This window comes from Lacticaseibacillus hegangensis (genome assembly GCF_003946465.1).
Lineage (GTDB): Bacteria > Bacillota > Bacilli > Lactobacillales > Lactobacillaceae > Lacticaseibacillus > Lacticaseibacillus hegangensis.
This window is the reverse complement of the sequence record NZ_RHOL01000005.1, coordinates 57,672-104,536: the sequence shown is the minus strand read 5'-3', so window position 1 is coordinate 104,536 and position 46,865 is coordinate 57,672. Positions and strand designations below refer to the sequence as shown.

The following is a 46,865-nucleotide window of genomic DNA, read 5'->3' as shown; positions in this document are numbered from 1 at the left end:
AGATTCCACCTCGCGATGGACACCCTTGCCCTTGGCTAGCGGTTCCGACTACTACGGCCCGCAGTGGACTTTCACCACCAAGTTGGCGCCCATGCCGGGCGCACCAAAACAGGGGCACGCTTACTGTGTGCCCCTGTTGTATTAGCCAATTTAGATCAATTGGAAGTGCCGCAGCCCTTGGCCAATCCCGTCATGCATGTTATCGCCGGTCACGTATTCGGCCAGTGCCTTCATTTTGGGATTGCCGTTGCCCATCACCACAGGATGATCGACCAGCTTCAGCATCGGCTCGTCGTTCAGCTCATCGCCAAACCCGTAAGTGGGAATGCCGGTGAGCCCCGCCTCGGCGAGCAGCTTCAGAATACCGGTCCGCTTGGACACGCCGGCCAGCATGGTGTCCAGGCCGCGCGGATTATTGCGGACAAGGTCCAGCTGACCGGCAAACTGCCGGCTGTACAGGGCTTCCTTGTCCGTGTTGAACACGAACATAAAGTTGACCTCGTGGGTTTGGTACCAGTCTGGAATCACCTGAGCATCCAACTTTAATAGCGCAAAGTTTCGCCGTGTAGCTTCGGTCTCTTGGCTCAACGCGAAAGTTTGGTTGTTGAACCACGCCACCGGATCGCCTTGCTTTGCGGCAAAGGCGTTGAACGCCTCGATCAGTGGGGTCGGGATCACCGCCGCGTCCAGCTTGCGGCCCTCATACTGCACATAGCTGCCGTTGGCCGAGACGATCGAATCAATACCGGTTTGATCCAGCACATACTGAATCTCAAAAATGTTGCGGCCCGTCGCGACCACCGGCAGCACCTCGTTTTGGCGCAGCTGGTGGATGGCCGCCACCGTGCTTTTGGCCAGTGACTTATCATCGCGCAGCAGCGTGCCATCCAAATCGAAAAAGACAACTGCTTTAGGCATGCACATCGCCCTTTTCCATCGCGGCCTTAATGTTGGGCAGGGTCAGCTCGGCGGTCGACGGAAAGACGATGCAGGCCTCGTGCAGCTCTTCAGCATCCCCGATGCCGATTGACAGTTCACCGGCCGCGTTAATGCCCTGAACGCCCGCGGCCGCGTCTTCAATGCCGATGCAGGCCTCAGGCGCCAGGTCGATGCTTTCGGCAGCTTTGACGAAAATTTCCGGATCCGGCTTGCCGTGGGTCAGCGTGGCGGGGTCGACTATGTGCGGGAAGTAGTCGGTCAGCCCCAGGTTTTTCAGCACCCGCGGCGCGTTTTTCGACGCGGATGCCAGCGCCAGCTTGTAGCCGCCAGCCCGCAAGGCATCCAGAAAATCCTGGATCCCTGGCAAGATGTCGGCCGGGGTCAGCGTGTCGACCAGCTGCAGGTAACGCGTGTTTTTCTCGGTGGCCAGCGCTGTTTTTTCCGCCGGCGTGAAATCATGTTGCTTGCCGCCGTGCTTCAAAATCAGATCAAGCGACGCCATGCGGTCAATGCCCTTCAGTGCGTCGGCCAGTTCCTCGTCCCAGCCGTCCCCGACCTTATCGGCGATCTGCTTCCAGGCCTGTGAATGAAACCGCGCCGTGTCCGTGATCACGCCGTCCAAGTCAAAGACGGCGCCTTTTAGTTGTTCAAATGTTGTCATAAGTGCCTCCTAACGGTAGTCCACGGTCACAGGCTGCCCAGCCGTCAGTGCGACCGGCTTGCCTGCAACTGTGACTTGCAGATCCTGGTCCGCCTTCAGCGTGACTGCGTTATGATCAGCGGTGACTGCCACCGCTGCGCCCTGGAAGTGCAGCTGGTAATGCAACTGGTGCCACTGACTCGGCAGCTCTGGATCAAACCGCAGCTGCGAGCTAAGCAGATTCGCGCCGCCGTACAGGGACTCCTCCACGTACAGCGTGGCGCCCATCACGCCCAGGTGAATGCCTTCGGCGGTGGTGCCGCCTTGAATGTCGTAGTAGTCCGAGAACAGCGCCTGATGGAACAGCTTCCACGACTGGTCGCGGCGGTTGTCCATGCGCGTGAGGACCGCGTACACGATCCGCGACAGCGTCGAGCCGTGCGTCGTCCGCTCCAGGTAGAACTCCAGGTTCTGGGAAAAATGATCCGCCGGCAGCTGGTAACCCATGTCGGCGATCAGGCCCTCGATGGTGGCCGGATCCAGCAGGAAGTACGCCATCATGGTGTCGGCCTGCTTGGCCACCTGATAGGCGTCCGGCGTTTTGCCTTCCGCCTTCAAGATGCGGTCGATACGCGAAATGTCGCCGTACTTTTTCTGGTACGCGTCAAAGTCCAGCGTCGGCAGCTTGAAGTAGCCGGCGAACTGGCCGATGATGCCGTTGTCGTTGACGTCCAGGGTCAACTTGCGCCGCACGACAGCGAGCTGATCAAAGTCGTGCGCGGTAAAAGTGGCCCGCTTGGCGGCGGCCGCATATCCGCGCTTGGCGAATCGCGGTTTCAGCTTTCCAATCAGCTGAAATAGCCATGCCGTCATGATGTTCGTGTACGCATTGTCGGTGAGGCCGGCCTCGTCGCTGTTCGGGTAGCTTTCGTGGTACTCATCCGGCCCCATCACGCCGCTGATGTGGTAGCGGCCGGTGGTCTTATCCAGCGTCGCCATGCTCAGCCAAAACTTCGCGACCGACAGCAGCAGTTCCAGGCCCTGATCTTTCATGTACTGGTCGTCGCCCGTGATGTGCCAGTACAGCCAGGCGTCGTAGGCCACCGCCAAGGAGACATGGCGCTGGCGCCGCGAGTTGTCGGGGTCCCACTGGTTGGTCAGCGGGTTCAGGTGGACGAACTGCGATTGCTCGTCGCCTTTCATCCCCGACTGCCACGGGTACATCGCGCCTTGTTTGCCAATGCTTTGCGCATACGCGCGCGCCGCCGGCAGCCGCCGGTAGCGGTAATCGAGCATCGCCTTGGCAATTTTGGGCGCGTGGGTCGCGTAAAACGGCATGACGAACATCTCGTCCCAGAAGACATGACCGCGGTAGGCTTCACCGTGCAGCCCGCGGGCCCCGACCGAAGCGTCGAGCTGATTGCTGGCCAAGGCCGCGCCTGACACGAACAGGTGGAAAATGTTGACGCGGGTCAGCTTCTGGCTGATTGTGTCGCCTTGGATCGCAATGTCGTCGCCTTGCCAGACATCGCCGTAAAATGCCGCGGTGCTTTTTTCGGTATCGGCAAAGCTGACCTCATCCAGCTCATCCCAGACGGCGGTATCAAGCGGCGTCTCGCCGCTTTCTCGACTGGTGAACAGCGCGACCAGCTTGTCGATCGTGTAGGTCTTGCCCGGCTCGACGGTCAGGTCCACAGTTTGGCGAATCGCCTTGGCCCCGGTGGTGGTTTTCACCTGCTCGCGCAAGTCGCGGTTGGGGCTCGTCAGCTTGCTGCCGATGGCAAACGCAATGCCAGAATTTTTGGTGGTGCCGGTGAGCAGCGCCTTGTTGGCCGCACTGGCCATGCCCGTCACGGTGATGTGGTGCTGGTCGAACTGGTTGTAGCGCGCCACGTTTTCGTTCACGACGTCGCCGTCAATCGTGCCGTAGACCTGCACACTGCCGGCAAAATTCAGCGGCGTGAACTCGTAGCGAAGCGCGAGCCGGTGAAAATGGCGCATGTCCGCCACCTTGGTTGCGCGCACCATCATTTGATGCCCGGTGCCAATGGTCACCATCAGCGTCGTCGTCAACTGGCCGGTTTTCAAATCGAGGCTGCGGTAGCTGTCGGTGATGTCACTGTGGCGAATTTTGAACGGATTTGCGTGATCGATGCCGATGGTCAGCGCCTGCGGATTTGGCAGGTTGACCAGGTCTTCATTGACCACGTCGCGGCCATTAACCGGCGTCGTGTTCTGGTTGTAAACGCCGGCCACGTACAGGCCCGGATAGTTATCATCGTCCGCGCGGCTTTCCACATAGGCCCCGCGCAGGCCATAATAGCCGTTGCCGATCGTCAGCATCGCCTCTTGACCAAAGTTGCGCTTGCCCTGATACTCGCCGTAATAATCCAGGTGCCAACTGTTGTACGTCCGCTTGGCCTTGACGGCCTGGTCCAGGCCGGCCTTGGTCACGGTCGGCCGCGCCACCACTGGCACGTTGAACAGGTTGGTCAGCGCCAGCCCGATGTCGATGCGCTGGTGGTTCAGCCCCACGACCGTGTCGGAAAACGGATAGGTCAAGGGGTTCTCGATAATGATGGCGTCAAAGTCGACGCCGACTAATTTCACACGAATGTTTTCAAGGTTTTCGCCAATTGACTGGTCCGGGTCATACCGGATCACGATGTGCCGCGGCTGCATTTCCGCGTTTGCCTGGGGCACATCCATTTCAATGGCGTCCGTCAAGATCTTTAACGAGATTGTTCTCATTTAATCATCCTTTCAGAAAAGGGTACAAGATTATGTTAACTATTTTTGTCCCAAACGTCAAACTTGGTCAAACCCTGATCGTTTCCTGAGGTTACTTTAATCGTAGCAAACCCAGCCGCCAAAAGCCGGCCAGAGCCCTCGCCAAGTGGCAGCGTTGGCTAATGGCAACCATTAGCCGGACATACAAAAACGCCTCGTTTCGACTTTACGAAACGAGGCGCCTTACTTTACTTGTCTAACTGTTTGACGGCGGCCACCATGGCCGTGTCATCGTTTTGCAGCTTAGCTGACAGCAGCGTGATCAGTTTGGTCAGCGTGGCGTCGTTGGTTTGACCGGTCACTGGCAGGCCGTTGTCCTGCTGGAACTTCTGGACCGCCGTTTGCACGGTCGGGCCAAAGTAACCGTTGACCGTACCAACATCATAGCCCAAAGCGGCCAGCGAGGTCTGGAGCGACTTCACATCGGTACTTTCGTCGCCGAGCTTCATGTTCGCGGTAGCAAAACCGGCGATCTTGGCCCAGGCCGGATAGTCGGCCTTGATGGTCGGCGTCAGGCCCTTATGGTTGATCCAAGAACCGTTGGGCGTCAGCCACTTGGCAATCGTCAGCTTGACCTCGGCGTTGTCGCCAAGCTGCGCAACATTTTGCACGGTGCCCTTGCCGTAGCTCTGGCTGCCGATCAGCGGCACCCCGGCGCTTTGGTTCCAGGCTGCGGCCAGAATCTCGGAGGCCGAGGCGGAATCGCCATCGATCAAGACGGCGATTGGTTCGGTGATCTTGAAGCCCTCATCGTAGCCCTTGCCGGCCTTGTAAACCTGGGTCTTGCCGGCGCGGTCTTGGACCTTGACGATGGTCTTGCCGTTCTTCAGCCCCATCGACGCCATCTTCAGCGCCGTGTTGAGCTCGCCGCCGCCGTTGCCGCGCAGATCCACGACGAACTTCTTGGCGCCTTCCTTGCGCAGCTTTTTGACTGCGTTTTCGAACTGGCCCGCGGTCGGCTCGGAGAAGGTCGCGACGGTGATCACGCCGACGGACTTGTCGGTTTGGTTCAGCGCCGAGGTGACGGTCGCCTGAGTGATCCGCGCCCGCGTCATCGTCACGGTTTGATCGCTGCTGTCGCGGCGGATGGTGACCTTGACGCTGGTGCCGATCTTGCCGCGGATCTTGGCAACGGCCTCAGTGACAGATTTTTTCTCAACGGACTTGCCGTTGACCGCGATCAGCTGGTCGCCTGCGCGCAGCCCCGCCTTTTTGGCCGGACTGGTCGGCTGGACGCTTTGCACCGTCAGCTTGGTGCCATTTTGCTCGATCGTGGCGCCGATGCCGCCGAAGCTGGCGGACATGGTGTCATCCAGATTCTTCTTATCCTCGTTTTGCAGGTACGTCGAAAACTTGTCGTCCAGGCTTTCCATCATCCCGTTGATCGCCCCGTTAGCCAGCTTGGTCGACGAAATCGGCTTGTAGTAATTCGCCTTGATGGAGTTGTACGTGCCGATGACCTTGTAAAAGGCCGGCGGCACCGTGATCTTGTCGCTCGGGTTGAGCTCCGGATGCAGCGCGTAGCCGAGGCCACCGCCGACCAGCAGCGCGACCACGGCGATCAGGGCCGTTGCCCACTTGGAAAAGCGGTACGGCATGCGCTTTTTGCCTGGTTCTGGCGTGGGCGTTGGGTTTGGCGTTGGCTTGGGCGCCGGGGTCGGCGTTGGGTTTGGCTGCTGGTTTTCTGGGTCGTTATCCATACTTTAGTTCCTTCCGACGTGTTCGTGGCTCAGGTACATGTTGTACGCCTCGTCAAAGACACTCATGCTCGGCAGATAGCCGGCGTTCAGCTCCAGGTAATTGGAGAGCTTTTCAAAATCAGTTTCCTGCTTGGGAAACGCCTGGTCCAAGAAGGCATTTTGCGCAAAATTGGCGATTTCGCCGTGGTCATTCGGGTTGCGCAAAGTCATCAGGTACTGGTAAAAGGTTTGGCGCATTAGGCGTCCCTCCAGTTTTTGTCGATGAATTCCTGACGCTGCTGGTGCTCCTCGGCAAAGCGCCGCGGGTTGTGCGCGTAAAACTGCTGGTGCTCAGGTTCGGCCTCGTAAAACGGCTTGGCGTCCTCGATTGAAGTCACAATTGGCTTGTCGAAGCGGCCGCTGGCTTCAAGCGCCGCCTTTGACGCCTCGGCCGCCTTGCGCTGCGCCTCGTTGGCCACGTAAATCACCGGCCGGTAATTGTCGCCGCGGTCCTGGAACTGACCCATGGCGTCGGTCGGATCGGTTTGCTGCCAGTAAGTGTTGAGCAGGTCCTCATACGAAACGACACTCGGGTCATACGTGATCCGCACGGCCTCGGTGTGGCCCGTCTCGTGGGCCTTGACCTGCGCGTAGGTTGGGTTGGCGACATGCCCGCCGGTGTACCCGGACACCACGTTCAAAATGCCTGGCTGCTCCTCGAAGGGCTTGACCATGCACCAAAAGCACCCACCTGCAAAAATTGCTGTTTCTGCCATCACAATTTCCCCCTTATCTCACACTCGAGCCTGCCGCTTACTTTTTCGGCAGGTAAACCGAGAAGTCGATCTGCGAGTTAGGCAGGTCGATCTTAGTGGCCTTCAGCTGCATGCCGTTAGCCATCTTGAATTTGTTCAAGTCTAGCACAACCGTCTTCTGCTTGCTATTCATCCTGACCCAGTTGGGCAGTTTGTAATTGCTGGCGGCATAACCCATCACGTACGAGATCGGCACCGGCAGACTGCCGACGTTCAGCCGGCGCGCCTTGAGCTCGACGTTGCCGTTTTTCAGCACCAGCGGATCAAACAACAGGCTGAAGCCGACTTTTTGGCCGAAAAACTTGAACGACCCGCCGAGCACGGCCTGGTCAGCCAAAGTCAGCGAGTACTTCACGCTGCTGCCTTTTTGAAAATCGTTAAGGTAATAAGAAATGATCTCGTTGGCCTGGCGCTTGGTCAAGGACACGGTCATCGCCGGGTCGCCAGTCGTGGTGTCTTGCGTCGAATAGCTTTGGGCGACCGGCGTCAACACCGAATGCCCCAGCCAGACGCCGGTGCCAAGCATCAGCCCGATCAGGATCAGGAACGCCCATTGCCACAGGTTAACGCGGCCGCGGGCCCGTGTGTTTTCAGATTTGGTGGCCCGTTTGCGGGTCTTTGCTTCTCGCATACTTATTTCTCCCAGGATTGCTTAGTTGCTTGCATTTTCTTCCAGAGCTGCGACGTCATCAGCGCATACCCGGCGTTGTTCGGGTGGAAGTGATCCGACTCGAAGATCAGCGGGTTCTTGCTGCTGCCGGACATGGCCGATTCCAGCTTTGCCTTGTCGGACTTGCTGTTGGCCTGCGTGCCGGTACCCTTGGTCAGCACCGAATCGATGTCGACATAGTACATGTGATCAAAGTCGCCCAGGGCCGCCTGCGTCGCATTATTCCAAGTCTTCACGCTGGTGCTCATCGCGGTCAGATTGGGAAAATAGACGTAGAAGGGATTATAGACGCCGAACACGTACACCGGCGCCTTCGGGTTCAGCTGCCGCAGCGCGGTCAAAAGACTGGTCAAATGGCGCTGGTAAGTGGCTGCGCCGTCGGTGACGTCCTTCGTCGAAATCGACAGCAGGTTCTTTTGCAGCACGTGCATCAGGTCGTTGCCGCCGACCGTGACGGTCAAAATGTCGGCGTGCTCGACATCGGTGCGCAGCTTTTTCTGCTTGTTCACGCGCTTGAGGATCTGCGTGCTGGTGTCACCGGTCACGCCGTAGTTTGAGGTGTCGACCTGGTAGACGCCGGAGCTTTCCAGGTCGGCCTGTATCAGGCCAACATAGCCGCCGTTGTTGGTCTCATCGCCAACGCCGTGGGTCAGGGAATCCCCGACTGCGGCCAGGCGCAGGGTCTTGACCTGCTGCACCTGCCCTTTGAGTTGAATCGGCTGCGCCTTGGGCCCCGCCACCTGCCAGATCAAGAACGTGACCACAGCCGAAGCGAGGACGATCAAGACACTTAACCACCAGTGTTTTTTCATGGGTCCTCCTTAACTAAAAAAAGAGCCGGGAAACCCGACCCGAATGTATCTATTTTAGTCGACGTAGTACGTGATTGCAAAGGCCCCATCGCCGGTGTGCGTGGCGATCACCGGATCGGTCGGCCGCACCAAGAGCTCCGCAGTTGGCAGCGCGGCCTTGACCTTGGCGCCGATTTCCTCGGCGAGCTTTTGACCGCCGGCGTAGGACACGCCGACACTCTTGACGTTGCCGAGCTTGGCCATTTGCTGAACCGTTTTATCGGCGAAGTTGACCAGCGTCTTCATGCCGCGGCCTTTTTGCAGGGCCTTGAGTTCGCCGCCGGTGACTTCGAGGATCACCTTGATGTTGAGCAGCGATGACAGCATCCCCGACACGCGGCTGATGCGGCCGCCCTTGACCAAGTTGTCCAGCGTAGAGACGCCCATCACCAGCTTCGTGTGGTCGCGGATCTGTTCCATCCGCTTGATCACGTCGGCCATCGGCTTGCCCGCCTGGATCAGCTTGGCGGCCTCGATCACCTGGAACGCCAGCGCGCGGTCGGTGAACTGCGAATCCACCACCGTCACCTTGCCCTTGCAGAGCTCCGCGGCCTGGCGCGCGGAGTTGACCGTGCCGGAAATGGCCTCGAGCATGTGCACGGCCAGCACTTCGCTGCCGTCAGCGGTCAGGTCGTTGAACACATCGAGAAAAGTCCCAATCGCCGGCTGAGAGGTTTTTGGCAGCGCTGAGGCCGCCGCCATCTTATCCATAAACTCGGCGCGCGTGATGGTCTCACCGTCCACATACACGGTGGAATCGATCATAATCGTCAGCGGAATGACGTGAATGTCGTACTTCGCGATTTCTTCCGGGGTCAACTGAATTGATGAATCCGTCACCAGTTTGATGTTTGCCATTTGAGCCACGCTTTCTGTAGGTAATTTTGCACTGGGTTCAGTATACCAAAGCATGCCCCTATTTGTCAGTAACAGGGCACTTAGTTTTGAACACTAGATAAGATTGTTTTACCATCTTCATCATGGTATTATAAACGTAAAGAACCAGGGAGGTTGCCGATGCAATTGAGTAAACCATTTAAATCAACGTATTATAACTTCAATGACCAGATGCTGAGCGCCGTCACCCACGCGTTCGCGCTGGGCCTTTCCGTGGTCGGCACGGTCGCTTTGGCCTTCAAGGCCACGACGCCGCTGCGGCTGGTCACCTTCCTGGGGTTCGGCTTTTCGCTGATCATCTTGTACCTGGGCTCCACGCTGTTTCACGGGTTCTACTTCACCAAGGCGCGCCATGTCCTGCAAGTGATCGACCACTCCAGCGTCTTCATCCTGATTGCCGGCTCGTATCTGCCCTACTGCCTGGTCGCGATCGGCGGCTGGCTGGGCTGGACTTTGCTGGCGGCGATCTGGCTGCTGTGCGCCGCCGGCATCGCGTACAAGCTGTTCTTCCTCGGCCGCTTTCGCGGGGCGGAAACGGCAATCTACGTGATCCTGGGCTGGATGTGCCTGATCGGCATGCAGCCGCTCTGGGCGCACCTGGGCCGCATCGGCTTCTGGCTCCTGGTGGCCGGCGGTGTGGCCTACACGTTCGGCGCGCTGCTTTACTCGCAGAAAAAAATCCCATACATCCACGTCGTTTGGCACGTGTTTGTCATGATCGGCTCGGCCTGCATGTACGCCTCAATTTACCTGTTCGTTTAAGTTTATAAAAAGTGCCGACGCGGAGAAAAAAACCGTGTCGGCATTTTTTTATGACTATGATTTGCGCTGCCAGGTCTCAAACACGTGGGTCTTGCGCGGGTCAGGGTCGATGACTTCACGGCTGGCCACCTGCTTGAAGGCGGCCCAGTCCAGCGCAGGCATTTTGACGTCGCCGGCAAAGGTCCCTGCCAGCTTGGTCACGTACAGCCGGTCAACGATGTCGGCATAGGCGGTGAAGATCTGCGCACCGCCGACAATCATCAGGTGCTGCTTGGGGTGCGCTTCAGCAAATGCCAACAGCGCCTGGCGGTCGTGAATCACCACGGCGCCTGGGGCCTGGTAGTCCGCCTGGCGGGTCAGCACGATATTCGTGCGACCGGGCAGCGGGCGCTTGGGCAGACCCTCGTAGGTCGTCCGCCCCATCACCGTCAGCTGGCCGAGCGTGAGCTGCTTGAACTGATGCAGGTCATCGGGCAGGTGCCACGGCAGCTTGCCATTTTTACCGATGGTGCCGGCTTGATCCTGGGCCCAAACAAATGCGATCATCGTGTCCTCCTGTGGTGGTCAGACCGCGACCGGTGCCTTGATGGCGGGATACGGGTCGTAATCCTTCACCTTGATGTCTGCCATGGTCAGTGTGTCGATGGTCTTACCCGGCGCCAGCACCAACTGCGGGCTGTTGCGCGGCGTGCGGCTGAGCTGCTCGGCGACCTGGTCGACGTGGTTGGTGTAAATGTGCGCATCCCCAAACGTGTGGATGAATTCCCCGACCTGCAGCCCGGTTTCCTGGGCCACCAGGTGGGTCAGCAGCGCGTAGCTGGCGATGTTGAACGGGACGCCGAGGAACATGTCGGCGCTGCGCTGGTACAACTGCAGCGAGAGCTTGCCGTCATTGACGTAAAACTGGTACAACGTGTGGCACGGCGGCAGTGCCATGGTGGGCACGTCCTCCGGGTTCCAGGCCGAAACAATCAGGCGCCGTGAATCCGGCGTTTTTTTGATTGCCTCGATCACGTTGCCCAGCTGGTCGATAGTATCGCCGCGGCTGGTTTCCCAGGCGCGCCACTGCTTGCCGTAGACGTTGCCGAGGGTCCCGAATTTTTTGGCGAAGGCTTCGTCTGCCAAAATTTTATCATCGAACGCCTGCATTTGCGCCTGATAGACCTTGGCAAATTCCGGGTCCTTGAGCCGGCGCTGGCCGAAGTCGGTCATGTCCGGACCCGTGTACTCAGGGGATTCGGCCCAGCGCTCGAAGGCCCACTCGTCCCAGATGTGGTTGTGGTGCTGCAGCAGGAAGCGAATGTTGGTGTCGCCGTGCAAAAACCACAGCATCTCGCTTTTGATCAGGCCAAATGGAACCTTTTTCGTCGTCAGCAGCGGGAACCCTTGGCTCAGGTCGAACCGCAGCTGCGCCCCAAAAATCGAATAGGTCCCGGTCCCGGTGCGATCGCCTTTGAAATCCCCGGTTTCCATGATCCGCTTGAGCAGGTCCAGGTAAGGCTGTTCTGTGACTGGCATCGTCTTCCTCCTAATCTGATACGTACTCATCAAGTGCGGCAAAGCGATCGAACATTTTATCCAGCGCGGCGTTTTTGTCATCGATCTGCTTTTGGAGGTCGCCCAGCTTGACATAATCCTCGCCGCTGATGGTGCTCATTGCTTTCTTCAGCGCCGTGATTTCATCATCCAGCGCATCCATTTGCTTCTGCAGGTCGTCGTGCTCGATTTGCTCCGCGTAGGTCAGCTTGGTTTTCTCGGCCGACGCTTCGGGCTTGGCCTCAGCCGCTTGCGGCAGCGGCTTGGCTTTGGGGGCGACATCCTGTTGCTCGTCTGCCCGCATTTTCTTCAGGTAGTCGGTGAACAGGCCAACGTGGCGGTCGATGCGCCCGTTACCCTCGAAGAACAGCAGGTTGTCGGCCACTTTATCCAAGAAGTAGCGGTCATGCGACACGGTGATGATGGTGCCCGGAAACTGCCGGAGGTAATCCTCCAGCACGGTCAGCGTGGCGACGTCAAGGTCGTTGGTCGGCTCATCGAGCAGCAGCACGTTGGGCTGGCTCATCAAGATCCGCAGCAGGTACAACCGACGTTTTTCCCCACCGGACAGACGTGAGATCAGCTCACCGTGCATGCTGCGGGGAAACAGGAACTGCTCAAGCAGCTGGGTGACGGAAATGCGCTCACCCGCATTGGTGACCAGCTCCTCACCCGCCTCTTGCAGGTAGGCGATCACGCGCTTGGTCGGGTCCAGGTCGACCGCGAGCTGCGTGTAGTAGCCCAGTTTGACGGTCTCGCCCAGTACGCAGGTCCCGCTGTCCAGCTTGACCTTGCCGGCAATCACGTTCAAAAGCGTCGACTTGCCGGCGCCGTTGAGTCCCGAAATACCGATGCGCTGGCCCGGCTGCACCAGCCAGGAGAAATCGTTCAGAATGCGGTGGCTGCCCAGCGTCAAATTGGCGTGGGAAAATTCGATGACCTTTTTGCCCAGGCGCGTGGACGCCACCTTCATTTCGACGGTGCCGTTTTGGGCCGGCTGGCTGTTCATGTTTTCCTTCAGCTCGTCAAAACGGTTGATACGCGCCTGCTGTTTGGTCGTGCGGGCCTGCGCGCCGGCGTGCATCCAGTCGAGCTCCTGCTTGTACAGCTGCTGCTGTTTGTGAGAGCTGGCGGCGTCGCGAACGTCCGCGGCCGCCTTTTGTTCGACGTAGGCCTCGTAGTTGCCAGTGTATCGGTGCAGCTGGCCGCGGTCGAGCTCCCAGATCGCGTTGGTCACGTGATCAAGGAAGTAGCGATCGTGAGTGACGACCAAAAGCGCGCCCTTGTACTTGGCCAGGTAAGATTCAAGCCAATCAATGGAGTCAAAATCCAGGTGGTTGGTCGGCTCGTCCAGCATCAAGAGGTCCGGCGCTTCGATCAGCACCTGAGCCAGGCCGACCCGCTTCTGCTGGCCGCCGGACAGGCTGCCAATCGTTTGATTGAGGTCGGAAATGTGCAGCTGAGTCAGGATCGTCTTGATGTTGGTCTCTGCATCCCAAGCGTCCAGCTGCGTCATTTTGGCGTCGGCCTTGGTGTAGGCCTCCTGAGTGGCCGCGTCCATGGGCGCTTTGGTGTATTCGGCGAGTGCCTGTTCATACGTACGAATCGCGGCAAACACCGGCGAAGTCCCACCGTAAATGGCGTCCATAATTTGCTTGTCCGGATCCAGCGCCGGCTTTTGTGCCAGGTAGCTGATGCGGTAATTTTTCGGCGTCGTGATGTCACCGGCGTCAAACGGATCAATGCCGGCGATGCCATTCAGCAGGGTCGTTTTACCGGTGCCGTTGACCCCGATCAGGCCGATACGGTCACCTTCGTTGATCAAAAAGTCTAAATCAGTGAACAGTTGCTTATCGCCGTACGCCTTGCGCACGCCTTCCGCAGTCAATGTTTGCATAGTCATCCTCGCTTCTTCTGTCCACCATCATAACATGGAATCTGGACCGTGAAAATTGCGCCGCTTCGCTCAGAACGCGCAAAAAGGCGGTCAGGTTCGCCACCTGGCCGCCAATTCAAAATTTGCTCACCACATTATTGCTTTGCCGCTGCCAGCAGCGCCTGCTGGTCATTCGGCAGCTCCCCAAACACGACGGCACGTTCCAGGCGGTTCAGCGTCTGCCCCAGCTGGGGCCCCGGCTTGAAGCCGCTGGCCATCAGCGTTTTACCGTCAATCGCCAGCTCTGCCTTATCGTGAATCGGCAGTGCGGCGTAGGCCGCCTGGCTCTGGGCAACGTCGAAACTCGCATCCAGCGCCCGCCGCGCCACAAACGCCACGTTGGCGGCCGCTTCGCCGGCCTGATACAGCGCCCAGGCGTCGGCCTCAGGCAGCTGGGCCAACAGCTGGGCGGCGCTGGCCGTCAGGCGGATCAGGTCGTTGGCCTGCTTCCAAGCGCGGAGCAGCTTTTCCGCGTTCAGGCCCGTCAGATGCACGAGCAGGGTCCAGCCGATTGCAGGCGCCGTAAATTGCGGCGCCGTCAAGGCAGCCAGCTGACGCAGCGCCGTGTCCTGTCCTTCAAGCTTCGGCGCATACGCGTACAGCCCGGTGTCGATGAAGGTGGTCAGTCCCGCCTGGCGGTCCCGCCCCAGCAGCAGCTTGGTGAACTCGGTGGCTGTACGTTCGACAGAAATTTTCGCCAGCAGGGCCGCGTTGGTCGTGATCGCACTTTCGGTGGCCGGGTCGATGGCAAAGCCCAGCTGGCTCTGGAAACGGACGGCCCGCATCATGCGCAGCGCGTCCTCGTGGAAGCGCGCGTGGGGGTCGCCAACCGCTCGCAGCACCTTGTGGTCAAGGTCGGCAAGGCCGTCGAACAGGTCGATCACGGTCCCGTCGTGGCGCACCGCCAGCGCGTTGACCGTGAAGTCGCGGCGCTTGAGGTCCTCTTTTAGGGAACGCACAAAAGTGACATGGTCGGGCCGGCGGAAGTCCTGGTAGCCGGATTCGGTTCGAAACGTCGTCACCTCATAGCCGACGCCGTGGTGCAGCACCATCACCGTGCCGTGCTGGATGCCAGTGTCGACGGTGCGGGGAAAAATCTGCTTGATTTCCTGCGGATAGGCGGAGCTGGCGATGTCGACGTCGTGGATCGGCAGACCCAGCAAGGCGTCGCGCACACTGCCGCCGACAAAATAGGCCTCAAAGCCGGCTTCCTCAATTTTTTTCATGATGGGGATCGCCGCTTGGAAATCCGGATGACTCAAATCGATTTGCATGTCCTCGCTCCTTTTTCTCCCCTCCATCATAGCAAACTCACCGCACCCTGACTAAGGTCTGGTAGTATAAGGGTGATAAGTCTGTTCAAGGAGGGGCCGCGATGACGAAAAAAACACAGCGAATGGTGATGGATCTGGCGCTGATTACACTGGGGTGCGCCTTGTACGGCTTCGGCCTGGTCACCGTCAACATCGCCAACCACCTGGCGGAAGGCGGCATCACAGGTATCACGCTGCTGATCCGCTACTGGTGGCACATCGACCCCGCCTACTCTACCCTCGTCCTCAACATTCCACTGATCATCGTCGGCTATAAATTCCTCGGCAAGCGCGCCTTAGCTTACACGATTTACGGCACGGTGATGCTGTCGGTGTTCCTGTGGGTCTGGCAGCGCGTGCCGGTCAGTTTGGACATTCACCACGACCTGTTCATCGCCGGGGTCATGGCCGGGCTGTTCGGCGGCATCGGCAGCGGCCTGATCTACCGCCGCGGCGGCACCACCGGCGGCTCGGACGTCATCGCCCGCATTTTGGAAAAACAAACCGGTATCCCGATGGGTCGGTCGCTGCTGACCTTTGACGTGGTCGTGCTGCTGGCCAGTCTGTCCTATCTGGACCTGGAACGGATGATGTACACCCTGCTGGCCAGCTACGTGTTCTCCCGCATCGTCGACTTCGTGCTGGAAGGCGCGTACGCGGCCAAGGGCGTGCTGATTGTCTCCGACTCGTCTGAGGCAATCGCCAACGCCATCATGAATCAGCTGGAGCGCGGCGCGACGTACCTCAAAGCGGAAGGCGGCTTTGCCCGCGACCAAAAGCGCGTCGTCTACGCGGTCGTTGCCACCACCGAAATTGCCGCGGTCAAGCGCATCATCGACGACATTGACCCCAAAGCCTTTATCACGATTTTGGACGTGCATGAGGCACTGGGCGAAGGCTTCACCTACAAGCGCAAACCCAAGCGGCTGTTTCTCAGCTGAGCATGACAAAAGCCTTCCGCTGCAAGCGGAAGGCTTATTTTAGTCTTGCGTTTCGTCGGTCAGCTCATCGAGCCGATCCTGCATCTCAACGTCGTCCGGCACCAGCTTCAAGTAACGGGTCAAAGCCGCTTTCAACTCGGCTGTGGCACCAGTGGACTGGAAGAAGTCGATAATGTCGTGCAGGAAATCCGCGGATCCCTGCAGCGCGTTAAACGCGAGCAGGTAATTCTCCCGGGCCTTAGCGACGTCATCCAACCGGTCGTAGCTTTTCGCCAGATTCCAGTAAATTTGCGGATCGACCTCGTCGGACTTGTCCAGTGCCTCCAAAAAGGCCACGTTGTCTTCGTCTTTGTGCTGGGCCAGCAGCAGGTTGCTCCAGGACAGTGCAACGGCCTGGTTTTCCGGATCAATGGCGCGCGCCTTTTTCAGGTAGCTTTCGGCCAGCTCCAGGTTCTCTTCCTTGATCGCCAGGCTGGCACCCAAGGCGAAGAGCTCAGGATTGGTGGCGTCCTGCTCGATGCCTTTTTGCACGGTGGTCAGCGCGGCCGCCTCGTCGCCGTTTTTCTGCTGGGCCATGGCCAGCGGCAGGTAGGCGTTAGCAAAGGACGGGTCGCCTTCAATCAGGCCCGTCAGCGTTTCGATCGCGTCCTTGGGTTGATCCAGCTGGCTGTACAAGCTGCCCAGCTGAAGCAGGCTGTCAGGATCCAGCTTCGCGGCTCCGACGTCTTCGTACACGGCCACTGCGTCTTCATACTGTCCCAGATGGGCCAGCGTGGCCGCGTAACGGGCTTTGATGTCAACATGGGCCAGTGAGTCCACCCCAGCGTTGATCAGCTGAGAATACGCGAGCGCGGCCTGATCATCGCGGCCCCAGGCGAAGTACAACTCCCCTAGGGCAAACGTGACCACCGGCTCGTCAGGCACCAGCTTTTGGGCCTCCAGCAGCTTCTGCTCGGCGACTTCGTACAGGCCCTGGGTCTGGTAGACGTCCGCTTCGGCCAGCAGCGCCTGCGGGTACGCGTCGGAGTCTGGCGTGACCTTGGCCAGCAAGTTGAGCGCCTCATCGGTGTCACCATCGCCCACGGCAATGTCCGCCAGCGCCGTTTTGATCTCGTCTTCATCCGGGTACTTGCCCATCAGCTCTTGGTAAAGCCGCTTGGCCTGCCCGGTGAAGCCTAGCGCGTATAATTCGCCGGCCAGGTTGAACTTGGTTTCGTCGTCGTCGTGCTTTAAGACGGATTGGAACAAGTTGCGCGACTCTTCCATCTTACCCTGCTCGAGGGCTTGGAGCATCTGCTCAGAATAGCTCATAACTACCTCCTGAAAAAACGGGCTCGAACAACTAGTGTTCGAACCCGTTTCGATAAACCTATCATTGCTCCAAGGAGACTACTTAACAGCGTCCTTGAGTGCCTTACCAGGCTTGAATGCAGGTACTTTTGATGCAGGGATCTTGATCTCTGCGCCAGTTTGCGGGTTGCGGCCCTTACGAGCAGCGCGTTCGCGTACTTCGAAGTTACCAAAGCCGATCAGTTGAACCTTCTCGCCTTTAGCCAAGGAAGCCTGGATGGAGCTAAATACTGCATCTACAGCTGCCGTTGCATCCTTCTTTGTCAAGCCGGTTGAAGTTGCAACATTTTCGATCAATTCTGCTTTATTTGCCATGATCTATTCACCTCCGTATAGATTTGGGTCAATCACCCAAATACCCAATCTTGGTTTCCAAGAATGAGGAAACAATGATAAACCGGTATCACCATTTCAATTTTCAAGATAACACACAAACCCCGGCGTAGCAAGGTTTTTTCCCATTATCATCAAAAAAGTAGAAGGGATATGAAAACATATCGCTGAAAAGGAACCAGATACTCTCGGGCTTGGGTAAACCCCGTTATTTCCGCTTTCTGGCGATTAAATGAATCGGCGTGCCCTCAAAATCGAACGTCTTGCGCAACTGGTTAATGAGAAAGCGCTCATAAGAGAAGTGCAGCAGGTCCGGATCGTTGACGAAAACCACGAATGTCGGGGGTTTGACGGCCACCTGCGTCATGTAGTAAATGCGCAGGCGCTTGCCGTTGATCGTCGGCGTCGGCGTGACCGCCAGCGCATCGAGCAAAACGTCGTTGAGTACAGCACTCTGAATGCGGCGATTCTGATTTTCTGAAACCGTCTGGATCATTGCCGGCAGGTTTGTCAGGCGCTGATGAGTCTTTGCTGATACAAAAACGATCGGTGCGTAGTCCAGGTACTGGAATTCGTCTCGCACGTGCTGTTCAAATTCCTGAATCGTGTGGTTATCTTTCTCTTTTAGCGTGTCCCACTTGTTGACCACGATGATGATCCCGCGGCCGGCTTCGTGTGCGTACCCGGCAACCTTTTTATCCTGCTCGCGAATCCCGGTTTCCGCATCCAGCACCACCAACACCACATCGGAGCGGTCGATTGCCCGCAACGCGCGCATGACGGCGTATTTTTCCGTGCTTTCATACACCTTGCCGCGTTTGCGGATCCCGGCGGTGTCGATCATGGTGAACTCCTGGCCGCCGTGCTCGAACTTGGTGTCGATCGCATCACGTGTCGTGCCCTCGATGGGGCTGACAATGACCCGTTCTTCGCCCAGGATGGCATTGACCAGCGAAGACTTGCCGACATTCGGCCGGCCAATGAAGGAAAACTTGATCGAGTCGTCCTCAGTGTCCTGGCCTTCGTCAGGAAACGCGGCAAACACCGCGTCCAGCACGTCGCCCAGGCCAATGCCATGGCTCCCAGACAGCGGGTACGGCTCGCCAAAGCCCAGACTATAAAAGTCGTAAATGTCGTTGCGCCGCTCCGGGTTATCGACCTTGTTAACGGCGAGCACCACCGGCTTGTCTGCCTTGTAGAGGATCTGCGCCACGCGCTCGTCGGCGTCGGTGACGCCGGCTTCGACACTGGTCAGAAACAGGATCACGTCGGCCTCATCGATGGCGATTTCCGCCTGGTCCGAGATCTGCTGCAAAAACGGCTCGTCGCCGATGTCGATCCCGCCGGTGTCGATCAGGGCAAATTGCCTGCCCAGCCATTCGGCCTTGGCGTAGATCCGGTCCCGGGTCACACCTGGGGTGTCTTCGACGATTGAGACACGCTCGCCGATCATGCGGTTAAAAATCGTCGATTTGCCGACATTGGGCCGGCCGACGATTGCTAATGTGGGGAGTACCATAGAATTATCTTCCCTTTCTATAAAACCGGACCCCTTCAGGTAATGGGGCCCTCGCGTTTGGAGGTGCGACCAAGTGCGCACCTCATCTAATCGGGCTACGGCTTGGCAGCTAACGCACGTCACCCTGTAGCTCGCTTTGCTCGTACAGGCTGATCAACGCCTGAGCGCTTAGCTACGCCCAAGGACTCGCCGCCAAAATACGGCGGCAATGCCTTGGGCTATGATCAGACTGTAGCCGTTCATGGCGTACAGTCTGACATGCGTAGCGGCTAATCGTCAGGCTAAGTACGCCAAGCCTGCGCACCTTCGCACCTTATATATAAAAACCGAGGCATCTCTGCCTCGGCCAAAAAGCAATTGCTTACTTGTTGTCTTTGTCGTCCTTCTCATCGTTCGGCGTGCTCAGGTTCTTCAGCGCGTCGCCGAGCAAATCGCCCATTGAGAAGCCTGAATCGTCCTGCTGATATTCAGCCGGAATCTGAGTGTGTTCGCTGCGGCCGCCACGACGGCCACCGCGATCGCCGCCACGACTGTTGCCACCGCGGTTATTGTTGCCGCCGTTGCTGCGTGGGCGATCGTCGCTGCTGCCTTCAGGCGCTTCGGTCAGCGCTTTGATGGACAGCGCCAGACGGTGCTGATCTGGGTCAACAGACAAAACCTTGACCTGAATCTCTTGCCCTTCGCTCAGAACATCCTGAGGCGTTGCAATGTGCTCGTGAGAAATCTGGGAAATGTGAACCAGACCCTCAACGCCAGGGAAGACTTCAACAAATGCGCCGAAGCTGGTCAGGCGCTTAACAGTCCCGGTCAGAACAGAGCCGGCCGGTGCCTTTTCTTCGATGTCATCCCAAGGCTGCGGCAACGTCGCCTTGATGGACAGGCTGATGCGGTTGCGATCAGGATCAACGGCCAAAACCTTGACCTTGATGTCCTGACCAACCTTCAGCACGTCGCTTGGCTTGTCAACGTGATCGAAACTGATTTCGGACACGTGGACCAGACCATCGACGCCGCCAAGGTCAACGAACGCACCAAAGTTGGTGAGCCGGGCAACCTTGCCTTCAACCGTGTCGCCAGGCTGGATCTTCGCAAAGATCTCCTTGCGAGCTTCAGCCTTGCCGGCTTCAACAATCGCACGGTGAGACAAGATCAAGCGGTTTTCGCTTGGCTCGATCTCGATGATCTTGAATTCCAGTTCCTGACCCTTGTACTGAGACAGGTCTTCAACGAAGTGGTCGGAAACCATGCTTGCTGGGACGAACCCACGCACGCCGGCGTTAACGACCAAGCCGCCTTTAACGACGGATGTGACTGGTGCGGTGATGGTCTCACCGGCATCGGCCTTGGCCTGGATGTCTTTCCAAACCTTTTGGGCTTCGAGGCGACGCTTGGAAAGCAGGTACTGACCGTTTTCCTTGTCCTTGCCGATCGTGGAGATCACGACCAGGTCGAGCTTGTCGCCGACTTTAGCAACCGAGTTGATGTCATCGATTGGCTGAGTGGATAACTCTTTAAGAGGAACGACACCCTCAACGCCGGTGCCCTCGATCCCTACAACCAGTTGCTTGTCTTCGACTGCTAATACTTCACCTTTTACGGTGTCGCCGATGTGAACAGTTTCAACGCTCTTCAGCGCGTCCGCCATTGTTTCGGTGTTTTCGCTTGACTCATTCTTTTCACTCATGCCAGAAAATTCCTCCTATACGACTGTCATACTTAATCTATTGTACCCGATACGGGGCAAAATACCAACATTTAGTTTTGCGTTTTTAACCGCTTTTTGTTGACAATGTCAATGATGGTTTGCACCTCGTCATCGATTGTCATGTGACTGGAATCGATTTCAACGGCATCGGCCGCTTTGCGCAGCGGCGAAACCGCGCGCGTCGAGTCCTTGCGGTCGCGCTCGGCGATCTCTTCTTCCAGCTTGGCAACCGGCGTCATGATGCCCTTTTCCACGTTTTCCTTGTACCGGCGCTGGGCGCGCGTCGCGACCGAGGCGACCATGTAAATTTTCACCTCGGCGTCAGGCAACACGGTCGTGCCGATGTCGCGGCCATCCATCACAATGTCGTGATTGGCTGCAATTTCGCGCTGACGGCGGACCATTTCCTCGCGCACCTTGGGCAGTGCCGACACCTGGCTGACGTTGTTGGTGGTTTCCTCCTGGCGAATGGCCAAGGTCACGTCCTGGCCGGCCATGAAGACCAGCTGGCCGTCTGGACTGGGCTTGAAGGTGATGTCCAGCCCGCGCAGTGCGGCCATGATCGCGGCCTCGTCCCCGTAGTCGATGCCCTTTTGCTTGGCCATGACGGTCGCCGTGCGATACATCGCCCCGGTGTCACAGTAGATGAACCCCAACTTGGTGGCGACTAACTTGGCAATGGTGCTTTTGCCCGACCCCGCCGGGCCGTCAATGGCAATCTGCATACTGAAAACTCCTCCTCGCTGGCTTGGGGCAGCCCCCGCGCCGCTTACTGCAGTCATTATACCCAAAAAAGAGCCGAGGGTTCGCCTCGACTCACTGAATTCTTATTTGATTCGCACTGATTTGCCAGGGGTCAAGGTGCCTTGACCGTTCCACTGGTAGAATTGGCTGAGCGAAATGCCGTGGTTAACCGCGATACGATAAGCGTTATCCCCTTGCTTGACGGTGTAGTAACCCGCCGCCGTGCTAGAGCTGGATGACGCGCTGCTCGAGGAGGCAACGCTGGATGAGCTGCTTGCCGGCGTGCTGCTGGAAGCCGTGCTGCTTGAGCTGGCCGGCTGTGTACTGCTCGATGACTGGCTGCTCGATTTGCTGCTGGAGGCGCGGTGCTTTTTCTTCTTGCTGCTGGTGCTTGAGCTCGACTTCTTACTGCTGCTGGAAACAGCAATTTTATCATTGCTATTATTATTACTGGAGTTGCTGGAAATCGCGTTATAAGCCACCGGCACGATAATGAACAAGGCGATCAGGCCCCATAAGACGTACTGAAGCACCCTGGTACCGCGAGATTTTTTGCGCGTCGCGACTCGGGAAAGGTTGCCCTCGTCATCGCGATCGTCTTCGAACTGCTTATTCCACGGTTGGCTCTTGTCCGCGTCATCAGGCTGTTTGTGATCGGTTTTCTTATTCATTGAAACGGTCCTCCTTGCATACTAGAGCTATTGTATCATATTTAATCACGTCGATTTTTAATTCTGTTTAAAGATGCGCCCGAAAATTTGTTGCCAATCCTGGGATTGGCGGGGTTTGACCGCGGCCCCCGGGGCCAGCTGAGCGACCACCGCGGCCGTCAGTGCGCCGCAGCAAAAGTCGGTGTGGGCAGCGCCGGTGGAGTCAAAATGCCGCAGCAGCGTGGTCCGCTTGCACTCGCTGGTGGTCGCAAGGGCCGCGATGGCCTCAAAGCTCTTCTGCTTCTCCCCACGCCGCGAAGCCAGTTGGGCTTCCACCCGCGCTTGCGTGAAGCCGGCCTGAATGTAGGCCTCAATCAGGGCCACTTGCGGATCGTCGAAGTCGGTGTAGGCACTGGGGTGCTTGAAAATGGTCTCGATCAGCTGCTGGTCCGGCAGGCTGGCCGCAAACTGGCCAGCACGGTTCAGGTCGTTCGGCTCAAGCAGCACCAGCGTCGCCGACTTTTGCCCGTCGCGGCCGGCGCGGCCGATGCCCTGCGAATAGGCTTCAAGCGATTCCGGCAGGTGCAGGTAAAGCACTAAGCGCACATCGGGCTTATCGATGCCCATGCCAAACGCGCTGGTCGCACAGATCACTGCCAGCTGGTTGGCCATGAACTGCCGCTGGATCCGGTCGCGCTCAAGCGTGGCCAGCCCTGCGTGGTAAAACGCGGCGGCAATGCCTTGCGCCTGCAGCAGCTGAGCATAACGCTCCGCCTCTTTCTTGCGGTCAAAATATAAGATCTTCGGTCCTTGCACCTGCTGGACCACCGCCAGCGCCCGGGCCTGTTTTTGCTTGGGGCCTTCGACCGTTTCAAAGCCCATGAACAAGTTTGGCCGGTCGACCGAGGTGATCAGGCGCTTCGGCTGCGTCAAGTTCAGTCCCTGGATGATGTCTTGCTGCACCTTCAGCGGCGCGGTGGCCGTCAAAGCCAGCGTCGCGCCTGGCTGCAAGGCCCGGCGAAACTGGCCGAGCTGCAGGTAGGCCGGACGAAAATCCGGCCCCCACTGCGAGATGCAGTGGGCCTCGTCCACGACAAACAGGCTGACGGCAAGCCGTCGCAGCTGCGCCAGCACATCGGGGCGCCCCAGCGTCTCGGGCGCCAGGAACACAAATTTTTCGCTGGCCAAATGGTTCAGCACTTGGTTAAAGTCGGCCGGCAGCAGCCGACTGGACAGCGACACCACCCGCTTTTCGCCACTGGCCTGAAGGCGAGCGACTTGGTCCTCCATCAAGGCCAATAACGGCTCGACCACCACGACCAGCCCATCCAGCAGGCGGCCCGGCAGCTGATAGCACAAGGTCTTCCCGCTGCCGGTGGGCAGCACGCCGAGCACGTCTTCGCCGTTTAAGACCGCCCGAATAATCTCCGCCTGGCCAGGCCGAAAGTCGCTGAAGCCAAACTGAGTATTTAAGTAGGACTTTAAGTCAGCCACGCGGCCACCTCCCCTGCAGATTCAAGATTTGAAACAAGCGCACATGGAAAAACTCGGCGTCAGGCAGCGCGGCCAGCAGCTTTTGATAGTCCTGCTCGTGCGGATCCGCCGCCGCAAACGCGTGAAGCAAGGCGGGCGGATAGAGCGCCTGGATGGGCGGCTGCCAGCCAAAAATCGCGGCCGCCAGCAGGTGCTCGTTGACGGTGCTGGGCTTGAGGTGCAGGGAAAGGCCCACCTGCTCGCGCGTCTGCCCGGCATCGATCAGCTGGCAGGCGCGGTAATTGCTGGGCGACAGCAGCGCCACGCGGCCGCCCCACAGGCTTTGCAGCGCTGGCCAATCAGTGTGACCAGCGATCAGCGCCACCAGCTGGGCCAGATCGTCGAGGTGCCTGAATTCGCCGGCCAGATTTTCGGCCTGCGCCCCGCCGACGAAATCGTGGCCGATCAGGTGCTTGGCCAGCCGATCGGCCGAAGCCGCCGGCAGCAGCGCAAACGCCGCGGTGAGCTCGCCGGCAAAATCGGCGTGCCGCGCCTGGCCGTACCAGCGGCGCACGTACTGCTGGACCGCCCAGTCCCGCACCGCCGGCTGGTAATGGTTGTTGTGATACGCCGCCTCGGAAACCGCCTGAACGCCCAGCAGCAGGCGCAGCTCAAACTCGCGCACGCCCATCCAGGGCTGAAAATGCGTGGGCAAAGCCACCCGCCTGGCGGCCGCCGCCTTAGCCTGCGGATCTGCCAGCACGAGGCCGGTGGCCGTGCTGGTCAAGGCGCCGCTTGCCACCAGCTGCTTGATCGCCGCTTGAAAATCCTTGCGCGCCAGCGTAGGGTAAAGCTGAAGCCACTGCAGCTGGCCGTGCTGGAGCGCCGCAAATAAGACCGACAGCGTCTTTTTGCCGTTCAGCAGCATGTACGCCGCAGTTTCGCGCCGCGGCTGGTCATCGAATAATTGCACCACAAAATCTGTTAACATCTTTTCCCTCGGAAGTGAGTCTATGAAACCAGTATACGCGCATGTCGACCGGGCTGCCTGCATTGCTTGCGGGCTCTGCCAAATGCTGGCGCCCAAACTGTTTGATTACGACAGCGAAGGCATCGCCAGCTACCACCCGGACGGCAACACCGGCACCAAGCCGGTTGATCCGGCCGATTTGATCGATTTGAAAATTGCCTTTCGCCGCTGCCCGACCGGTGCGATTCAGCACAGCGAGCAGCCATTTAACGATAACCAGAAATAGATTTCGCAGTCAGCGCGGGCTGGCTGTTTTTGTTTGTTCCCAGTGACACCTTTTAAGCTTTTTGTTTCATAACGTGGTTCCACCGTTCCCTGTTCCCCCCGTATACTAACGGTGAACAAGTAAAGGAGTCGATAATTGATGAAAGTCATCACTGTTGAGGAACATTTTGAATCCGCCAAGGTCACCCAGGCCATGGCCGCCGCTGCCGGTCAGCAAAGCCGGCCAACCGTCAGTTCAGAAATGGCGCATTACATGCAAACGACCCTGCCGACGCCGGCCATCATGCAGGACGTGGCCAAAGATCGGCTGGAAATCATGGACCGCTATGACATCGATATGCAGGTCCTCTCATATGGCAATGCCCAGCCGCAAAACCTCGCCCCTAAGGACGCGGTGCCGCTGAGCCAGCTGGCCAATGACGAGCTCGCCAAGGCCATTCAAGTCGCCCCGACGCGTTACGCCGGCTTGGCGGTATTGCCAGTTGGCGATCCGCAAGCGGCCGCCCAGGAGCTGCACCGGGCAGTTGAACAACTCGGCCTCAAAGGTGTCCTGCTCAAAGGCAATTACGCCGGCAAATTCTTTGATGACCCGTTCTTCTTCCCGATTTTCCAGGCGGCCGCCGACCTCAACGTGCCGGTGTACTTCCACCCGTCGTTTGTACCGCCGGTCATCACGCAGCACTACTTTGAAAGCGACCACTGGTCCGAAGTCGTGTCCGGGATTTTTGGCAGTGCCGGCTACGGCTGGCACATGGACGTCGGCATTCAGGTGATGCGCATGATCCTGTCAGGGATTTTTGACAAGCTGCCCAACCTCAAGCTGGTATCCGGTCACTGGGGCGAACTGGTCCCGATGTTCCTGGAGCGCCTGGACGACGAGTTGGACCAGTATGCCGGGCTCAAGCGGCACTTCTCCGCTTACTACCGGGACAATGTTTATGTGACGCCAAGCGGCATCCTGAGCCAGCCGCAACTGAACTTCCTGCTGGAAGAAGTGGGCGCTGAGCACATCCTGTACTCGATCGACTACCCTTACAAGCAGCCAGAAAGCGCCGCGACCTTCCTGACTGACGCCAAGCTTTCCGTCAGCCAGCGCGAGGCCATTGCGCATGGCAACGCCGAGCGCGTCTTCAACCTAAATTAAGTCATCAAAAAAAGGCATCGTCTGCAGGCGATGACTTTTCGTTTACCTCAATTACTGTAAGTGGGTGGCCCGTTGCTGCTGGGCGCGCTGCTTTTCCAGCCACGGCATCAAGGCCCTGGCAATGGCGAAGAACACGACCGACACCACTGCGCCTTTGATCAGGTTGAACGGCACGACGCCGATCAGCACGTAGCGAGTCACGGACATCCCCAGCGGGAAGCTCATCACGGCCAGGTACATCGGCATGATGATCACCCAGTTGAGCAGGCTCATGATCACGGTCAAACTCAGCGTGCCAAGCGCCAGGCCAGAGATTTCCCGGCCCAGGCCACTCTTTGGCTTCATGGTCATGACGACCGGCAGCATGAAGCCGACCGAGGCGATGAACGCCGCCAAATCGCCGATCAAATTGACAATGCCGCCGCCCGTGAGAACAAAGTGCAGCAGCGAGCGGACAAACGCGACCATGATGCCGCCGGTCGGCCCGTACAGCAGGCCGCCAAGCAGCACCAGCAAGTCGGACAGGTCCAACTTGAGAAACGGAAACATCGGGATAATCGGAAACGCCAGGTACATCATTAAGACGAACCCGACCGCCGACAGCAATGCGATCCCGACTAAACGGTGAACTCTAGAACCAGACATGAAATATCCCTCCATGTGGTTGCTTCAGAGAGGCCTGCGCCAAGGCGCGAAAAAAGACCCATTTACCCAGGGGGTAAACAGGCCTTAGCTTGAATGTCGATTCAAAATAAGCCCCATCTTCGTTTATCTAGACTATACTATCGGTCTCGGATTTCCACCAAGTCGGCCGTGCACATGCACGGTTCACGGACTATCACCGCCGGTCGGGAATTTCACCCTGCCCCTGAAGACGAACCAGTATTTAATTTTTAGTACTTACAAATTATAACCACAGATGTAAGCGCTTGTCAACCTTTTTGCGCCAGCGCTTCAAGGGCGTGAATCTCCTCGCGCTTCAGCGGCCGGTACTCACCGGGCTGCAGGCCTTCCAGCGTCAGCGGGCCGTACTGCTCGCGCGCCAGCTTCATGACCGGATAGCCGATCGCCTTGAACATCTTTTTGACCTGGTGGTTGATGCCTTGGTGAATGGTCAGCTGGATGATGGCGGTATTTTTCAGCTTGTCTGAGCTGATTTGCTTGAAGCGCGCCGGCGCCAGCTTCTTGTGGTCCACCACCAGCCCGTCCTTCAGCGGCATCAGCTTATCGCGGGTCGGAATGCCCTGCACCTTGACGACGTACTTCTTTTCCACTTTGTAGGACGGGTGCATCAGCATGTTGGCAAAATCTCCATCGTTGGTCATGATGAGCAGCCCGGACGCGTCCCAGTCCAGCCGGCCGACCGGGTAGATGCGCTCCTTGACGTCCTCAAAAAAGTCCGTGACGGTGCGGCGGCCCTTGTCATCGGTCACGGCCGAGATCACGTCGCGGGGCTTGTAGAACACGAAGTACTGCTTCTGCTCTTCCTGGTTCAGCGGCACCCCGTCGACTTCGATGGCATCTTGGCTGGTGACTTTAACGCCCATTTGCGACACGACCTCACCGTTGACGGTGACGTGGCCGGCGGCGATCAGCTCCTCTGCGTGGCGGCGTGATGCCACCCCGGCGTTGGCGATGGCTTTTTGCAGGCGTTCTTCATTGGTTTTACTTGGCATGGTTGGATCCTTCCTCTGACTTCGCGTCAGTGGCCTCAGTTGCTGCATCTGCTGATTCTGACGGCGCCGCCTCGGCGTCATCTTCCCCGCTGTCTGGCAGCGTGTGGCGAAAATCGGTGAACAAGTCGACCTCGGTCGGGTCGGCCTTGGCCTCATCCAAAGGCGGCAAGTCGTCTAAGGTGTGCAGGCCAAAGTAGTCCAGGAAAAACGGCGTGGTGGCATAGAGAATCGGCCGCCCCGGCGCATCCTTGCGCCCAGCCTCCTTGATCAGTTGCCGCGACGCCAGCGTGGTCAAGGCGCCGGAGCTTTGCACCCCGCGCACGTCGTCGATTTCCAGGCGCGTGATGGGCTGCTGGTAGGCGATGATCGCCAGCACTTCCAGCGCGGCGTTGGACAACCCGGTGTGCGGCGGACCGGCGAAGTACTGCTTCAAGGCATCCGCGTATTCCGGCTTGGTCAACAGATAATACCGGTCGTCGGCGCTTTGCAGCATCAGGCCGCGACTGGCATCGTCTGCCAGCCCCTGCCCAAACGTAGCCAGCTGCTGGCGCATGGCGGCCGGCGAGATGTTGAGCAGCTGGGCAAATTCAATCAGCCCAACGCCCGCTTCCCCGGCGGTGTACAAAATGGCTTCGATCACGGGCTGCATCAGGCGGCCTCCTTCTTCATCACGGTGATGGGCGCAAACGGTCCGGACTGCTCGCAGATGATCTGGTCCGCCTTCATCAGCGTCAAAATCGCCAAAAAGGTGGTGACCACGCCATCCACCGTATTGACCGCGACCAGCGCGTCAAAGCGGCAGGTGCCGACTTCATCGATTTGTTTGAGCACCTCGGCAATGCGTTTTTCCACCGAAATCGGCTCTGCCTCGATGTGGGCAATCGTCGTTTTGGTCGCCAGCTGCCGCGCGACCACCGCCGCCATTGCGCGGCTGATGTCGTTCAGCTTGACCGAGCCCGGCCGCATCGGCACCTGAACGTCGGCGCCTGGCAGGGACTCAGGCTTGGCATAGGACTGAGAGCGCGCCGTTTCGCGCTCCCGCAGCTGTTCGGCCGCCTCTTGGTACACCTGATAGGTCAACAGCTGGGCGACCAGCCCCGCGCGGGGATCTTCGTATTCGGTGTCCTCGTCCTCAGGATCCGGCTCGGGCTGAGGCAGCAGCATTTTGCTTTTCATCGCCATGAGACTGGCGGCCATAACAAAATAATCACCAGCCACGTCCAGCCGGGCTGTCTGCATGTCATGCAGGTAAGCCAGGTATTGGCTAGTGATCTCTGCGATCGGAATATCGTAAATATCGACTTCATTGGTCCGAATCAGGTGCCAAAGCAGGTCAAGCGGCCCGGAAAAGTCATTCAGCACCAACGTCAGTGCCATCGTGATCCTCTTTTCTATGCTTCGAAAACGCCGCAATCAGGCTCGCGTTGTCCATCGTGCCCATCAGTTTCTTATCCGGGTACTCGGCACACAAATCGCGCAGCACCGCAAACCGCGTCTCGTCGGAGCGCACTGCCGGCGAAAGCGACAGATGCCGCAGCATCACGTAGTCTTCGCCCAGCTCCACGCCGACGACCCCTTCGAAGTCCTCCCCAGGAGCTTCGCGGTACAGGTACAGCACATGCGAATTGTCCGCCGTGTACAGCGTCAGTTCGGTTTTGAGATGATCAATGTCTTTCAGGTCGGGAATGAACGACAAAAAGCCCATCGCGATCTTGGCATAATCATTCTTATACTTGGTTAGCATGATTGCCTCCACAGATTAACTACACTCTAGGATACTTTACCATATCTTAAGACCCCGAACAAATCCCGCGCGGCCGCGGCTTTGGCCTACCCGCGCGGATGGGTCTGATGGTACACGGTCATAATCTTCTTGTTGGACAGGTGCGTGTAAATCTGGGTCGTGGAGATGTCGGCATGGCCAAGCAGCTCCTGCACCACCCGCAGGTCCGCGCCGTTTTCCAGCAAGTTCGTGGCAAAACTGTGGCGCAGCGTGTGCGGTGTGACGTCCTTTTGAATGCCGAGGGCGGCAATGTAGGCCTTGAGGTTCTTCCAGATGCCCTGCCGCGTCAGCTGATGGCCGTGAAAATTGACGAACACGACGCTGGGCTTGCCGCTTTTGATCAGGCGCGGCCGGCTGTCATGCAGGTACTGATTGACCCAGTCGACGGCCTGCGGCGACACCGGCACAATGCGCTGCTTGTCGCCCTTCCCGGTGACTTCCAGCAGGTTCAAACTCAGGTGCAGCTGGTCCAGCCGCAAGTTGACCACCTCGGAGACCCGCAGCCCGGTCGCGTACATCAGCTCAAAAATTGCTCGGTCGCGCAGCCCGAGTGGTTTGTTGACGTCGGGCGCGGCCATCAGCGCATCGATCTCCGGGCCGTTCAGCGTCGCCGGCAGGTGCTTAGTGGGCTTGGGTGAGTCGACCAGCGCCATCGGGTCGGCCTTCACCCGCTCTTCGCGCAGGAGGTACCGGTAAAACCTGCGCATGGCCGAAATCATCCGACTCTGCGACGTCGCGGCCTTGACCTGCGCCTGCGTCGCCAGGAAGGCCTGAATCGAGGCCAAGTCTTCCGGAAAACCTGGCAATTTTTGCTGGTTGACCCAGGCCGTGAATTCGACCAGGTCCTGCCGGTAGCTGGCCTGCGTCGTTTTGGCTAAGCCGCGCTCGATGTCCAGGTAGTGCACAAAATCACCGATCAGATCGGCGCGCGCTTGTTCACTTTTGGTCGGCACGACGGGTCACTCCATTTTCTTCAACGATCAGGCGCGCCTTCAGCAGGTGCCCCAAGGCGCGCTTGAAGGCGCCCTTGCTGATGCCAAACGTCATTTTGATGGCGTCCGGATCACTTTTATCGGTGTAGGGGATCGATTTGCTCGGGTCGTGGTCGATAAAGGCCAGGATCATCGCGGCATCGTCGCCGATCTCCTCGTAAGCGCGCGGGCGCAGCGACAGGTTCAAGGTCCCGTCGTCGCGCACGCCGATCACGCGGCCGTGCACGACCTCGCCGAGCCGCGGCTCCTGCTCGCGCTCGCTGGGGTGAATGAAGCCCAGGTAATAATCATCGGTGATGACATGGGTCCCAGACAGGCGCAGCGCGTACACCGTGGCGGTGACGTCCTGGTTCATCATTGTCGGCTTGGCCTGATTGGCCACGGCTTGGAACATGTTCATGTCCGCCAGCTTGGCCCACAGGCGGTGCTCTTTATCGATGTGCATGGACACCATCAGGCGGTCGCCCTTGGCCGGCCATAGTTTGTGCAGCTCTGGCAGGTCGTCCAAAGACAGGACCAGGTCCTTGTCAGGCAGACCGATATCGATGAACACCCCCAGATCCTTGCGCACGTCAACGACTGTGCCAAAGGCGTAACGGTCGTAACCCACCTCGGGCAGCTTGGTCGTAAAGCGGTCCGCACCGCTTTTATTTTCGTACGCGAAACCGTGCAGTTCGTCGCCCACGGCAGGCTGCGTTTCAAACTCGGCAGCGTCAACGCTCATCGTCACGCCTTGGTACTGCACAAACACCTGAGTCTCGTTAAGATCTGAAACCGTTGCGTCAATAATTTGCCCGTTAAAATTCATCATTTTCTCCTTTAATGCGTTGGCATCAAGTTAAACACGCTGAGAATCACGTACGTCATCCCGCTGGCAATCACCGGCCCGGCCGCAATGCCCTTGAGGAACACCACGCCCAGGATCGTCCCAAACACCAGCGCGACCGTCATTTCGGGATTGCCGGCAAGCAGGCCGACCCCTTTTGACGACAGCACCGCGACCAGAATGCCCATCGCGATGGCGATCCAGCCCGCCGGCGTCTTCATCACGTTCACCAAATCTTGGATCGTGATCTCACCGGTCGCGATCGGCACCATGATGGCCGCCGAAATGATCGTGACGCCCCAGTTGATGCCTTGGGCCTGCATCAGCTTCAGCAGCGGATGCAGCACCGGCACCAGCTTGAGCAGCATCACGAACCCGACGCCGATCATCAGGGCCTTGTTTTTCGACAGGGCGGCGATGCCGAACACCGCGCCAAGGAATAACCAGCTTTCCATGTCTACCTCCGAGGGTACAGTCTAGCTAACACTTTACACGCTTCGGCCAATATTGTCACTAGTTTACATAACGATAACGAGAAAATAATGGCGACCCTTGACCGCGATCAAATTTGGTCAAAAAAGGCTGCTGAATCGCTTCAGCAGCCTCACGCGCTATTTAACCCTGCCGGATCGCTCGCGCCACCATTGAATTAACGCAGCGGCCCCGATCAAGATGAAACACCAGGGCACCAGCGCGGCGACAGCAGCGCGCGTCAGCTGTCCCCGGACGACCAGCGGCTCCCCGTAATGCAGCGTCATCTTCCACCAATAGTCTTGACCCGTGATCAAGAGCTCAATGATGCCGATGCCGCCCAGCAGCAGCAAAATGCGGGTGCTCTCACTAGGCTTCAAATACGCGCCGGTGAAGATGTCGTAGACGATCACCGCCACCATGGTCAGAAAAAAGACCAGCAGAGTCAAAGTGCCCTGATCAGCCACGACTGGATGCCCAACTAACGCGGAGGCCGCGCCATTTAGGCCAAGCAGTCCGAGCAGCAGCCAAAAGCCGCCGGTGAATCCCCGCAACCGTAGCAAGTGTTGTCTCTCATCAAACATCAGCTAGACCCCCTAATGAATGCGTCAGTCTTCCCAGAACAAGTCGTCCAGCGTTTTGCCCAACGCCTTGCAGATCCGCAGGCAAAGCTGAATGGTGGGATTGTAGTCCCCTTTTTCAATGGCCCCGATGGTTTGCCGCGTCACGCCGATCCGTTGAGCCAGCTCGGCCTGCGTCAGATCACGCGCAGTGCGCGCGGCGCGCATGCGTTCATTTTTCATCAATTTTTCCTCGTCATCAGTATACGACCTGAACCAGCAAATGCCAAATATATATTACATTGACCGGTGGGCAATCGCTACTGCGACTTCTGTGAAATAATAAATGGAGGAATGTCTGCCGGAAGTACAGAAGTTAATTAACCAGAGAATGGTCCTCTGAGAAGAATTCACACTTATTGACATTCACCTACTTAGGCGTACATTTGCTGTGTAATCGGTTACATACCATGCGCAAAACCACCAGATTATTCATCTGAAGGGGAACGTTCTTCTCGAAGGAGATAAGTTTCACTTTTCCAACGCTAATTCTTACAATGACGCTTGCAATGCCAGGCTTCATCGTTAAAGCAACAAAGCTGAACGACAGCTCTGCGATACAGGATAATTTAGTAAGCGTGACTGACCCCACCGTGGTCAAGCCAAACACTAAGGAGGGAGAGAAGACCCTGAAATGGATCAGGGTCTTCGACATCAGATAATGAAAAGAAAGGCAATCATCAAGACAATCATTCAATTTGGTCTTACCCTGCTTCTGGGCATCAGTATCGGTGGTTTAGCCGTACATTTTTGGCCGCAGAACACTAACATTCCGAACGAAGGGATTGTAGTGGTTGGCCCCACGCGCGCCAAAACGTTGCGTTATTCTGGACCTGAAGGTAGCGCGACCTTTCCTAATCCAAGCCGCTCGCTTTGCGTAATCGTTCGCCGCCACAACGTCATCGCGGCGTATCGGTTAGTTGACAATCGTTAGCAATAAATATCTGTTGCTAAGTGCAAGTTATCTGCATGATTCCATGGCACAGCGACGGTGCTGGTTATAGAGATTGCTTCGCGGGTCTGCATTGTCAAAGTCGGGGTCGTTGTCAATTGGTGCTGATTAATATGTTCTCGGGAGGACCCTCGTTTTCGAGAGGGCCTTTTGCGATTTTGTGGCTGATAAATTATTCCTTGTCTTGTAAACACCCACCAATCAATCGTAAGCGCCTAAGTTGGTGTAGTGCCCAGTTCTCGGCGCATTACGCCTTGAAATATTGGTCCACACACTACCCCACTACAAAGAAAGCCAGAATCTCTGGCGTAATTGATTTCACAAAAAAAGATCACCCCATCACTGAGGTGACCTTCTTCAAATCGATATGAGCGGAAAGCTTACAGCGTGTTGGTTGCACCCTTGTAAACAATGCCGCGACGGGAATCAACGGTGATGATCTGACCATCGGTGATTGCCTTGAGGGCACCCTCGGCGCCAACAACCACTGGGATCCCCATGGCGATGCCGACAACGGCCGCGTGGGAAGTCAAGCCGCCGTTTTCAACGACAAGAGCGGCCGCCTTTTCGATGGCTGGCAGGTAATCCTTGTCAGTGGTCTTAACCACCAGAATGTCACCCTTTTGCATCTTGGCTGCAGCTTCGTCAGCAGAGGTGGCCAGAACCGCCTTACCAACAGTTGCTTCGTCGCCAACACCAGAACCCTGAACCAGCTTCGAGCCGATCAGTTGGATCTTCATGACGTTGGTGGTGCCAGATTCGCCAACTGGGACGCCGGCAGTGATCAGGATTAGGTCGCCTTCTTCAGCGAAACCAAGCTCCTGAGCCTTCTTGGTCGCAAGGTCGAACATTTCGTCTGTGTTAGCAGGCTTGTCGACAACGACTGGGAAGACACCGCGGTTGATGGTCAGGCCGCGCTGGGTCTTTTCATCAAAGGTCAAAGCCAGGATATCAGCATCTGGGCGATACTTGGAGATCATGCGGGCCGTGTAGCCGGATTCGGTTGCCGCAACAATGGTCTTCACGCCAAGCTTCTTAGCCGTGCGGGCAACTGCAACACCAACGGATTCAGTGACCGACGCATTGTCGTAGTTGCGCTCTGCGTAGCCGCCTTCTTTGGTGATCTGCTCTTCGATGTAGGAATCGATCTTGGACATCGCTGCAACAGATTCAACTGGGTATTCACCGTTAGCGGACTCACCGGAAAGCATGGTGGCGTCGGTGCCGTCAAAGACAGCGTTGGCAACGTCGTTAACTTCGGCACGGGTCGGGCGTGGGTTCTCCTGCATGGAGTCCAGCATCTGCGTTGCAGTGATGACGGGCTTGCCGACATCGTTGCACTTGCGGATCAACGTCTTCTGAACGATCGGGACATGTTCGAATGGGATTTCAACACCCATGTCGCCACGGGCAACCATCAAACCGTCGGACACCTTCAGGATGTCATCGAAGTTGTCGATGCCTTCCTGGGATTCGATCTTCGGGTAGATCTGAACGTTCAGCGCGTCCTTTTCTTCGAGCAGTTCGCGAATGTCCATGACATCCTGCGGCTTGCGGACGAAGGAAGCAGCGATGAAGTTGATGCCATTGTCAAGGCCGAAGCGAATGTCATCGGCATCCTTTTCGGTGATCCCAGGCAGGTTGATCGAAACGCCAGGGGCGTTAACACCCTTGCGGCCGCCGAGGATCCCATCGTTTTGAACGGTGCAGACCAGTTCGCGGTTCTTTTCATCTTTTTCAGTGATCAGCATGTCGATCAAGCCATCATCGAAGAGGACGTGGCCGCCAACGTGCGTGTCGTCGTAAAGACCGTCATAGGTAACAGCGACTTTTTCTTTGGTCCCTTCAAGGGAAGCATCCATTGAGATGCGCACAACATCGCCGGTCTTGAATTCGATCTTGCCGTTCGGGGTGTTCTGAACGGTGGTCCGAATCTCGGCACCCTTGGTGTCAAGCATGATGCCGACAGTCTTGCCGGTGATCTTTTCCGCTTCGTGAACCATGTTCATGCGAGCCAGGTGTTCTTCGTGGTCCCCATGAGAGAAGTTAAACCGGAATACATTAGCGCCTGACTGAATCAGCTTAACGATAATGTCGGTCGTGTTGCTGGCAGGGCCAAGCGTGCTAACGATCTTGGTTTTTTTCATATGTAAAATCGCTCCTTTTGAATTTTTTAACCCGCCTTAACGGCAAATTAACTAATTGATAAACGCGAACTCTGGCTGACTAAACAGCCGTCTAGTAGGAAAGGTCTTCGACCAGTTTGTGCAGCTCCAACTGACTTTCGTGCTTGGAGTTAAACAGATCGGTCATGGCGTGGTTGACCAGCTTGTTGTTCTGGATTCCAACGGCCAGGCCGCCCTTGCCCTGCATCAGCAGTTCAACGGCGTAGGCGCCCATCTCAGAGGCCAGCACCCGATCTTTGGCCGTCGGGTTGCCGCCGCGCTGAACGTGGCCAAGTGTGGTCGCGCGCAGCTGGAAGTCGCCATACTTGGCAAGCTTGTCGGCGAATTCGTCGGCGTGCATGACGCCTTCGGCCAGCACGATGATGGCGTGCTTTTGGCCGCGCTGGCGAGAAGAACGCAACTTCTCGGCAACCTTTTCGATGTCGTAGTCGTGCTCCGGAATGATCACGTCTGCAGCGCCGCCGGCAACGGCCGCCCACATCGCAATGTCACCGCAGTTGCGGCCCATGACCTCAACCACGAACGTGCGCTCATGGCTGGCAGCCGTGTCGTTCAGCTTGTCGATGGCATCCAGGGCGGTGTTGACCGCGGTGTCAAAGCCGATCGTGAAGTCGGTGTACGGAATGTCGTTATCGATCGTGCCTGGCAGGCCGATCGCGTTGTAGCCGTGCTGAGTCAGCTTCAAGGCGCCGTGGTAAGACCCGTCGCCGCCGATAACGACCAGCGCGTCGATGCCAAACTTATTCAGCTGCGCGATGCCCTTGAGTTGAACTTCTTCCTTTTCAAACTCAGGGTAGCGGGCGGAGTAAAGCATGGTCCCGCCGCGCTTGATCACATCGTTGACGGCAGCCGCGTCGATTTGGAAAATATCGCCGGCAACCAGACCCGCGAAGCCATAATTAATGCCGAAGACTTCAAGGCCTTCGGTCAGGGCTTTGCGGGAAACCGCACGAACAGCAGCATTCATGCCAGGGGCGTCGCCACCACTGGTCATAATCCCAATGCGTTTCATCATTTCACCTCATGATTTTTCTTTCGGGGCACGCCCCTAACACTCGTTAAGCATATCACTTTTCAGAAAAGTTGTCGCCTGAAGCCGCAGAATTTTCTCATTTTTCATCAGTGCCGCCAAGCCGCTGGCGCACAACGTTTTGCTCGCCTACCAGCCCGCCTAAAATGGTGACGGTTTCATCGCTGTCATCGACCCAATAGCGCTGATTCAAAATGATGCTTTCACGGGTCTTGCCGTTGACCATGATCACCGGGGTCCCACCGCGGTGTTTGGCCAGCGTTTGCATCAAGGCCTTTTGACCGGCCTTGTCGTCTGGGTCGGCCAAGCGGATGAAGAGCTTGCTTTGCGGCAGCTTGGCCAGCGCTTCGTCCCCCAGCTCAATGCGGTTGGCAATCAGCTGCAGGCCGTCGCGCTCTTCGACCTTGCCCTGCACCACGATCACCTGGTCCTCATGGTACTCGGCAATTGCCGGATACAGCTTGGGGAAAACCGTCACGCTCAGCTGGCCGGCCCCGTCTTGGCCGTCCAAAAACGCCATCTCCTGGCCTTTTTTGGTGCGAATGCGCTTGATGCGGCGAATCACCAGCACCACCGTGACCTGGGTCTGACCCTCAAGCTCCGCCGAGGACACCAGCGGCATGAACGGGCTGAGTGCCTCGACGTAGCGATCCACTGGGTGGCCAGAGAGGTAGACCCCAAGCACCGCCGCTTCTTGGTCAAGCTGCGCGGTCGCACTCAGCCGCGGCACCTGGATGGTTTTCGGCTGAAACGCCGCAAACAAGGTCACGTCATTGCCGGCCAGCTTGACCGTCTCGATCAGCTCGCTTAAGTTGGCCTGCACCTGAGCGCGGTTGTCATCGAACTGGTCGAACGCGCCCGCCTGGACCATCGCGGTGAAGTTCTCAGGCTTGAGCCACTTGCTGTCGATGCGCTGCAAGACGTCCTGCAGCGACTTGAAGGGCCCGTTTTGGCGCGCCGAAAGCAGCGCGTCGGCAAAATCGCGCCGCAGCCCCTTAATCGACAGCAGCCCAAACCGCAGCGCCTGGCCTTCAATTCGGAACACCAGCCCGGAGCGGTTAATGTCCGGCCCCAGCACCTTAATTTTACGACTCTTCAGCTCCTGGACATACTGACGCAACTTGGCGGCGTTGTTCAGGCTGCCGTTCATCAGCGCCGCAAAAAACGCGGTCGGGTAATGCACCTTAATATAGGCCAGCCAAAACGCGATCATCGAGTACGCCACCGCATGACTGCGGTTGAACCCGTAGTTGGCAAAGTGATCGATGTAGTCGTAGACCGTTTCGGCCGTCTGCTGGTCAAACCCCTTGGCCTTGGCGCCGGCGATGAACTTAGTCTGCTCGGCGGCCAGCACTGCGGCCTTTTTCTTACTCATCGCGCGCCGCAGCAAATCCGCTTCGCCCAGCGAAAATCCGCCCATGGTGCTGGCCACCTGCATGACCTGCTCCTGGTAGACCAGCACACCGTATGTCGGCTCAAGAATGGGCTTAAGGGCATCCGCGGGGTACGTGATCGGCTCCTGGCCGTGCTTGCGCTTGATGAAGGTATCAATCTGCTCCATTGGCCCCGGCCGGTACAGCGCGTTGGTCGCCACGACGTCTTCAAACGCCGTGGGCTGCAGGCGCCGCAGGACCGAGCGAATGCCGGCGGATTCAAACTGGAACACGCCGTTGGTGTCACCGCGCGCAAACAGCTTCAAAGTCGCCGCGTCGTCCAGCGGAATGGCCTTGGGATCAAAGGGTTTCTTGGTTTGGTACGTGATTGCCTGGGTCGCGCGGGCTAAAATGCTGAGGTTGCGCAGCCCCAGAAAATCGATTTTCAGCAGACCCAGGCGCTCGACGTTGGTCATGGTGACTTGCGTCTGCGCAATACCATCCCCGCCGTCTTGCACCGCGACCGTGTCGGTCAACGGCTCCTGAGCGAGCACAATGCCGGCCGCGTGGGTCGAGTAGTGCCGCGGCAGACCTTCCAGCGCCAGCGCTGTTTGGTACAAGGCCCGGTTTTGGTCCGAGTCGGAAATCAGGTTGCGCAGCGGCAGCGAGTCCTTGTAGGCCGTCGTCAGATTGATTTTAAACATCGCCGGAATGGCCTTGCTCCACTTGTCGCTGTCGAACTGGGACAGGCCAAACACGCGCGCCACGTCGCGGATCGCCTGCTTAGCGCCAAACGTGCCAAAGGTGATGATCTGGGCCATATGTTCCTGCCCGTAAAACTCGTGGACATAGGCAATCAGCTCCTGGCGCCGGTCGTCGGGAATGTCGATGTCGATATCGGGCATCTGCTGGCGCGCCGGATTCAGGAACCGTTCAAACAGCAGATTGTACTTCAGCGGATCAACTTCGGTGATGGCCAAGGCGTACGCGACCAGCGACCCGGCGGCCGACCCGCGCCCAGGCCCCATCATGATCCCGACCTCATGGGCGTGGTTCATGACATCCCAGACGACCAGGAAGTAATCGGCAAACCCCATTTCGTTGATCACTTTCAGCTCGTAGGTCAGCCGGTCTTGGTAAGCCTTGGGCACAGTCTGCCCGTTAAAGCGCTTGGCCAGGCCCTGGCTCGCCAGCGTGTGGAGATAGTCCTTGGCCGGCACATCATTCGGGGTGGGAAAATGAGGGAGCTGCGGCTGTTTGAACTCGATGGTGACTGCGCAGCGGTCCACCAGCGCCTGCAGATTATCCAGCGCCTGAGTCTGGCCGGCCTGCTCAAACGGCGCGGCCGCGGCATCCGCCTGGGTCAACCAGTGAGGCCCGGCGTCCATCAGTGTGGGGTCGCGAAAGTTGAGCTGGGCGCCATCCTTGATCGCCCCCATCACCTTTTGCGTGAAGGCGTCGGTGGGATTCAGGTAGCTGACATCACTCAGCGCCAGCAGCGGCAAGGCATTGGCCGCAGCGAACTGCGGCAGGGTCGTGCCGAGCTCCTGGGCGGTGACACCCAAATAAAGGCTGGCCGGCTGCTTGGCGGCCAGCGCCTTAAAGTAGTCCTCGGCCGGCTGTTTGCGGTCTTTGAAAGCTGGGCTCAGCAAATAAGCCCCCGTTACGATCACGGCCAGGCCGGTCAGGTCAGGCAGCGTTTCAAGCGTCGGCTGAGCCTGGGGCATCATGATTGCACTGGACAGCCGCAGCAGCTGGTGATAGCCGGCCGTAGTCTCGGCCACGACCAGAAACTCGCAGTCGGGCAGCTGGACCGTCATTCCCAGCAGCGGTTTGATTCCTGCCTTTTGGGCCTGCGAATAAAAATCAACGATCCCGTAGACCACGTTGACATCGCTGAGCCCGATGGCAGAAAAGCCCCGCTCCTTGGCCGCGCCGATGATCTGTTCCAGCGTAAGCGGGCTTTGCAGCAGTGAATAGCTGCTTTTGACTTGAATATGGGTAAACATCGTTTCACCTCGCTTTCCATTATACCCGAACCGGCGTGCACTTCCCGGTTGCATTTTGCCCCCGGCGTGATAAGATGAATTTCAGAAAAGAGGGATACCATGCGCTATATCGCAACTCTAGTCTGGGGCGTCATCCTCGGTCAAGTCGTCGGCTTTCTGGCCAGCGCGCTGACGGGCGGCACTTACGACCCTAAGCTTTCGACCATCGTCTCTGTGATCTTCACGATCATCCTCTTCGTCCTCCCGCCGATCATGAAACACTTCGATCCGACGACTGATGAAAAGAAAACCAATTAATTTCTGAAACTGCCCTGCCGCTTGCGGTGGGGTTTTTTCGTGCCGGTCGCAAAAAATTGCATAAAAAAAGCGCCGACCAGCGACGCTTCTCATCAATCTTCATCTGGCAAGTACGGCAGCACCGTGTAATCGGCGTTCAGGTCGCGGCAGCAATAATACAGCGCCTCGTCGTCATCCCCGATGTCCGGAAAGTGCAAGACGCCGATGACGCGCGCGGGCTGCTGCGCAGTCGGGGGCTCGATGCGTTCAAAATCGAATTTGAACCAGCGCGCGCCGAACGCCCCATCACCGGCGAACCAGTCCGCCACCGAGGCTTCCAGCTGCTCGCCGGAAACTTTCGGATCAAGCGGAAAAAACGCGATTCTCACCGTGCGGTCGCATTCTTCCTCGTCATCCGCCATTGCCGTGCCTCCTTTACTAGGCCACTCTAGGCAACTTACTTGGTCACGTAAATGAACAGATCATCGGCCGAGGCGCCGACGTCAAACTTGACGCCGTTGCTCTTGATGGTCTTGATTGTGGTGTTGGAACCGTCCTGATCCTTCAAGGCCTTCTGGAAGTCCTTGCCGACCTTCTTGGCGTCGGCACCCACCGCGTTGGCAAGCAGGCCGAACATCTGGCCGAACTGAGCCTGCTTGGACTTGTTCTTCATGTCCTTGATTGGGGCGATCTGCGTTGCGGAGATCAGCTGCCCGTCTTGGACGTTGACCCGCAGTTTCCCACCGGCCGCGTTCAAGGCCTGTTTCAGCCCCGAAACGCTGGTCGGCAGCTGCTGATCCTTGGTTTTGGCCGTGGCAGTTTTGATTGCCGCCTGTAGGGCCTTTTGCTGGGCCACAATCTGCTGCTGCTGTGCCACTGGCAGCGCCGCAATTTCCTGCGCGGTCGGCTGCTTCTGAGTGGCCGTCGTCTGAAGCTGTTTTTGAATGTCAGCCGGCAGCGCGGTCGCGATGATGGCCTGGTTGTACTTCTTGGCGATCGTCGTGTAGTCGCCCAGGGACTTGGCCGCCTTCACGGTCGCGTGAACGGTTTCGTCGCCAGCCTTGACGGTCACCTTCTGCTGCTTGGTGGTCATCGGGATGGTAAAGGTGAATTTCCCGTCGTTCACCGGGGTCTTGCCGGATTCAGAGTCCGCTTGATAGCTGACAGACTTGCCGCTGGCGTCGCCCTTGACGATCGCCACCATCCCCGAATTACTGTAAGTCGTCTTGCTGGTGCTCAGCTTCGTGCCACAACCGGCGAGCGTGAGCACGGCGGCCAGGCCAACGAAAAGTGATCCTAATTTTTTCATGTATGTATTACCTTTCTTTGTTTCAGTCTGTGCACCAGATTACCGCGTTCCGGTCAAAAACGCAACGAAAATGTGACTAGGTGTCACATTTTCGGCAAAACCGTAAAGTTGTGGTCGGCACTGGCAGTGATGACGGGATGCGCCTGCAGGTAATCGGCGATCAGCTCGGTCATGTCCTTCTGGTTCTCGCGCACGATCTTGCTGGCGTCGAACATCGCAAAATTGCCGCCGCCTGCTGCACGGTAAGAATTGGTGGTCACCTCGTAGAACTGGTCGGCCGCAACCGGCACGCCGTGGTAAGTCAGCTGCGACACCCGCTCGCCCACCGGCCGGGTGATGTCCAACGTGTAGTCGAGGCCCTGATACATGTCGTAGTTGTAATACTGCGGCTTGGGATTGGCGAAGCGCTCGGTGACGACTAGCTTGCCATTTTGCAGCGTGAAGAACTCGGCGCACTGCTCAAGCGCGGCCTTGATATCGGCGCCAGACAAGCGCAGCACCGCCAGCGTGTTGGGATAAATGTAGTTGGTGACCACATCGCGCATGGTGATGGTCGCGCCAAAGCCGGTGCCTTCATTGTTGAACAAGGCGGTGCCGGCGATGTCGGTGCCGGTCGCGGCCATTTGCACCTGATTGATGAACTCGATGTACGGCGTTTCCACCAGCCGCGCCGCCTGCGGATCGCGGATGGTCATGTCGCCTTCCACGCGGCCCAGCGGCGAATCCAGCCATTCCTCGGTGTCATTTTGCGTCTGGGCAACGGCCGCCAGCACGTCAGCATCGGCCGGCGCCGCCCCGGTTGGGACCAGCTTAGCGGCCGCCCCTGCGACCTGCCAGCCGCTGGCCGTCTGGCTCAGCTCCAGGGTGATCACCCCGACGTCGGCGCCGCGGTAGCCGGGCTGCGTGGTCGGCACGCCGTTGACCAGCCCGGCCAGTTCGCGGTGCTGATGGCCGGTGACCAAGGCGTCCACGCCGTTCAACTGACTCAGCTGATAGCCGACATTTTCGCCGGTCAGCGCCTCAGTCGGTTCCCCGGTTTCCAGGTCGCGCTCAAACCCGCCGTGGTAGGCGATCACGACCACATCCGCCAGCTCGTGCAGCCGCGGCAGCCACTGGCGCGCCACGTCAACGGGACTGGCGAAGGTCAGGTCGTGAATGTGTGCCTGCCCTTCCCAGTGCGGAATGTAGCTGGTGGTCAGACCCAGCACGGCGACCTTCACCCCGCCTTTTTCAAAAATCCGGTAGGGCTGACCGAACGCCGACTGGCCGTGATCCAATATGTTGGCGCACAGCACCGGATAGTTCAAGGTGGCGATGGCGCGGCTCAGGTACTCACGCCCGTAATTGAACTCGTGGTTGCCCACGATACCAAGGTCATAGCCCACCTGGTTGTAGGCTGCGGTTTCCAGCGCCGGATCCTGCTTGATGCTGGCGGCGTAATACGAAAGCGGCGACCCCTGCAGGTAGTCGCCGTTTTCAATCGTCAGCACCGGCCCTGGCGCGGCGTGGCGCAGCTGGTCGATCACGGTTTTCGCCTTGCTCAGCGAAAAGGGCAGATCCTGGTCGCGCCGCACGTAGTTGGTGGGGACAATGTACCCGTGAGTGTCACTGGTCGACAGAATCGTTAGCTTCACGGTTATTTCTCCTTCTTGCCGGTGGGTTTGGGCATCACCATGGTCACCATGGCGGAAACGAGCATCTTCTGCAGCACCGCGTTGATGGCCAGCGACACCATCGCGCTTTGCACCTTGATGGTATCTTCCTTGGTCACCTTGTTGATCAGCACGCCGCCGGCAAAGTTGGTATTGGCCTGCTGCAAGGCGCCGGCAAAGTTCATGATGAACGCGTCAAACGCCTGCTGTTTTTCGCGGCCCTGCAGCTGGTAGTCGATGCCAGCGGCGATCTCGTCCAGCGAAAAAACGGACTTTAAAATCGCGATGATCAAAATGTTCGCGACTTGGCCGCGGCTGTACTTCTTCTTGGTCGGCGGGGTGATCACGCCTTTTTTGACGTAATTGTTGACCATGGTCGCGGTCAGCTCACCCAGATCCAGCGGTGCAAGCAGCTCATTGACATACTGCACCACCTGGTCCATGTACAAGTCGAACTGCGGCAGGTCGGCCCAGCGCGGCAGCTGCACCTGCTGCAGTGACTTCAGGTACGCAAAATACTCTTCATCTTCAGCCATGATGATCCTCCTTCATTTCCTGCTTCCAGTATAACACGAGAGCTAGTCTTTAAGACTAGATGGCAAGCATAAAAAAAGCCGCAAACCAATTTGGTCTGCGGCAAAGGCCCATTACGCCTTAGCGTCGGTATCCTTTTTGAGCACCTGAGCGCCCTTGTAGAAGCCCTTAGGTGAAACGTGATGAGAGACACGGTATTCGCCGGTCGCTGCGTCGAACTGCAAGTTCGGCACATTCAACTTAATGTGACCGCGGCGCATACGCTTTTTGGTTTTTGAAGTCCTGCGTGCTGGAACTGCCATGAGCGGAAAACCCCTTTTGTTTTAGATTTCTTTACTACTATACCGGACCGGGCCAAAATTGCAAGGCCAAGCGGCATTGATAGCCTGTTGCTATCACAGCATGACTAATCATACTAAAATATGCGCGTCAAGGCAAGACCTTTACAGGTAAAATTTATGCTTCCGCCGGCGTTGGCGCATTTTCCTCGCTGGCAAAGTCTAAAGCGCCATCCTTCACGCCGATCGTCACCGTGGAATCCGGCAGAATCTGGCCGCCGATCAGCTGCTTGGCCAGCGGTGTTTCGACCGCCGTGGTGATCAATCGCTGCAGCGGCCGGGCGCCGTAAGCCGGCTCGTAGCCCTTGTTGGCCAGCCACTCTTCGGCCGCCGGCGTCACGTCGAGCGTGATGTTCTGGTCCGCCAAGCGGCCACCCAGCTGCTTCAAATCTTTGACCGCGATCTTTTCCACGTCTTCCAGCCGCAGCGGGTTGAACATGATGATGTCATCGATCCGGTTCAGGAACTCCGGCTTGAAGTGACTGCGTACCTGCGCCATGACCTGGTCCTTGGCATTCTGGGTGATTTTGCCGTCGTCTTCCACGCCGTCCAGCAGCGCTTCGGAGCCCAGGTTGGAGGTCATGATGATGATGGTGTTCTTGAAGTCGACGGTGCGGCCCTGGCTGTCGGTCAGGCGCCCGTCATCGAGCACCTGCAGCAAAATGTTGAACACATCCGGGTGCGCCTTTTCAATCTCGTCCAGCAGCACGATGGTGTACGGATTGCGCCGCACGGCCTCGGTCAGCTGGCCGCCTTCCTCGTAGCCGACATAGCCTGGGGCCGCCCCGACCAGCCGGGACACGGAAATTTTATCCATGTACTCGGACATGTCGATGCGGACCATGTGCTTTTCGGAATCAAACAGGTTGTCCGCCAGCGACTTGGCCAGCTCGGTCTTCCCGACCCCGGTAGGCCCGAGGAACAGAAAGCTGCCCAGCGGCCGCGACGGATCCTGCAGACCGGCCCGCGACCGCAGCACCGCGTCAGATACCGCGTCGACGGCCTCGTCTTGGCCGATCACCCGCTGGTGCAAGTGCTCAGGCAGGTGCAGCAGCTTCTGCCGGTCGCCTTCGACCAGCTTGGCCACCGGAATGCCGGTTTGCCGCGAGATCACCGCGGCGATTTCATTTTCGGTGACGGATTCCTGGACCAGCCAGGCGTCCGGCCGGTCGGTGGCCTCGAGCTCTTTGAGCTCTTTTTCAAGTTGCGGAATGGTGCCGTGCTGCAAGCGGGCGGCGGTTTCCAAGTCGTAGCGGCTTTGCGCGTCTTCCAGCTCGTGCTTGGCCTTATCGATGGCTTCCTTCTTCTCGTTGAGCTGGTTGATGTCTTTCTTTTCGGCATCCCACTGCGCCTTGAGTTTGGCGGTTTGCTCCTTGGTGTTCGCCAGTTCCTGTTCGGCCTGCTTCAGGCGCTTTTCGCTGGCGGGGTCGGTTTCCTTCTTCAGGGCCTGTTCCTCGATTTCCAGCTGCATCTGCTTGCGCTCGGCCATGTCCAGCGCGGTCGGCCGCGAATTCATTTCGACGTTGATCTCCGCACTGGCCTCATCAATCAGGTCGATGGCCTTGTCAGGCAGGTAGCGGTCGGTGATGTAGCGATTCGACAGCGTCGCGGCGGCCACCAGCGCCGAATCGTGAATGCGCACGCCGTGGAAAATCTCGAAGCGCTCCTTCAGCCCGCGCAGAATCGAAATGGTGTCCTCGACTGACGGCTCTTGGATCAGCACCCGCTGGAACCGGCGCTCCAGGGCCTTGTCCTTTTCAATGTTCTCGCGGTACTCGTCCAGGGTGGTCGCGCCGATCAGGTGCAGCTCGCCGCGCGCCAGCATCGGCTTGAGCAAGTTGCCCGCATCCATTGAACCTTCCGTCTTGCCGGCGCCGACGATGGTGTGAATCTCGTCGATGAACAGTAGAATCTGGCCTTCGCTTTTCTTGACCTCGTTCAGAACCGACTTCAGGCGTTCCTCAAAGTCGCCGCGGTACTTGGCCCCGGCCAGCAGACTGCCCATGTCCAGCGAGATAATGGTCTTGTTCTTCAGGTTATCCGGCACGTCGTTGCGCACGATGCGCTGCGCCAGGCCTTCAACGATTGCCGTTTTGCCGACGCCGGGTTCGCCAATCAGGACTGGGTTGTTCTTGGTTTTGCGCGACAAGATGCGGATCACGTTGCGAATTTCCTCGTCGCGGCCGATGATCGGATCCATTTTGCCGGAGCGGGCCTCTTTGACCAGGTCGGTGCCGTACTTTTCCAGGGCCTTGTAGGTGTTTTCGGCCGTCTTTGAGGTGACTTTCTGACCGCCGCGGGCCTTGTCGACGACCTTGCGGAACTTTTTTTCCGTCAGGCCGTTATCGGTCAGGTACTTGGTGATGGCATTATACGGCTGGTCAAACAGCGCCAGCAGCACGTCTTCGGTCGCGATGTACTCGTCGCCCAGGCTCGTTTTGACCTTGTCGGCATCCTGGAACAGCTGATACAGGTTCTGGCTCATGTTCTGGCCGTAACTGCTGGCCCCTTCGACCACCGGCTCTTGGTCGATGGCCTGATCGATGGTGGCGTTCAGGCCATTTAGGTCGATGCCGGCGTCTTGATACAGCTGAGCGCCGAGGTCGCCCTTTTGGACCATGCTTTTAATCACTTCTGGAATATCGATTTCTTGATGGTGCCGCACCTGCGCGATTTGCTGCGCGGCGGCAACGGCTTCCGTGACTGCTTGCGTAAAACTATCAGGATTCATAAAAATCCCCTCCTTCGACGGCATTGATGAGCCGACGTGCTCGTGATGTTCACTACCCTTATAGTCTAACAAATTGGGTTTGGTCAAAACAGGTCAAATCGAAAATAAAACGTTTTCCATGGCAAAATCGGGCTTAGGGCGGAGGCCGGCCTTTTCAATCGTTGG

At 58.0% G+C, this 46,865-nt stretch carries 47 protein-coding genes and 1 riboswitch; of the genes, 7 read left to right on the top strand and 40 right to left on the bottom strand.

The features are described from left to right. Positions 1-150: 150 nt before the first annotated feature. From EKM86_RS02305 to EKM86_RS02265, 9 genes are all read right to left on the bottom strand, one after another. On the bottom strand, positions 151-918 hold the full coding sequence (locus tag EKM86_RS02305; protein WP_125754902.1) for a Cof-type HAD-IIB family hydrolase: 768 nt from the start codon (positions 916-918) through the stop codon (positions 151-153). Next, positions 911-1,600, bottom strand: a complete 690-nt coding sequence (pgmB, locus tag EKM86_RS02300; RefSeq protein WP_125754901.1) for a beta-phosphoglucomutase — start codon at positions 1,598-1,600, stop codon at positions 911-913. The genes EKM86_RS02305 and pgmB overlap by 8 nt, the downstream gene beginning before the upstream one ends. Before the next feature lie 9 nt (positions 1,601-1,609). Further along, on the bottom strand, positions 1,610-4,330 hold the full coding sequence (locus tag EKM86_RS02295; protein WP_125754900.1) for a glycoside hydrolase family 65 protein: 2,721 nt from the start codon (positions 4,328-4,330) through the stop codon (positions 1,610-1,612). A 227-nt stretch (positions 4,331-4,557) separates the two neighbouring features. After that, a complete protein-coding gene (locus EKM86_RS02290) occupies positions 4,558-6,069 on the bottom strand; it encodes a S41 family peptidase (protein WP_225419336.1) in 1,512 nt (503 codons plus the stop codon). A gap of 3 nt (positions 6,070-6,072) precedes the next feature. After that, positions 6,073-6,306 (bottom strand): YozE family protein, encoded by a 234-nt coding sequence (locus tag EKM86_RS02285; RefSeq protein WP_125754899.1) that lies wholly within the window; start codon positions 6,304-6,306, stop codon positions 6,073-6,075. Next, positions 6,306-6,827 (bottom strand): peptide-methionine (S)-S-oxide reductase MsrA, encoded by a 522-nt coding sequence (msrA, locus tag EKM86_RS02280; RefSeq protein WP_191988009.1) that lies wholly within the window; start codon positions 6,825-6,827, stop codon positions 6,306-6,308. Before msrA ends, EKM86_RS02285 begins: the two co-directional genes overlap by 1 nt. A 34-nt stretch (positions 6,828-6,861) precedes the next feature. Next, on the bottom strand, positions 6,862-7,494 hold the full coding sequence (locus tag EKM86_RS02275; protein ID WP_125754897.1) for a YpmS family protein: 633 nt from the start codon (positions 7,492-7,494) through the stop codon (positions 6,862-6,864). 2 nt (positions 7,495-7,496) lie between these two features. After that, positions 7,497-8,345, bottom strand: coding sequence for an SGNH/GDSL hydrolase family protein (locus EKM86_RS02270; RefSeq protein WP_125754896.1), 849 nt, complete (start codon positions 8,343-8,345; stop codon positions 7,497-7,499). Positions 8,346-8,399: 54 nt separating this feature from the next. Continuing rightward, the gene (locus tag EKM86_RS02265) at positions 8,400-9,242 is read right to left on the bottom strand and encodes a DegV family protein (protein ID WP_125754895.1); all 843 of its coding nucleotides are present in this window, start codon (positions 9,240-9,242) and stop codon (positions 8,400-8,402) included. A gap of 159 nt (positions 9,243-9,401) precedes the next feature. Here EKM86_RS02265 and trhA point away from each other — a divergent pair, with 159 nt between their 5' ends. Continuing rightward, positions 9,402-10,043, top strand: coding sequence for a PAQR family membrane homeostasis protein TrhA (gene trhA, locus EKM86_RS02260; protein ID WP_125754894.1), 642 nt, complete (start codon positions 9,402-9,404; stop codon positions 10,041-10,043). A 54-nt stretch (positions 10,044-10,097) separates the two neighbouring features. Here trhA and EKM86_RS02255 read toward each other — a convergent pair whose 3' ends face one another. The 4 genes from EKM86_RS02255 to EKM86_RS02240 form a co-directional block, all read right to left on the bottom strand. Continuing rightward, the gene (locus EKM86_RS02255; protein ID WP_125754893.1) at positions 10,098-10,589 is read right to left on the bottom strand and encodes a dihydrofolate reductase; all 492 of its coding nucleotides are present in this window, start codon (positions 10,587-10,589) and stop codon (positions 10,098-10,100) included. 18 nt (positions 10,590-10,607) lie between these two features. Beyond that, positions 10,608-11,561, bottom strand: a complete 954-nt coding sequence (locus tag EKM86_RS02250) for a thymidylate synthase (protein WP_125754892.1) — start codon at positions 11,559-11,561, stop codon at positions 10,608-10,610. A 10-nt stretch (positions 11,562-11,571) separates the two neighbouring features. Continuing rightward, on the bottom strand, positions 11,572-13,476 hold the full coding sequence (locus tag EKM86_RS02245; RefSeq protein WP_125754891.1) for an ABC-F family ATP-binding cassette domain-containing protein: 1,905 nt from the start codon (positions 13,474-13,476) through the stop codon (positions 11,572-11,574). A gap of 134 nt (positions 13,477-13,610) precedes the next feature. Then, positions 13,611-14,789, bottom strand: coding sequence for a CCA tRNA nucleotidyltransferase (locus EKM86_RS02240; protein WP_125754890.1), 1,179 nt, complete (start codon positions 14,787-14,789; stop codon positions 13,611-13,613). A gap of 101 nt (positions 14,790-14,890) precedes the next feature. On the opposite strand from EKM86_RS02240, the gene EKM86_RS02235 reads away from it, so the two are divergent. Beyond that, a complete protein-coding gene (locus tag EKM86_RS02235; protein ID WP_125754889.1) occupies positions 14,891-15,769 on the top strand; it encodes a YitT family protein in 879 nt (292 codons plus the stop codon). A 39-nt stretch (positions 15,770-15,808) separates the two neighbouring features. Here the strand turns inward: EKM86_RS02235 and EKM86_RS02230 are convergent, their stop codons facing one another. The 8 genes from EKM86_RS02230 to EKM86_RS02195 all read right to left on the bottom strand — a co-directional run bounded on the left by EKM86_RS02230 (position 15,809) and on the right by EKM86_RS02195 (position 24,534). Then, positions 15,809-17,080: a tetratricopeptide repeat protein gene (locus EKM86_RS02230; protein ID WP_125754888.1), complete on the bottom strand. Its 1,272-nt coding sequence runs from the start codon at positions 17,078-17,080 to the stop codon at positions 15,809-15,811. A gap of 78 nt (positions 17,081-17,158) precedes the next feature. Continuing rightward, positions 17,159-17,434, bottom strand: coding sequence for an HU family DNA-binding protein (locus EKM86_RS02225; protein WP_125584527.1), 276 nt, complete (start codon positions 17,432-17,434; stop codon positions 17,159-17,161). 226 nt (positions 17,435-17,660) lie between these two features. Further along, positions 17,661-18,971: a ribosome biogenesis GTPase Der gene (der, locus tag EKM86_RS02220; RefSeq protein WP_125754887.1), complete on the bottom strand. Its 1,311-nt coding sequence runs from the start codon at positions 18,969-18,971 to the stop codon at positions 17,661-17,663. A gap of 361 nt (positions 18,972-19,332) precedes the next feature. Further along, positions 19,333-20,655, bottom strand: coding sequence for a 30S ribosomal protein S1 (gene rpsA / locus EKM86_RS02215; protein WP_125754886.1), 1,323 nt, complete (start codon positions 20,653-20,655; stop codon positions 19,333-19,335). 71 nt (positions 20,656-20,726) lie between these two features. Further along, positions 20,727-21,401, bottom strand: a complete 675-nt coding sequence (gene cmk / locus EKM86_RS02210; RefSeq protein ID WP_125754885.1) for a (d)CMP kinase — start codon at positions 21,399-21,401, stop codon at positions 20,727-20,729. A gap of 102 nt (positions 21,402-21,503) precedes the next feature. Beyond that, positions 21,504-22,091 carry a LysM peptidoglycan-binding domain-containing protein gene (locus tag EKM86_RS02205; RefSeq protein ID WP_125754884.1) on the bottom strand — a complete coding sequence of 196 codons (588 nt, stop codon included), beginning with the start codon at positions 22,089-22,091 and terminating at the stop codon, positions 21,504-21,506. Between the two features lie 57 nt (positions 22,092-22,148). Beyond that, on the bottom strand, positions 22,149-23,564 hold the full coding sequence (locus EKM86_RS02200) for a RecQ family ATP-dependent DNA helicase (RefSeq protein ID WP_164506133.1): 1,416 nt from the start codon (positions 23,562-23,564) through the stop codon (positions 22,149-22,151). Continuing rightward, entirely contained in the window at positions 23,557-24,534 is a 978-nt protein-coding gene (locus tag EKM86_RS02195; RefSeq protein ID WP_125754882.1) for a hypothetical protein, read from the bottom strand. The genes EKM86_RS02200 and EKM86_RS02195 overlap by 8 nt, the downstream gene beginning before the upstream one ends. A 22-nt stretch (positions 24,535-24,556) precedes the next feature. On the opposite strand from EKM86_RS02195, the gene EKM86_RS02190 reads away from it, so the two are divergent. Further along, positions 24,557-24,799, top strand: a complete 243-nt coding sequence (locus tag EKM86_RS02190) for a ferredoxin (RefSeq protein ID WP_125754881.1) — start codon at positions 24,557-24,559, stop codon at positions 24,797-24,799. Between the two features lie 138 nt (positions 24,800-24,937). Then, a complete protein-coding gene (locus tag EKM86_RS02185; protein ID WP_125754880.1) occupies positions 24,938-25,942 on the top strand; it encodes an amidohydrolase family protein in 1,005 nt (334 codons plus the stop codon). Positions 25,943-25,993: 51 nt separating this feature from the next. Here EKM86_RS02185 and EKM86_RS02180 read toward each other — a convergent pair whose 3' ends face one another. The 10 genes from EKM86_RS02180 to EKM86_RS02135 form a co-directional block, all read right to left on the bottom strand. After that, positions 25,994-26,602: an ECF transporter S component gene (locus EKM86_RS02180; RefSeq protein WP_379909871.1), complete on the bottom strand. Its 609-nt coding sequence runs from the start codon at positions 26,600-26,602 to the stop codon at positions 25,994-25,996. 96 nt (positions 26,603-26,698) lie between these two features. Then, positions 26,699-26,822, bottom strand: a riboswitch (FMN riboswitch). Positions 26,823-26,874: 52 nt separating this feature from the next. After that, positions 26,875-27,618, bottom strand: coding sequence for a pseudouridine synthase (locus tag EKM86_RS02175; RefSeq protein ID WP_125754878.1), 744 nt, complete (start codon positions 27,616-27,618; stop codon positions 26,875-26,877). Then, positions 27,608-28,267, bottom strand: coding sequence for an SMC-Scp complex subunit ScpB (scpB, locus tag EKM86_RS02170; RefSeq protein ID WP_125754877.1), 660 nt, complete (start codon positions 28,265-28,267; stop codon positions 27,608-27,610). The genes EKM86_RS02175 and scpB overlap by 11 nt, the downstream gene beginning before the upstream one ends. Further along, positions 28,267-28,995, bottom strand: coding sequence for a segregation and condensation protein A (locus tag EKM86_RS02165; protein ID WP_125754876.1), 729 nt, complete (start codon positions 28,993-28,995; stop codon positions 28,267-28,269). Before EKM86_RS02165 ends, scpB begins: the two co-directional genes overlap by 1 nt. Then, positions 28,970-29,362, bottom strand: coding sequence for an N-acetyltransferase (locus EKM86_RS02160; protein ID WP_125754875.1), 393 nt, complete (start codon positions 29,360-29,362; stop codon positions 28,970-28,972). The genes EKM86_RS02165 and EKM86_RS02160 overlap by 26 nt, the downstream gene beginning before the upstream one ends. Positions 29,363-29,448: 86 nt before the next feature. Further along, a complete protein-coding gene (gene xerD / locus EKM86_RS02155; RefSeq protein ID WP_125754874.1) occupies positions 29,449-30,354 on the bottom strand; it encodes a site-specific tyrosine recombinase XerD in 906 nt (301 codons plus the stop codon). Then, positions 30,338-31,201, bottom strand: coding sequence for a S1-like domain-containing RNA-binding protein (locus tag EKM86_RS02150; RefSeq protein ID WP_125754905.1), 864 nt, complete (start codon positions 31,199-31,201; stop codon positions 30,338-30,340). Before EKM86_RS02150 ends, xerD begins: the two co-directional genes overlap by 17 nt. Before the next feature lie 11 nt (positions 31,202-31,212). Beyond that, positions 31,213-31,674, bottom strand: a complete 462-nt coding sequence (locus EKM86_RS02145; RefSeq protein ID WP_125754873.1) for a DUF441 domain-containing protein — start codon at positions 31,672-31,674, stop codon at positions 31,213-31,215. Between the two features lie 156 nt (positions 31,675-31,830). Beyond that, positions 31,831-32,274: a hypothetical protein gene (locus tag EKM86_RS02140; RefSeq protein ID WP_125754872.1), complete on the bottom strand. Its 444-nt coding sequence runs from the start codon at positions 32,272-32,274 to the stop codon at positions 31,831-31,833. A 24-nt stretch (positions 32,275-32,298) separates the two neighbouring features. Next, complete coding sequence (locus tag EKM86_RS02135) at positions 32,299-32,493, bottom strand: helix-turn-helix transcriptional regulator (protein ID WP_125754871.1); 195 nt, start codon at positions 32,491-32,493, stop codon at positions 32,299-32,301. Between the two features lie 314 nt (positions 32,494-32,807). Here EKM86_RS02135 and EKM86_RS12310 point away from each other — a divergent pair, with 314 nt between their 5' ends. Next, entirely contained in the window at positions 32,808-32,972 is a 165-nt protein-coding gene (locus tag EKM86_RS12310; RefSeq protein ID WP_164506132.1) for a hypothetical protein, read from the top strand. Beyond that, on the top strand, positions 32,945-33,244 hold the full coding sequence (locus EKM86_RS02130; protein ID WP_125754870.1) for a hypothetical protein: 300 nt from the start codon (positions 32,945-32,947) through the stop codon (positions 33,242-33,244). Before EKM86_RS12310 ends, EKM86_RS02130 begins: the two co-directional genes overlap by 28 nt. A 398-nt stretch (positions 33,245-33,642) precedes the next feature. Here EKM86_RS02130 and pyk read toward each other — a convergent pair whose 3' ends face one another. From pyk to dnaE, 3 genes are all read right to left on the bottom strand, one after another. Beyond that, positions 33,643-35,409, bottom strand: a complete 1,767-nt coding sequence (pyk, locus tag EKM86_RS02125) for a pyruvate kinase (protein ID WP_125754869.1) — start codon at positions 35,407-35,409, stop codon at positions 33,643-33,645. Between the two features lie 91 nt (positions 35,410-35,500). Then, positions 35,501-36,460: a 6-phosphofructokinase gene (gene pfkA / locus EKM86_RS02120; protein WP_125754904.1), complete on the bottom strand. Its 960-nt coding sequence runs from the start codon at positions 36,458-36,460 to the stop codon at positions 35,501-35,503. A gap of 97 nt (positions 36,461-36,557) precedes the next feature. Next, positions 36,558-39,860 carry a DNA polymerase III subunit alpha gene (gene dnaE, locus EKM86_RS02115; protein WP_125754868.1) on the bottom strand — a complete coding sequence of 1,101 codons (3,303 nt, stop codon included), beginning with the start codon at positions 39,858-39,860 and terminating at the stop codon, positions 36,558-36,560. 99 nt (positions 39,861-39,959) lie between these two features. Here dnaE and EKM86_RS02110 point away from each other — a divergent pair, with 99 nt between their 5' ends. Beyond that, entirely contained in the window at positions 39,960-40,157 is a 198-nt protein-coding gene (locus tag EKM86_RS02110; protein ID WP_125754867.1) for a YjzD family protein, read from the top strand. Positions 40,158-40,249: 92 nt separating this feature from the next. Here EKM86_RS02110 and EKM86_RS02105 read toward each other — a convergent pair whose 3' ends face one another. The 6 genes from EKM86_RS02105 to clpB form a co-directional block, all read right to left on the bottom strand. Then, positions 40,250-40,558, bottom strand: a complete 309-nt coding sequence (locus EKM86_RS02105; protein ID WP_125754866.1) for a hypothetical protein — start codon at positions 40,556-40,558, stop codon at positions 40,250-40,252. Between the two features lie 35 nt (positions 40,559-40,593). After that, complete coding sequence (locus EKM86_RS02100) at positions 40,594-41,445, bottom strand: hypothetical protein (protein WP_125754865.1); 852 nt, start codon at positions 41,443-41,445, stop codon at positions 40,594-40,596. 83 nt (positions 41,446-41,528) lie between these two features. Further along, on the bottom strand, positions 41,529-43,079 hold the full coding sequence (locus EKM86_RS02095) for a bifunctional metallophosphatase/5'-nucleotidase (RefSeq protein WP_125754864.1): 1,551 nt from the start codon (positions 43,077-43,079) through the stop codon (positions 41,529-41,531). A gap of 2 nt (positions 43,080-43,081) precedes the next feature. Beyond that, positions 43,082-43,633: a DUF1836 domain-containing protein gene (locus tag EKM86_RS02090; protein ID WP_125754863.1), complete on the bottom strand. Its 552-nt coding sequence runs from the start codon at positions 43,631-43,633 to the stop codon at positions 43,082-43,084. Positions 43,634-43,744: 111 nt separating this feature from the next. Further along, positions 43,745-43,933, bottom strand: coding sequence for a 50S ribosomal protein L32 (gene rpmF, locus EKM86_RS02085; protein WP_125754862.1), 189 nt, complete (start codon positions 43,931-43,933; stop codon positions 43,745-43,747). Between the two features lie 154 nt (positions 43,934-44,087). After that, complete coding sequence (gene clpB / locus EKM86_RS02080; RefSeq protein WP_125754861.1) at positions 44,088-46,700, bottom strand: ATP-dependent chaperone ClpB; 2,613 nt, start codon at positions 46,698-46,700, stop codon at positions 44,088-44,090. Positions 46,701-46,865 lie beyond the last annotated feature (165 nt).

Coding starts and splice junctions, on each gene's coding strand:
- EKM86_RS02305 (WP_125754902.1), bottom strand. CDS start 918: ATGCCTAAAGCAGTTGTCTTTTTCGATTTGGATGGCACGCTGCTGCGC.
- pgmB (WP_125754901.1), bottom strand. CDS start 1,600: ATGACAACATTTGAACAACTAAAAGGCGCCGTCTTTGACTTGGACGGC.
- EKM86_RS02295 (WP_125754900.1), bottom strand. CDS start 4,330: ATGAGAACAATCTCGTTAAAGATCTTGACGGACGCCATTGAAATGGAT.
- EKM86_RS02290 (WP_225419336.1), bottom strand. CDS start 6,069: ATGGATAACGACCCAGAAAACCAGCAGCCAAACCCAACGCCGACCCCG.
- EKM86_RS02285 (WP_125754899.1), bottom strand. CDS start 6,306: ATGCGCCAAACCTTTTACCAGTACCTGATGACTTTGCGCAACCCGAAT.
- EKM86_RS02275 (WP_125754897.1), bottom strand. CDS start 7,494: ATGCGAGAAGCAAAGACCCGCAAACGGGCCACCAAATCTGAAAACACA.
- EKM86_RS02270 (WP_125754896.1), bottom strand. CDS start 8,345: ATGAAAAAACACTGGTGGTTAAGTGTCTTGATCGTCCTCGCTTCGGCT.
- EKM86_RS02265 (WP_125754895.1), bottom strand. CDS start 9,242: ATGGCAAACATCAAACTGGTGACGGATTCATCAATTCAGTTGACCCCG.
- trhA (WP_125754894.1), top strand. CDS start 9,402: ATGCAATTGAGTAAACCATTTAAATCAACGTATTATAACTTCAATGAC.
- EKM86_RS02255 (WP_125754893.1), bottom strand. CDS start 10,589: ATGATCGCATTTGTTTGGGCCCAGGATCAAGCCGGCACCATCGGTAAA.
- EKM86_RS02250 (WP_125754892.1), bottom strand. CDS start 11,561: ATGCCAGTCACAGAACAGCCTTACCTGGACCTGCTCAAGCGGATCATG.
- EKM86_RS02245 (WP_125754891.1), bottom strand. CDS start 13,476: ATGCAAACATTGACTGCGGAAGGCGTGCGCAAGGCGTACGGCGATAAG.
- EKM86_RS02240 (WP_125754890.1), bottom strand. CDS start 14,789: ATGCAAATCGATTTGAGTCATCCGGATTTCCAAGCGGCGATCCCCATC.
- EKM86_RS02235 (WP_125754889.1), top strand. CDS start 14,891: ATGACGAAAAAAACACAGCGAATGGTGATGGATCTGGCGCTGATTACA.
- EKM86_RS02230 (WP_125754888.1), bottom strand. CDS start 17,080: ATGAGCTATTCTGAGCAGATGCTCCAAGCCCTCGAGCAGGGTAAGATG.
- EKM86_RS02225 (WP_125584527.1), bottom strand. CDS start 17,434: ATGGCAAATAAAGCAGAATTGATCGAAAATGTTGCAACTTCAACCGGC.
- der (WP_125754887.1), bottom strand. CDS start 18,971: ATGGTACTCCCCACATTAGCAATCGTCGGCCGGCCCAATGTCGGCAAA.
- rpsA (WP_125754886.1), bottom strand. CDS start 20,655: ATGAGTGAAAAGAATGAGTCAAGCGAAAACACCGAAACAATGGCGGAC.
- cmk (WP_125754885.1), bottom strand. CDS start 21,401: ATGCAGATTGCCATTGACGGCCCGGCGGGGTCGGGCAAAAGCACCATT.
- EKM86_RS02205 (WP_125754884.1), bottom strand. CDS start 22,091: ATGAATAAGAAAACCGATCACAAACAGCCTGATGACGCGGACAAGAGC.
- EKM86_RS02195 (WP_125754882.1), bottom strand. CDS start 24,534: ATGTTAACAGATTTTGTGGTGCAATTATTCGATGACCAGCCGCGGCGC.
- EKM86_RS02190 (WP_125754881.1), top strand. CDS start 24,557: ATGAAACCAGTATACGCGCATGTCGACCGGGCTGCCTGCATTGCTTGC.
- EKM86_RS02185 (WP_125754880.1), top strand. CDS start 24,938: ATGAAAGTCATCACTGTTGAGGAACATTTTGAATCCGCCAAGGTCACC.
- EKM86_RS02180 (WP_379909871.1), bottom strand. CDS start 26,602: ATGGAGGGATATTTCATGTCTGGTTCTAGAGTTCACCGTTTAGTCGGG.
- EKM86_RS02175 (WP_125754878.1), bottom strand. CDS start 27,618: ATGCCAAGTAAAACCAATGAAGAACGCCTGCAAAAAGCCATCGCCAAC.
- scpB (WP_125754877.1), bottom strand. CDS start 28,267: ATGCAGCCCGTGATCGAAGCCATTTTGTACACCGCCGGGGAAGCGGGC.
- EKM86_RS02165 (WP_125754876.1), bottom strand. CDS start 28,995: ATGGCACTGACGTTGGTGCTGAATGACTTTTCCGGGCCGCTTGACCTG.
- EKM86_RS02160 (WP_125754875.1), bottom strand. CDS start 29,362: ATGCTAACCAAGTATAAGAATGATTATGCCAAGATCGCGATGGGCTTT.
- EKM86_RS02150 (WP_125754905.1), bottom strand. CDS start 31,201: ATGAATTTTAACGGGCAAATTATTGACGCAACGGTTTCAGATCTTAAC.
- EKM86_RS02145 (WP_125754873.1), bottom strand. CDS start 31,674: ATGGAAAGCTGGTTATTCCTTGGCGCGGTGTTCGGCATCGCCGCCCTG.
- EKM86_RS02140 (WP_125754872.1), bottom strand. CDS start 32,274: ATGTTTGATGAGAGACAACACTTGCTACGGTTGCGGGGATTCACCGGC.
- EKM86_RS02135 (WP_125754871.1), bottom strand. CDS start 32,493: ATGAAAAATGAACGCATGCGCGCCGCGCGCACTGCGCGTGATCTGACG.
- EKM86_RS12310 (WP_164506132.1), top strand. CDS start 32,808: ATGACGCTTGCAATGCCAGGCTTCATCGTTAAAGCAACAAAGCTGAAC.
- EKM86_RS02130 (WP_125754870.1), top strand. CDS start 32,945: ATGGATCAGGGTCTTCGACATCAGATAATGAAAAGAAAGGCAATCATC.
- pyk (WP_125754869.1), bottom strand. CDS start 35,409: ATGAAAAAAACCAAGATCGTTAGCACGCTTGGCCCTGCCAGCAACACG.
- pfkA (WP_125754904.1), bottom strand. CDS start 36,460: ATGAAACGCATTGGGATTATGACCAGTGGTGGCGACGCCCCTGGCATG.
- dnaE (WP_125754868.1), bottom strand. CDS start 39,860: ATGTTTACCCATATTCAAGTCAAAAGCAGCTATTCACTGCTGCAAAGC.
- EKM86_RS02110 (WP_125754867.1), top strand. CDS start 39,960: ATGCGCTATATCGCAACTCTAGTCTGGGGCGTCATCCTCGGTCAAGTC.
- EKM86_RS02105 (WP_125754866.1), bottom strand. CDS start 40,558: ATGGCGGATGACGAGGAAGAATGCGACCGCACGGTGAGAATCGCGTTT.
- EKM86_RS02100 (WP_125754865.1), bottom strand. CDS start 41,445: ATGAAAAAATTAGGATCACTTTTCGTTGGCCTGGCCGCCGTGCTCACG.
- EKM86_RS02090 (WP_125754863.1), bottom strand. CDS start 43,633: ATGGCTGAAGATGAAGAGTATTTTGCGTACCTGAAGTCACTGCAGCAG.
- rpmF (WP_125754862.1), bottom strand. CDS start 43,933: ATGGCAGTTCCAGCACGCAGGACTTCAAAAACCAAAAAGCGTATGCGC.
- clpB (WP_125754861.1), bottom strand. CDS start 46,700: ATGAATCCTGATAGTTTTACGCAAGCAGTCACGGAAGCCGTTGCCGCC.